Source organism: Variovorax sp. YR266 (assembly GCF_900107295.1).
In the GTDB taxonomy this organism is placed as follows: Bacteria; Pseudomonadota; Gammaproteobacteria; order Burkholderiales; family Burkholderiaceae_C; genus Variovorax.
In genome coordinates, this window is record NZ_FNPM01000009.1 from 1 (window position 1) to 56,614 (window position 56,614).

Sequence of the window (56,614 nt, forward strand, 5' to 3'; positions counted from 1 at the left end):
CCGATCTCGCGCACGGTGGGCGCCACGCAGGTGGTGGACGAGATGCTGTTCTGCTTCACCCACACCACCGAAATCCCGTGGATGCTCCCGGGCGTGGCGCCGACGGGCAAGCGCGTGGAAGTGCCGCTGCTCGCGGTCATCAAGTTCCGCGGCGACAAGCTCTATCACGAGCACATCTACTGGGACCAGGCCAGCGTGCTGGTGCAGGTGGGTCTGCTCGATGCGAAGCTGCTGCCCGTGGCGGGAATCGAGACGGCGTACAAGCTGCTCGACGAGACGCTGCCGTCGAACACCCTGATGCCGCGCTGAAAACGACACGGCTTTTAGAATGGCCCGGTGAGCGCCCTCCCCACTTCCATCACCCCCACCGAACGCCGCCCGATCCGCGAACTTCCCGACGAACTGATCAGCCAGATCGCTGCCGGTGAAGTCGTCGAGCGCCCCGCATCGGTGGTGCGCGAGTTGCTGGACAACGCGCTCGACGCGGGCGCCAGCCAGATCACGGTGCGGCTGGCCTCGGGTGGCGTGCGGCTGATCTCGGTGGAAGACGACGGCCTGGGCATTCCGCGCGAGGAACTCACGGTGGCCCTGCGCCGCCACGCAACCAGCAAGATCGCCAGCCTCAACGACCTCGAAACGGTCGGCACGATGGGCTTTCGCGGCGAGGCGCTGGCCGCCATCAATGCGATTGCCGAGCTCAGCATTCTTTCGCGCTTCACCGGCTCCGACACGGCCTTCGCGCTCGATGGACGCACCGGCGAGCTGCGGCCGGTGGCCCGCTCCACCGGCACCACAGTCGAGGTGCGCGAACTGTTCTTTGCGACACCCGCGCGCCGCAAGTTCCTGAAGACCGACGCCACCGAGCTGGCTCATTGCATCGAGGCGGTGCGCCGTCATGCGCTGGCACGGCCCGAGGTGGGCTTTTCGGTGTGGCATGACGGCAAATTGGTCGAGCAGTGGCGCGCCGCCACCACGCGCGAGCAGCGGCTGGCCGATGCGCTGAGCGACGAGTTCGTAGCGCAGAGCGTGGCCGTCTATCGCGAAGGCGGCCCGGTGCGCGTGGTCGGCCGTGCCGGCATCCCGGATGCGGCGCGCTCGCGCGGCGACCAGCAGTTCTTCTACGTCAATGGCCGCTTCGTGCGCGACAAGGTGCTGTCGCATGCGGTGCGCAGCGCATACGAAGATGTGCTGCACGGCCAGCGCCAGCCGATTTACGCGCTGTACCTGGAGATCGATCCGGCGCGGGTCGACGTGAACGTGCACCCGACCAAGATCGAGGTGCGCTTTCGCGACGGGCGCGAGGTGCACCAGGCGGTGCGCCATGCCATCGAGGACGCGCTGGCGGCCCCGCGTGCCGGTGATGCAGTCGCGCCAGCGGGTGCGGCACCGCAGCCATTTTTCAAGCAGACCCCGCTGCCGTCGAACGCCAGCTGGGCTCAGCCCGCCATCAATTTCACATCGCAGGAGCGCGGCGCCGGCGATTTCGAGGCGATGTGGCCCCGGCGCAGCGAGCAGCCGGCGCAGCATGCGGCGGAATCGACCGCATCGTCTCTTTGGCCCCAGGCCAGTGCGGCGGCGGCAACGTTCCAGGCCCCTGTCGGGCTGCCCGTGGCCGCGGCAAACACGGAGGCTGCCGCCCTCGCCACCAACGAACAAGCCTGGCCGCTGGGCCGCGCGCTGGCCCAGCTGCAGGGCATCTACATCCTGGCCGAGAACAGCCAGGGCCTCGTGATCGTCGACATGCACGCGGCGCACGAGCGCATCGTCTACGAGCGGCTCAAGACGCAGCTCGACGGTGCGTCCATCAGCAGCCAGCCGCTGCTGATTCCGGCCACTTTCGCGGCCACGCCGCAGGAAGTGGCAACGGCCGAGGCCTGCGCCGAGGTGCTGCCGACGCTGGGCCTGGAAATAACTCCCTTCTCGGCACGCACGCTAGCGGTGCGCGCCGTGCCCGGAACGCTGGCCGACGGCGATCCCGTGGAGCTGGCGCGCAGCGTACTGGCCGAACTGGGCCAGCACGACGCGAGCACGGTGGTTCAGCGCGCCCAGAACGAATTGCTGTCCACAATGGCCTGCCACGGGGCGGTGCGGGCCAACCGCAAGCTCACCATCGACGAGATGAACGCACTGTTACGTCAGATGGAAGCAACAGAACGTTCGGACCAGTGCAACCACGGCCGGCCGACCTGGCGCCAGCTGTCGGTTCGCGAGCTGGATTCGCTGTTCATGCGCGGCCGATAGGGCAAATCGGCGCTTTAAGCCTTTTTTCTAGGGTTTTCCGCAGTCATCGGGATTGCGGGCACGCACGTTGCATAGGCTCGGTAAAGCGCCAGTGAGCGTTGTTTCGGGGGGTTACCAAGGTGCAGTGTCGGCGCACCAAGGTGAAAGCAGGTGAACTTTTCCGCCGACTTCGCTGTCCCTCAACCCCATGATGAAACGCTGGACCCTCCTCGCGTCTGTCCTCTCGCTTTGTGCCCTGCTGGCAGCCGGTTGCTCGACGCTCGACGAACAGCAACGCGAATGGATCTTCCAGCCCAGCGACCGCAGCTGGGGCAACACCGCCTCCATGACCCAGGGCATGGAAGACGTGTGGATCGATTTCCAGTCTTCCCTCACCGGTGAGCCCGCTCGCCTGCACGGCCTGTGGCTGGGCGGCGCGCCCGAAACCACCGACACCCCCGTGATGCTGTATCTGCACGGTGCCCGTTACAACGTGGCCGGCTCGGCGCCGCGCATCCAGCGCATGCACGAACTGGGCTTCTCGGTGCTGGCCATCGACTACCGCGGCTTCGGCAAGAGCTCCAAGGGCCTGCCCTCGGAAGAGTCGGCCCGCGAAGACGCCCGCGCCGCCTGGACCTGGCTGGCCGCGCGCCACCCCAAACAGCACCGCTACATCTTCGGCCACTCGCTCGGCGGCGCCATCGGCATCGACCTGGCGGCGCATGTGAACGACGAGAGCGGCACCATCGTCGAGAGCACCTTCACCTCGATCGCCGACGTGGTCAGCGGCTTCAAGTGGGGCTGGCTGCCCTTCGGCCCGTTCATCACGCAGCGATTCGAAGCGATCAACACGGTCAAGGACATCGGCTCGCCGCTGCTGGTGGTGCATGGCACGGCCGACAGCCTCATCAACCCGACGCTGGGCCGCAAGCTGTATGACGCGGCCACCGTGCCCAAGCTGTTCGTGCTGGTCGAGGGCGGTTCGCACCACAACACCAATTCGATCGGCGAGGCGCAGTACCGCGCGGCGCTGACGCAGCTGTTCCGCATGAAGCCGGAGAGCATGGTCGCCAGCAATGGCGGCGCGGCGAACCGGCCGCAGCCACGGCTTGCACCGCCTTCCGCCGCGCTGGCGCCGCAGGATGTGCGCGGCGAGGTTCGCGCGCCGGCACCGGCCGCCATCTAGGTTTCGTCCGCGCCCGCCGTCAAGCCAGGTTGAAGGGCAGCTGGCGCAAGGGCTTGCCCGTCAACCGTGCAATGGCGTTGGCGAACGCAGGCGCCAGTGGAGGCAGGCCGGGCTCGCCCATGCCGGTGGGCGCATCGGCGCTGGGCACGATGTGGATATCGAACTCCGGCATGTTGGTGATTCGGGCTACGGTGAAATCGCCGAAGTTGCTCTGCTGCACGACGCCGTCCTTCAACGTGATCGCACCGCCGGACAGGCACGTCGACAGTCCCATCACCGCCGCGCCCTGCACTTGCGCCTCCACACTGCGCGGGTTGACCGCCAGGTTGCAGTGCACGCCGCTGGTGACGCGATGCAGCACCGGCTGGCCGTCCTTCACTGAAGCTTCCACCACATAGGCCACCACGGAGTCGAATGACTCGTGCACGGCTACGCCCCAGGCACGACCGTCCGGCAGCTGCTTCTTGCCGTAGCCGCTCTTGTCCACGGCCAGTTGCAGCGCAGCGCGGTGGCGTGGGTGCTTGTCTGCGAAGAGCTGCATCCGATAGGCCACCGGGTCCTGCTTCGTGCTGCGGGCGATCTCGTCGATCAGGGTCTCCATCACGAAGGCGGTGTGGGTGGAACCCACGCTGCGCCACCACAGCACAGGCACGTTGACCTGGGGGTGATGCACCGTCAAGCGCATCGGCAGCGGGTACGGATCGCGCATGCCCTCGGTGGCCGTGGCGTCGATGCCGTCCTTCACCTGGAATTGCCCGAACACCGTGCCAGTGGTGATCGACTGTCCGACGATGACGTGGTCCCACGCCAGGATCCTGCCGCGCTCGTCGAAGCCGATGCGTGCGTGGTGCAGATGCATGGGGCGGTAGTAGCCGCCCTTGATGTCGTCTTCGCGGCTCCACAGCAGGCGCACCGGCACGTCGAAGCCGGCGGCACGCGCGGCCTTGGCGATCTCGCAGGCCTCGACCACGAAGTCGCTGGTGCCCACGAAACGCCGGCCGAAGCCGCCGCCCGCCATCTGCACATGCACCGTCACCTGCTCGGGCTTGAGGCTCAGCACGCGCGCGGCGGCGGCAGCGTCCAGCCCGGCGCACTGGGTGCCGACCCACAGCTCGGCGCGCCCGTTCGACAGCTTGACGGTGCAGTTCAGCGGCTCCATGGGTGCGTGAGCGAGATAGGGGAAGACGAACTCGGCTTCCAGTTGGCGAGGCGCGGTGGCCAGCGGTGCCATGTCGGCGTCGAACTTGCGTGAGCCTGGGCGGCCGGCCAACTCGCGGTACTGCGCCAGTTGCTTTTCGGTGTCCACCTTCTCGACGGAGGCCGTGTCCCACTGCAGCTTCAGCGCGTCGCGGCCCAGCTTGGCGGGCCAGTAGCCATCGGCCACCACGGCTACGCCTTCGGCGCCGCGGTCCAGCGGCACGCGCAGCACGGCCTTCACGCCCCTGACGGCGCGCGCCGCGCTGTCGTCCACCGAGGCCAGGCGAGCGCCGAACACCGGCGGATGAGCCACGACTGCCGTGAGTTGGCCCGGATGCCGCACGTCGATGCCGAAGTCCTGGCGCCCGCTGCTCTTGGCGCGCGCGTCCAGGCGCGTGGTCGGACGGCCGATGATCCGGAAGTCCTTGGGATTCTTCAGCGTGACCTTCTCCGGCACCGGCAGGGCCATGGCAGCTTCAGCCAACTCTCCGTAGCCCAGCTTGCGGCCGCCCGGGCCGAGCACCATGCCGGCCTGCGTGCGCAGCGTGGCCACATCGGCCTTCCAGCGCGCCGCTGCCGCCGACAGCAGCATGGCCCGGGCACGGGCACCCAGTTCGCGGTACTGCGTGAAGCTGTTCTTGATCGAGTGGGAGCCGCCGGTCATGTTGATGCCGAAGAGCGGGTCGACGTAGGCGGCGTCGTTCGAGCCATTGCGGCTGCGCACCAGGGCCCAGTCCGCGTCGAGTTCCTCGGCCAGGATCATTGGCAAGCCGGTCTGCACACCCTGGCCGAATTCCAGCCGGTTGATGGTCACCGTGACTTCGCCGTTGGAAGCGATCTGCACGAAGGCCGATGGCTGCTGCGTCGGCTTGAGCGCGCCAGCCGCCTGCGCCGCACCGTCGGCCTGCGCCATGGCCAGGTGAGGAAAGGCGCCGAGCGCGAGGCCGCCAGCCCCGGCCATCTTCAGGAAGCTGCGGCGAGGCAGTGTGGCGACTTCATGAACTGAGCCTTGGGCCATCAGGCGCTGCATGGCGCGCGGCAGTTCGCGGTAATCGAAGTTGGCGATGTTGGACAGCATGGCGGCTCCTTCAGGCGAGGGTCTTGGCCGCATCGGCCACGGCAGCGCGAATGCGGGCGTAGGTGCCGCAGCGGCAGATGTTGCCGACCATGGCCGAATCGATCTCGTCCGCGCTGGGCTGCTTGCCCCGGGGCAGCGATTTGAGGAAGGCAGTCGCGCTCATGATCTGGCCGCTCTGGCAGTAGCCGCATTGCGCCACGTCGTGCTTGACCCATGCGGTGTGCACGGCTGCGCCGACCCGATCGCTGCCGCTGGTGGTCGCTTCGATGGTGGTGATCTTCTTGCCCTCGGCGGCGGAGATGGGTGTGATGCACGAGCGGATGGCCTGGTCGTCCAGATGCACGGTGCAGGCGCCGCACAGCGCCGCGCCGCAGCCGAACTTGGTGCCGGTCATGCCCAGCGTGTCGCGCAGGGCCCAGAGGATGGGGGTGCCGGGGTCGGCATCGACCGTGTGTTCACGGCCGTTGATGTGGAGCGCGCTCATGTTCGGTTCTTCCTGGGTAGGTTGGATCTGATTCACTTGGCGCCGTCGAGCAGCCATTGCGCGAGCGACTGCACGTCGGCATCGGGGATCTGGGTTTGCGGCGGCATCGGCATCGGGCCCCACTTTCCCGAGCTGCCGGCCTTGATGCTTGCAGCCAGCTGCGCGGCAGTTCCCTTTCCTTCGCCGTACCTTGCCCCGATGTCTTTCCAGGACGGACCCACCACTTTGGCTGTGGCCTGGTGGCATGCGACGCACGCGTACTTCTGCGCCAGCGCCTGGCTGGCCACTGCGCGTGCCGGCCACGCGACGACGCTCACGCCAATACCCAGCGCCACGACGAGGGAAGCGGCAAAGGAACGCTGGACAGCTGCGGTGCGATCGTTGGTCATTGCTGTCCCCGGTCGTCGTGGGCAAGAGACGTGGACAGGCCGCGATGGGCGCCCGCCTGCGCAAGCAGCGCGTTGGCCTTGGCTTCGAAGGTCTGCACGGCATCGGCACCTGCGGCGAACCGGGCCGGCGGCTCTTCGAGCGCGGCAAGCCGCACGATGGCGTCGGCGAGCTTGGCGGGGTCGCCGCCCTGCTTGCCGCTCATGCTGCTCCAGGCGGCAACGGTTTCCCTAGTGCGCTCGGCGTAGTCGTCGATGTTCGGCTCGGCGAAAGTGGTCGAACCGGCGGTGAGCAGCTCGGTGCGAAAGAAGCCCGGCTCCACCAGCATGGTGCGTATGCCGAAGGGGGCAAGCTCAGGGGCAAGCGACTCCATCCATCCTTCGACGCCAAACTTTGCCGCGGCATAGGCAGTGCAGAACATTCCGCCGGCAATCCCCGCAGTCGAAGAGATGGTGAGCACCAGACCCGAGCGCTGTTTGCGCATCATCGGCAGCACGGCGCGGGTGACGTTCATCGGGCCGAACAACAGCGTCTCGATCTGGTTGCGGACCTGCTCGGGGCTCAGCTCCTCGAAGAAACCGGCGTAGAAGTTGCCTGCGTTGTTCACCAGGACGTCGATGCGCCCGAACTTCGCGATGGCGGCCTCCACTGCGGCCTGTGCCTCGTCGAGGCGGGTAACGTCGAGCTTGACGCTCAACAGGTCTGCATGGGAGCCGATGGCCGCAGCCACCTTCGCGGGGTCGCGGCCAGTGGCCACGACGGCGTGGCCTGCGGCCAGCGCTGCCCTGGCGATGTCGACGCCCAGGCCCCGGCCTGCGCCGGTGATGAACCAGATTTTCTTGTCGGTCATGGGAATGTTCCTTTCGGTTGGTGCCAGTGTCTGCCCAGGAACCGTCGACCCGTTTGCCGAAAGCGCGCGTGTTCTTGCCTGAAACGATGAGACTGCGCCAGAAATGCGGACCGAGCGAAATGCGCGAGCTAGACTTTGCCGGAGCACCCCGAAAGGATTCAAATGGAAGCGCCGCAGCTGACGCAGCAAAGCGAATCGGCCGTCCTGAGCGGCTTGGCCAAAGCGGTCGGAAGCGTTGTCAAAAATGACGGCGACTTCATCACCGCCATTCCCGAACTCTCGCTCCACCGTCGCAGTGCCACGACTGAGCCTGTTCATTGCATCTATGGCTTTGGTGTGGGCATCACTGTCAGTGGGCAGAAGCGGGTTGCGCTCGGCGAGGAATTCTTCGACTACGCCGCTGGGCAATCGCTGCTGACCACGGCCGACCTTCCCGTCGTGGCGCATGTCACCCAGGCCAGTGCCGCGCGGCCCTTTCTGGGCATCATGCTCAAGCTCGACTCTCGCGCCATCGTGCAGGCGGCAGCCGAGATGGCGTTGCCCCAGCCGACAAAGGACTACAGCTACCGCGCCATGTCGCTCGGCGATCTCGATCCGACACTGCTTGGCACGGTGACGCGGCTCGTCGAGCTGCTGGCCGAGCCCAAACTGATTCCCCAGATAGCTCCACTGCTTCAGCAGGAAATCGCCGTTCGCCTGCTCGCCGGGCGCCACGGCCAGCAGTTGCAGCGCCTCGTGGCAGTCGGCTCTCCAGGCCAGCAGGTGGCGCAGAGCATGGCCTGGCTCAAGATGAATTTCACGCAGCCTGTGCTGGCGGACGAACTGGCCGCTTCCGTGCATATGAGTCCATCGACGTTCCGGCAGCACTTTCGTGCCGTGGCGGGCATGAGCCCCATGCAATACCTGAAGCAGCTGCGCCTGCAAGAGGCCCGGCAACTGATGCTGAACCAGGGCATCGATGCCGGCACCGCGGGAGTGCGCGTGGGATACGAAAGCGCCTCGCAGTTCAGCCGCGAATACGCCCGTCTGTTTGGGGCGCCGCCGCTGCGCGACATCAAGCGGATGCGGGAAACGACCTGAGCAAGACCCGTGCTGCAGACCGGCGCGCGCCATTTGCTACCCTCGGCGCATCATGTTTCCCAGCTCCGCACCGGCCGCCGAGGCCGCTCCCCCGGCATCGCCCGCCGCTGCGCGCTCCGGTCCGCCGCGCTATGTGGCGCTCGCCGGCCCCACCGCTTCAGGCAAGACGGCCGCCGCATTGGCGCTGGCGCGGCTGCAGCCGGTCGAAATCATCAGCGTCGATTCAGCACTGGTCTACCGCGGCATGGACATCGGCACCGCCAAGCCCACGGCCGCCGAGCAGGCTGCCGCGCCGCATCACCTGATCGACATCCTCGATGCGCGCGACAGCTACAGCGCGGCCGCCTTCGTGGCCCACGCCACGCGGCTCATCGGCGAGATTCGCGCACGCGGCGCGCTGCCGCTGCTGGTGGGCGGCACCATGCTGTATTTCAAGGCGCTGTTCGATGGCATAGACGCCATGCCCGCAGCCAACGCCGCGGTGCGCGCGCGCATCGACGCCGATGCCGCCACGCTCGGCTGGCCCGCCATGCACGCGCGGCTCGCGCAGGTCGACCCGGTCACGGCCGCGCGGCTGGCGCCGCAGGACAGCCAGCGCATCCAGCGCGCGCTCGAAGTGTGGGAGAGCAGCGGCCAGCCGCTGTCGAGCTTTCATGCGCGCGACAACAAGACTGCCAGCGCAGTCGAAGGCGGCGTGCTGTTCTCGCTCGAACCGACCGACCGCGCCTGGCTGCACACGCGCATTGCCGAGCGCTTCGATGCGATGCTGGCAGCCGGCTTCCTCGACGAAGTACGCGCACTGCGCGCGCGCGGCGACCTGTCGACCGACCTGCCCTCGATGCGCTGCGTCGGCTACCGGCAGGCTTGGGAAACGCTCGACGCCTGCGGCGACGCCGCTCCCGACGCCAAAGCCATGGCCGATCTGCGCGAACGCGGCATCGCCGCCACGCGCCAGCTTGCCAAGCGGCAGATCACCTGGCTGCGCAGCATGCCGCAGCGCACCGTGATCGCCTGCGACGCCCCCGACGCGGTGCAGACCGCCGTTCAACTGATCGCCAAGACCACTCAACCCGGATGACGCTGCGCATTTCCAACCTCGGCAAGCACTACGGTGACGCGCCTGTCTTCGAGAACGTGACGCTGGGCGTCGAGCCCGGCGAATTCGTCGCCATCGTGGGCGAATCGGGCGTCGGCAAGTCGACGCTGCTCAACTGCATGGCCGGCCTCGACAGCTGGGACCAGGGCACGGTGACGCACGACGGCACCGACATCGGCGCGCTCGACGGCGAAGCCTGCGCGCTCTGGCGGCGGCGCCACGTGGGCTTCGTGTTCCAGGCCTTCCATGTGCTGCCGCACCTCGACGTGGCGCAGAACGTATCGCTGCCGCTGATGCTGCTGGGCCAGCAGAAGGACAACGACGGCCGCGTCGCCCACATGCTCGAAGCGGTGGGCCTGCCCGGCATGGGCGCACGGCTGCCGCAGACGCTGTCGGGCGGCCAGTTGCAGCGCGTGGCGATTGCGCGCGCGCTGGTGCACCGCCCCGCCCTGCTGCTGGCCGACGAGCCCACGGGCAACCTCGACCCGACCACTGCCGCGAAGGTGATGGAGCTACTGATCGGCCAGACCCGCGAGCATGGTGCGTCGCTGGTGCTGGTGACGCACTCGGAGAGCGCGGCCGCCCGCGCGGACCGCCTGCTGCATCTGCGCGCCGACGGCATCGCCACCTGAGACTTCCTGGCTACGCCCAATGCCATCGCCAAGTCCGGCAAAAGTTGGCAGAAACAGAGCCGGATTTTTGAACCTCCAAGACGGGTGCTCATAGCATTCGACGGCCCGTAGCCAAGCCACCTGCGAACACACCGACGCCTGCAGTTCATCTGCTTCAAAGGCATGGTGGTCCCGCGTACTCAGCCAATTCATAAAACGGCTTTGCAATGCAATCAGGGGGATCACTCATGCTCGACAGAAGAAACTTCGTTCTAGGCACGCTCGCTTCATCGGCGCTAGTCGCCTGTGGCGGGGGCAACGACACCGCTGCCAACCAATGTTCATCGGCGCCGGCCGCCTGTGGTGGCGGCAACAGCGGCAGCAGCAATAGCGCCGCTGTCAACCGATACCGCCAGGCCAATTTGCTGGCCAGCCACACCCGCTACGGCGCTTCCTTCACGGAGCCGGAATTCATCAACGGCTGGGGCATCGCCATCCGCCCGGCCGGTGCCGGCGGCCATTTCTGGGTTGGCGGCGGTGGCATCTCCTGGCAATACCTCGGCGACGTCACGCGTTCGGCCGACCCGGCATTGCGCGCACTGCACCAAGACGGCCTGCGCGAAGTGACCGTACCGGGCTCGGATGCCAGCACGAGCGACGACAGCGCAGGCAAGGTCACCGGCGTCGTGTTCAACGGCGCGGCCCTGACTTCGGACCTGTTCCGGGTGCAAGGCCAGCCGGCCGGCGAGCGCACGCTGGACGGTTCGGCGCGCTTCGTCTTCGTCACCGACAGCGGTAGCGTCAGCGCCTGGACCGAGCGCGATGCAGACAGCGGCGCCATCGTGCGCATGGACGGCCCGGCCGTGGAGGTCTTCAACGGTGCCGATCAGGGCATGGCCTTCTTCGGCGCCGCCATCCACACCGGCCGCTGGGACCGGCTGTGGCTGGCCGACTTCGGCGCGCAACCGCAGATACGCACACTGGACGCGCAGTGGCAGTTGGTGCCGACGCAGGGCTTCGCCAACCCCTTCGCGAGCGGACCGGCAGGCGCGGCACGGCCGGGCGACCCAGTGCCTTTCAACATCCAGGTGGTGAACGACGGAACCCGGGACCGGGTGTTCGTGCTGTATGCGATCAGCCAGGCCGGCCCAGCCGAAGCGCATGCCTTCCACGCCGGCGAGGAAGATGCGCTGGATGCCGCGGCCGAAGCCGCAACGGGCAATCGCCCCTCGCGCGGCAGGCTCGCCGAATTCGATCTGGATGGTCGTCTGCTGCGCGTCTATGCGGATGACGGCCGGCTCAACGCGCCCTGGGGCGTGGCCATTGCGCCCGCTGACTTCGGCGCGCTGTCGGGCTTGCTGCTGGTCGGCAATTTCGGCGGGGCGGGCCGCATCTGCGCTTTCGATCCGGCCAGCGGCCAGTATGTGGACGACTTGCGCGATGCGCAGGACCGGCCCGTGTCCATCGCCGGCCTCTGGGGCCTGCAGTTCGGCAATGGCGTGGCGCTCGGCGACAGCAATGCGCTGTACTTCGCGGCCGGGCCGCAGGACGAAACCGAAGGGCTCTTCGGTTCGCTGCGCACGGCCTGAAGCCTTATGTCTGCGGCGCGAGGAAGGTCGCGTAGCGCGACAGGTCGACGTTGCCGCCGCTGATCACGATGCCCACGCGCTTGCCGGCAATCGCCTTGCCCGCTGCAATCGCACCCGCAAAGGCAAGGCAGCCGGTCGGCTCCACCACCATCTTCATGCGCTCGGCAAAGAAGCGCATCGCATCGACGAGCTGCTCGTCGGTAACGGTGAAGATGTCGTCCACGTCGCGGCGGATGATGCCGAAGGTGTACTCGCCCAGATGCTGCGTCTGCGCGCCATCGGCAATGGTCTTCGGCGTTTCGATGTGCACGATCTTCCCCGCCCGAAACGACTGCTGGCCGTCGTTGCCCGCCTCGGGCTCCACGCCATATACCTTGCAACTCGGCGCCAGCGCGCGCGCCGACAGCGCCGAACCCGACAGCAACCCGCCGCCACCCAGGCACACGAACAGGTGGTCGAGCAGGCCTGTTTCCTCGATCAGCTCCTTCACCGCCGTGCCCTGCCCCGTCAGCACGTCGGGGTGGTCATAGGGCGGAATCATCGTCATGCCGCGCTCCTGTGCCAGCTGCTTCGTCAGCGCCTCGCGGTCTTCGGTGAAGCGGTCGTACATCACCACTTCGGCGCCGTAGCCCTTGGTGGCGGCGACCTTGGCGGCCGGTGCGTCTTTCGGCATCACGATCACGGCCGGCATCGACAGCAGGCGCGCCGACAGCGCAATGGCCTGCGCATGGTTGCCCGACGAGAACGCGATCACGCCGCCCTTGCGCTGCGTGGCGTCGAACTTCGACAACGCATTGAACGCGCCGCGAAACTTGAACGCGCCCATGCGCTGGAAGTTCTCGCACTTGAAGAAGAACTCGGCGCCCCAGCGCTCGTTGGCGGTGGTGGAACGCAGCACCGGCGTGCGGTGGGCGTGGCCTTCGAGCCGCGCGGCCGCGGCGATGACGTCGTCGTAGGTAGGTAGTTGCATGTGTCCGAGCTTAGCGGCGGCTTGCAAATTTTTGCAGCCCCGATGGGTAAAAACCCGGGATACGCGTCGGCCGTGAACTCCGTACTCTGTATACAGAGTTCAAAGAAAGCCGCCCATGCCCGCCCAGCTCGTCAGCATCGAAGCCGCCCCCGACCTCGTCGATCAGGTCTACCGCGCCCTGCTCGGCGCCATCAGCAGCGGCACGCTCGCGCCCGGCGAGCGCCTTACCCAGGAGGACATCGCCTCCCGCCTTTCGGTGTCGCGACAGCCCGTGCTGCAGGCGCTGCGGCTGCTGAAGAAAGACGGCTTCGTGCTCGACGCACCCGGCCGCGGCGTGCTGGTAGCGCCGCTCGAAGCCGAGGCGATGCGCAAGGTCTACCAGGTGCGCGGCGCGCTCGACGTGCTGGCCGCTCGGCTGGCGGCGCAGCAGCGTTTTCGCATCGACCCGAAACTCATCGAGCGCGGCCGGCGCGCAGCGCGCGGGCGCAATGTCGAAGCCATGATCGACGCCGACGTGGCCTTTCACCAGGCCATCTACGAGGCATCAGGCAACCCGCTGATCGGCCAGAGCGCCGATCCGCACTGGCGCCACCTGCGCCGCGCGATGGGCGCGGTGCTGCAGGCCGAGCCACAGCGCGAATCTCTGTGGGACGAGCACGAGGCGATTGCCGCGGCCATTGCGGCCGGCAACGTCGAGCGCGCCTCGCGCCTGAGCGAAGAACACGTCTCGCGGGCCAGCGAGGCGCTGAGCGAACGGCTCGCGCAGCAACTGGCGCGAGCCGCATCCGTCATTCCCACGAAAAAAGGAGACAAGGCATGAAGCTGAACCCCGAGCAACGCGCGCAGTTCGAGCGCGACGGCTATGTGTTCTTCCCCGGCCACTTCTCGGCCGAAGAGACGAAGGTGCTGACCGACGCGGTGCCCGATCTCTACAGCAGGCGCGAGGCCTTCAACGTGCGCGAGAAAGGCTCCGACGCCGTGCGCACGAACTTCGCCGCGCACCTCATCAGCGAGCCCTTCGCGCGGCTGGCGCGACACCCGCGCATGGTCGGCCCGGTGACTGATCTCTTCGAGGAAGAGGTCTACATGCACCAGTTCAAGATCAACGGCAAGATGGCCTTCGAGGGCGACGTGTGGCAGTGGCACCAGGACTACGGCACCTGGCTCAACGACGACCTGATGCCCACCGAGCGCGCGATGAACGTCGCGATCTTTCTCGACGAGGTGACCGAGCACAACGGCCCGCTGATGTTCATTCCGGGCAGCCACCGCAAGGGCGTGGTCGATGCGAAGCATGACCTCACGACCACCAGCTACCCGCTGTGGACCGTGGACAACGACCTGATCCGCCAACTGGTCGATCGCGCCGGAGGCAGGCACGGCGGCATCGTCTCGCCCAAGGGCCCGGCCGGTTCGATGATCCTGTTCCACAGCTGCCTGGTGCATGCCTCGGGCAGCAATCTGTCGCCCTTCAACCGCGTGGCGGTGTACCTGAGCCTGTGCGCGGTCAGCAACCACATCCGGCGCCACAAGCGGCCCGAGTACATCGCGCACCGCGACTTCACGCCCATCGAGATGCTGCCCGACGACTGCCTGCTGAAGCCGTACCCGGTCGATGTGCCGTGGAAAAACGGCCTGCCCGAGAGCGCGCTGCGCACCTCGCTCGACGTGCTCGACACCGCGGAGGCCTGACCCCATGAGCCTGCACACCCGCCTGCAACAGCGTGCCGCCGAAGGCCGCTCCATCCGCATCGGCCTGATCGGCGCCGGCAAGTTCGGCGCGATGTACCTCGCGCAGATTCCGCGCACGCCCGGCGTGCAGCTGGTGGCGATTGCTGATCTTTCGCCTGACGCTGCCCGCGTCAACCTCGAACGCGTGGGCTGGCAGCCCGAGCGCGCCGCGGCTGGCTCAGTGCAAGAGGCGCTGAAGCACGGCACCACCTGGATCACCGACGACTGGCAGGCGGTGACGCGCGAACCGTGCATCGACATCGTGGTCGAGTGCACCGGCAACCCCGTTGCGGCGGTGGACCACTGCCTCGACGCCTTCGCGCACGGCAAGCACGTGGTCAACGTGACGGTCGAGGCCGACGCCTTCTGCGGCCCGCTGCTTGCGCACAGGGCGCAGCAGGCCGGCGTGATCTATTCGCTGGCCTTCGGCGACCAGCCCGCGCTGATCTGCGACCTGGTCGACTGGGCGCGCACCTGCGGCTTTCCGGTGGTGGCGGCCGGGCGCGGCCACAAGTGGCTGCCGCACTTCACCGAATCGACGCCCGAGACGGTGTGGGGCAACTACGGCCTCACGCCCGAGCAGGCAAAACGCGGCGGGCTCAACCCGAAGATGTTCAACAGCTTTCTCGACGGCTCCAAGCCGTCCATCGAAAGCTCGGCGGTGGCCAACGCCACCGGGCTCACGGTGCCTTCGGACGGCCTGCTCTATCCGCCCGCGAGCGTGGAAGACATTCCCTTCGTCACGCGGCCGAAAAGCGAAGGCGGCGTGCTCGAGCGCAAAGGCATGGTCGAGGTGGTGTCCTCGCTCGAAGCCGATGGCCGGAAGATTCCCTACGACATCCGCATGGGCGTGTGGGTCACGGTAGAGGCCGAGACCGACTACATCAAGAACTGCTTCGAGGAATACAACGCCCACACCGACCCGAGCGGGCGCTACTTCACGCTCTACAAACGCTGGCACCTGATCGGCCTGGAGGTCGGCATGTCGGTGGCCAGCGTGGCGCTGCGCGGCGAGCCCACCGGCGTGGCCACCTGCTGGAACGCCGACGTAGTCGCCACAGCCAAGCGCGACCTCGCAGCGGGCGAGATGCTCGACGGCGAAGGCGGCTACACGGTCTGGGGCAAGCTGCTGCCTGCCGAGCGCTCGCTGCGCCTGGGCGGCCTGCCGCTCGGGCTGGCGCACAACGTCAAGCTGGTGCGCCCCGTGAAGAAGGGCCAGAGCTTGAGCTGGGCCGACGTGGCAATCGACACGACGACTGCCGCCTACAAGCTGCGCAACGAGATGGAAGCCATGTTCGCGCCCTCCATCAGGGCCAGGGCGGCATGACGGCCTAGGGCATAGGTGGTGCAACCGTTGCGCCAAACGGCAATCGCATAAAAAATAATCTGCTCGGCACGAACCCGTGTCGAAATGACCGCCGGCGGGCCGTCATTGTGGTGAGCGATCTTGCTCAACAGCCTTTTCCTTGACGGAGAGACACCATGCAGTACATGTTGATGTTCTATCAGCCCGCGGCCGAATTCGAACAGCGCGACAACGCGTCCTCGCAGGCCTACCGGGCCAGCTGGGTCGCGTATGCCGACGCCGTGCGCCAGGCCGGCATCTCGCTCGGCGGCCACGGCCTCTTCCCGCCCATGACCGGCACCACGCTGCGCGTGCGCGGCGACAAGCGCCAGGTGCAGGACGGCCCCTTCGCCGACACCAAGGAGCAGCTCGGCGGCTACTTCGTGGTCGACGTGCCCGACATCGACGCCGCGCTCGAATGGGCTGCGCGCGCGCCCTGCGCGACCAGTGGCGGGGTCGAGATACGGCCTGTGTTCATGGCGACCGCCGTAGCCGCATGAGTGATCCGGCGGTTCAGAGAGCCGCCGAACGTGCGGCGCGCGATTCTTACGGGCGGCTGCTGGCCATCCTGTCGGCGCGCACGCACGACATCGCCGCGTCGGAAGACGCACTGGCCGACGCCTTTGCGCGGGCGCTCGAGCGCTGGCCGTCCGACGGCATCCCCGTGCAGCCCGATGCCTGGCTGCTGAGCGTGGCCCGGCACCGCAAGCTCGACGCCTGGCGCCACACCCGTGTGCAGGACGCGGCCACGCAGAGCCTGCTGCTGCTGGCCGGCGAGGTCGACGAAGGCACCACCGACGGCGCGGCCGTGCCCGACGAGCGACTGCGCCTGCTCTTCGTGTGCGCGCACCCGGCCATCGACGCGCCGGCGCGCGCGCCGCTCATGCTGCAGACCGTGCTCGGCCTCGACGCGGCACGCATGGCCGGCGCCTTTCTCACCGCGCCGGCCACGCTCGGCCAACGGCTGGTGCGTGCCAAGGCCCGTATCCGCGCGGCCGGCATTCCATTCGAATACCCGCAAGCGCGCGACCTGCCGCAGCGGCTGCAGGACGTGCTCAACGGCATCTACGCCGCCTACGGCACCGGCTGGGACGACGTGGACGGCGCCGATGCCTTGCCCCGCGGCCTCACGGCCGAGGCCATCGACCTCTGCCGCATCCTGTGCGGCCTGATGCCGAACGAGCCCGAGCCGCTGGGCCTGCTCGCGCTGATGCTGTTCTGCGAAAGCCGCGCCGCGGCCCGTCGCAGCGAGACCGGCGCCTACGTGCCGCTCGACCAGCAGGATCCATTGCGCTGGGACCCGGATCTGCTCGCGGAGGCCGAACGTTGTCTGCGGCTGGCATCGGACATGAAATCTCTCGGTGCATACCAGCTTGAAGCGGCCATCCAGTCGGCCCATTGCGAACGCCGCGTGGGCGCGCCGGTCGCGCCCGAAGTGCTGGTGTCGCTGTACGAAGGCCTGCTGGCGCTGCGGCCCAGCATCGGTGCCCAGGTCAGCCGGGCCTGCGCGCTGGCGAACGCGCGCGGCCCCGAGATCGGCCTGCGGGCGCTCGAAGCCATTCCCGCGCTGGAGGTAGCGAACTACCAACCGTTCTGGGCGGCGCGTGCGCACCTGCTCGCGGCCGGCGGCGCACGTTCCGCCTCGCGGCAGGCCTATGACCGCGCCATCGGCCTGAGCGCCAGCGCGGCGGTTCGCGCGTACCTGCATGCGATGTCGGATCGGCTCTGAGCGGCCGGCTTTTCGGTGAATCCGCCGAACTCACTCCTGCGGCACAGCGACCGATTCCCCCACCCGCTTCGCATCGAGCTGGCTGCCACCCTGCGTCAGAGACACCGCAACCACCGCGTTCCCCGCATCCCGCCGGAACACGAACTGCGCGCCGATGCCGGTCACGGCAAACCGGTCGTTGCCGGTGGGCGTGAGCGCGTTGTAGCCGCGCCCCGTCTCGCGCACCAGCAGCTTGCCGCTGCGCACGGTGAAGCTCAGCGACTTGGCCTTCGTCACGCGGAACTCGCCCTTGTAGTCTTCCAGCCGCTTCGGATTGACGGGCACTTCCACCGTCGGCACCGGGTAGCGGCTCTTGCCGATGGCCAGCATCACGGGCTGCATCGGCGCGCGTGCGTTGCTGCTGAGCACGATCATCGCTTCGCCGGTGTCGGGCGCGAGCAGCCATAGCGTGCGGTAGCCCTCGGTGACGCCTGCGTGCCAGTAGGTGCGCCGGCCGCCTTCGGGGCCGCGCACCATCACTGCGTAGCCGATATCGGCGCCCTCGTAGCGCGCCAGCGGCGTAAGCATGCGCGCGGCGGCCGGGCCGAGCGGACCGCTGGCGCCCGCGAGGATGGCGCGGCTGAAGGTCATCATGTCGGCGGCGGTGGAGCGCAGCGCGCTGGCCGGCGCGTAGGCCAGCATGTCGAACAGCGGCTGGCGGCGGTCGCCGGCAAAGGCCGGGGCCATGCGCGAGGCCTTGTCGCCGAGCGAGATCACGGTGTCGTTCATGCCCAGCGGCTCGGTGATGCGCGCACGCACCAGTTCGCCCCACGAGGTGTTGTAGTGCTCGGCCAGCAACTGGCCGAGCAACGCCATGCCGAAGTTGCTGTACGCGCCCTCGCACGGCGGTGCGGCGGCAGTGAGCTTGATGCGCGCGAGGGACGCCCAGAACATGGGCTTGTCGAAGGTGCGGAACTGCTCGGCGAGCGGTGCGCCGCCCGTTACGCCATCGGCCATCACGGGCATGCAGCCCGTATGCGTGACGAGCTGGCGCAGCGTGACCGAGGTCACGGCGGACGATAGGCCTTCGACCTTGCCGGCGAGCAGCTTGCCCACGGTGTCGTCGAGCTTGAGGTCGCCGCGCTCCACCGACTGCGCAAGCAGCAGGCCGGTGAAGACCTTGGTGACGGAGCCGATCTCGAACATCGGCTGCTCGGCACTGCCAGCCGCGATGGCGCGCGGCGACGACGGAGGCTCGGGGTTGTAGGCGGCGCCGTAGGACGCCTGGCCGTTGCGCAGCGTGCCCACCACCAGCGTGCCCCGCTCGGCACCGAGAGCGGCTTTGGCCAGCACCGTCGGGTCACTGGCGAGTGTCAGGGGTTGCTGAAGCTGTGCGGCGGCGTGGCCTGCCAGCAGCGGTGCGAGGAGCCAGGCCGCAAGCCAGGGGCGGTACAGGGCACGGGGCAAGAGCCGCATCGTCGGATTCCTCAGGCGTCGTCGAAGAGGCGCCATCGTGCCACGGCGGTGTAACACCGCGCGCGCCGCGACAATTGCCCGATGCGCGCATTGCTCACCACCTTCTCCTGGCAGGAACTCCGCCACCACCCCTGGCGCAACGCGGCGGCTGTGCTGGCCGTGATGTTGGGCGTGGCATTGGCCTTCTCGGTGCAGTTGATCAATGCGTCGGCGCTCGACGAGTTCGCGAGCGCGGTGCGCTCTGTCAACGGCCAGCCCGACCTGGAAGTGCGCGCCGTGCAGGGCGGCTTCGACGAGGCCGTGTTCGAGCGGCTGGCCCGGCACCCGCAGGTGACGCTGGCGAGCCCCGTGGTCGAGTTCCAGGGCCTGGCGCTGGCCGGCGAGCGCCAGGTGCCGATGCGCGTGATCGGCGTCGATGCGCTGGTGCTGCCGACCATCGCGCCCGCGCTGATGCCGCAGGCCGCGGCCGGTGCCGACCGCTTCTCGCTGTTCGCGCCGGGCCATGTGTTCCTCAACGCCGCGGCACGCGGCGCACTGGGCCTGCCGGCGGAAACGCCCGCCGGAACGACGGAGACGATGCAACTGCGCAGCGGCGACGCATGGCACAAGCTCGACGTGGCCGGCCATGTCGCCGCCAGCGGCACGGCGCTCGCGGTGATGGACATCTCGGCGGCACAGGAGCTGTTCGGCCAGATCGGCCGGCTCAGCCGCATCGACCTGCGGTTGGCGCCCGGCACGGACAGGGCCGCCTTCATGGCCTCGCTGCAGCAGTCGCCGGGCTGGCCAGCGGGCGTGCAGTTTGCCGAGCCCGGTGATGCGGCGCAGCGCGTGAGCAATCTGTCGCGCGCCTACCGCGTGAACCTGACGGTGCTGGCGCTTGTGGCGCTGTTCACGGGCGCGTTCCTGGTCTTCTCGGTGCTGGCGCTCAGCGTGGCCAAGCGCGCGCAGCAGTTCGCGCTGCTCGGCGTGCTCGGCCTCACGCCGCGCGAACGGCTGCGGCTGGTGCTGGCCGAATCGCTGGTGCTGGGGCTGATCGGCAGCGCGGCGGGTCTCGCGCTGGGTACGGCGCTCGCGGCGTTTGCGTTGCGCGTTCTGGGCGGCGACCTCGGTGGCGGGTACTTCGAAGGCGTGGCGCCCACGCTGCACTGGAGCGCGGGCTCGGCGTTGCTGTACGGCGGACTGGGCGTGCTGGCCGCGCTGGTCGGCGGCTGGTGGCCCGCGCGCGCGGCACAGGCGCTGCCGGAAGCACAGACGCTCAAGGGTCTGGGCGCCGCGCCCACGCAGGGCAACGGCCACTGGCTGGCGCTGGGGCTGATCGCGCTGGGCGCGGTGCTGGCCAACGTGCCGGCCATCGGCGGCATTCCGGTGGCGGCATACCTGTCGGTGGGCTGCCTGCTGGTCGGAGGCATCACCGCCCTGCCCTGGCTGATCGCGCTGCTGTACGACCGAGTGGCGCCAATGTTCGCGCGACGCGTGCTGCCGATGCTGGCGGTGGAGCGCGCGCGCCGCATGCGCGGCACGGCCGCCGTGGCGGTCAGCGGCGTGGTGGCAAGCCTGAGCCTTGCCGTCGCACTCACGGTGATGGTCGCGAGCTTTCGCGATTCGGTGACGCATTGGCTCGACGTGGTGCTGCCGGCCGACCTGTACGTGCGCGCCACCTCGGGCGGGCGCGGCAGCAACAGCGGCAACAGCAGCAGCACCGACACCGCCACCTTTTCGCCGGCCTTCGTGCAGTCGCTGGCGCGGTTGCCCGGCGTGGCGCGCACGGGCACGCTGCGCACGCAATCGCTGCAGCTCGATGCGACACGGCCCACCGTGACGCTGATTGCGCGCAGCCTGGAAGGCGGGGCGACGCAGTCGTTGCCGCTGGTAGGTGCCGCACTGCCCGTGCCTGAAGGGCAGATCGGCATCTACGTGAGCGAGCCGATGGTGGAGCTCTATGGCGCGAAGCCGGGCACGGCCTTCACTCCGCTGTCGGATGCGATGGGCCTGCGGGCGGGTTCGAAGAAGGCGCAAACGTTCTTCGTGGCGGGCGTGTGGCGCGACTACGCGCGGCAGTTCGGCACGGTCACGATGGATGCGCGGGACTTCGAGCGCATCACCGGCGAGCGCAATGTGAGCGACGTGGCGCTGTGGCTTGCGCCCGGAGCGTCGGAAGGCGCGGTGCAGACTGCAGTGCGCACTCTGGCAGCACGCCAGGGCGGCTCGTCCGCCGAGTCCGTCGAGATCGCATCGGTGGGGCAGATCCGCGCGACCTCGCTGCGCATCTTCGACCGCAGCTTCGCCGTCACCTACTGGCTGCAGGCGGTGGCCATCGCCATCGGGCTGTTCGGCATTGCCGCGAGCTTCAGCGCGCAGGTGCTGGCGCGGCGAAAGGAGTTCGGGCTGCTCGCGCACCTGGGCTTCACGCGAAGGCAGGTGCTGGCAGTGGTGGCCGGTGAAGGCGCCGCGTGGACCGCCATCGGCGCCGTGGCCGGATTGGGACTGGGGCTGGCCGTGTCCGTGGTGCTCGTGAAGGTCGTGAACCCGCAGAGCTTCCACTGGAGCATGGACCTGCTGGTGCCATGGGGCCGCCTGCTGGCACTGTGCGCGGCGGTGGTAGCCGCCGGCACGGTGACGGCCTGGATGGCGGGCCGGGCCGCCGCCGGCAAGGACGTGGTGCTGGCGGTGAAGGAAGACTGGTAGCGCCCTCGGCGTCTCAGCGCGCCGGCGTCAACTGGATCCGCTCCACCGTTTCCTTCTCGACAGCCCCCCGGCTGTAGACCAGCGGCACGTACTTGCCTTCGAGCCACAGCAGCGCAAGGTCGCGGTAGTTCGGACTCTCCGGGTTGCCCGACTGGCCCGGCGTGTTGATGACGCGCGAGGCGTCCCAGTTGCCCACGTCCAGCACCATGCGGAACGATGCGCCCGCCGTCAGCTTGTAGTCGCTGGCCCGGTAGGTGGCCGCCATCGGCGTGAAGGAAGAACCGGACATCGGCCAGTCGCCCACGTCGAGCTTCTTGCGCGTGGCGGCATCGACCACACCGCCCAGCGGATGGCGGAACTCGGCACGGTGCAGCGCGCCCCACTTCCAGGCCGCGGGGTCGGGGCCTAGCTTGGTGGTGAGCTCCTGCATCGCCGCTGGCAAGGTCTTGAGCAGCAGTGCATCGCGTTGCTCGTTCGTGACCCAGCCGAAGGGGCTTTCGAGCAGCAGCACCATTCGCGTGTTGTCGCCGGGCGCGGCCAGCGCGGCGCCTGCATCGCCCGCGCCGGCCTTGAGCACGGCGGCACGCAGCGGCTTGCTGCTCCACACCTCGTACAGCGCGGCGGCGGCGCTGTCGCGGTCCATGGTGCCGTCCCAGCTTTGCAGCATGCGCAGCGCTGTTGCCGTTTGCGCATCGTCGCTGCGCAGGCCGGCCAGCAGCTTCAGCACGCGCTGCGCGGGCGTCGCGACGATGTCGTTCTGCATGCGCTCCGAGTCTTCGACGGAGAAGCGCGAACCCGCCGCCACCTTGGCCGCGAACAGCTCCTTGAGCCGCCGCGCACGCGCCGCGTCGCTCCACTCGTAGCCCACGCCCTTCTTCGCGGCGGGATGGTCGGGCGGAATGTTGTTCTCGTTGGCGGTCACCACATAGCCGCGCGCCGGGTTGAACTCCGAAGGCAGCTCGTCGCCGTTGCGGAAGCCCGACCACTCGTAGCGCCCGTCGCCCGGCACCGGCATCAGCCCGTCCCAGTTGGGCCGGATGGGCGTGAGGCCGCCGGGAATCCAGCCGACGTTGCCGCTGGTGTCCGCATAGACCTGGTTCTCGCCGGGCGCGCCCCAGCGGTTCATGGCCGCGCGGAACTGGTCCCAGTTGCGCGCGCGCATGTAGTCCATGGAGCCGAAGTACGGCGCCATGCCGGGCTCCAGCCACGCCGCGCGCAAGGCATACGCGCGCTGCTTGCCCGGCTCGGCCAGCAGCACCGGGCCATGGCGCGTGAAGGTGTTGACCACCTCGCGCGGCGCGCTCTCGCCCTTGACCGCGATGCGTTCGGTGACGCGCACCATCGGCTCCCAGCGACCCTGGTAGCGGTACTCGGTGGCATTGCGCGGGTTGAGCTGGTACACGTACAGGTCTTCCTGGTCCATGTAGAAGCGCGTGAGGCCGAAGGCGATGGTGCCGTTGTGCCCGATCGACAGACCCGGCAGGAAGGGCTCGCCCGCGCCGATGGCGTCCATGCCCGGTGCGCTCAGGTGCGTCATGTAGCGCAGGCTGGGCGCACCGTGGGCGCGGTGCGGGTCATTGGCCAGGATGGGCCGGCCGGTGGACGTGAGCTTCGGCGAGATCACCCAGTTGTTGCTGCCGTAGGCGCCGGTCGGGTCGCCTTGCGAGGCCTGCAGTTGTTCTGCTTCGTCGCTGCCCGGCAGTTGGGCCACCGGTGACGCCAGCCGCGTGTTGGCCTTGGTGAACTGCGGCGACTCGGTTGCGCGCATGTAGGCCGCGCGCAGTTCGGCCGCAGGAATGGTGCACGGGTCGAGCCCCGGCGGTACGCGCGGGTTGATCGGCGGATCGAGCTCGCGGCGCAGCCAGTCGGCCTTGATGCCGGCGCCGCCCGCGCAGTAGGCTTTGGCGCGATCGATCTCCGACGTGAAGTTGAGCGTGAGGCCGTGATGCCGGATGCGCACCACGTCTTCGGGCGACCACGTGGCCGGCTGGTAGCCCAGCAGTGCGAATTCCGGCGGCAGCAACGAAGGCTGCGCGCGCACCTGCGCCACATACGCATTGACGCCGGCCGTGAAAGCCTCGGCCACGCGCTTGGCGTCGGAGCCGTAGGCCAGCCACTCGCGGTACATGTCGCCGCGGTAGAGCACGGCACGCGCGGCGCGGTCGTTCTCGACCCATGCGGGGCCGAAATCCTTCGCCATTTCGCCGAGGCCGCGCTTGCGCCAGAGGTCCATCTGCCACAGCCGGTCACGCGCGGCGATGAAGCCCTGCGCCACGAATGCGTCGTAGAGCGTGCCCGCATAAAGATGCGGCACGCCCCAGCGGTCCACCAGCACCTCGGCGGGCTTCTCGAGACCGGGCACGGCGAACGATGGGGAAGGACGCGTGGGCGTCTGCGAACCGGGAGGCCCCGACGCGCAACCCGCAAGCACGAAAGCTGCGAGCGCAACAACGCCGAAGGAATGCCTTTGACCTAACGAGCGCCGCGATGCGGGGCGCAGGTTTGTTCTTTTCATGTGTCTCGTCTCCTGCCTTGTTGTAGATGGCAGGGCACAGTATCCCGATTTGCGCGCCTCATCGCACCTTGTGGGCGTTACAAGGCATGACTTGTAGACTGGCGCCGATATGCAGCAGCAAACACCTTCCACCTCCTCGTCCTACTGCAGCGGCTGGCTCGGCGGCGCAATCCGCCGCATCGAAGCCGACTACCAGCGCAGCGCCGACACGCACCTGATCCCGCTGCCCCTGCCCTCGCTCGCGGCGCACGGCATCGACATGTACCTGAAGGACGAATCGACGCACCCGACCGGCAGCCTCAAGCACCGGCTCGCACGTTCGCTCTTTCTCTATGCGCTGTGCAACGGATGGGTGCGCGAAGGCACGACCATCGTCGAGGCATCGAGCGGCTCGACGGCCGTGAGCGAGGCCTACTTCGCGCGGCTGCTGGGCCTGCCCTTCATCGCGGTGATGCCGCGCACCACCTCGCCCGAAAAGATCGCGCAGATCGCCTTCTACGGCGCGAGCTGCCACTTCGTCGACCATGCCGCGCAGGTTTACGAAGAGGCCCGTGCGCTGGCCGAGCGCACCGGCGGCCACTACATGGACCAGTTCACGTACGCCGAGCGCGCGACCGACTGGCGCGGCAACAACAACATCGCCGAGAGCATGTTCCAGCAGATGTCGCGCGAGCGGCATCCGGTGCCGAAGTGGATCGTGGTGGGCGCGGGCACGGGCGGCACCAGCGCGACCATCGGTCGCTACCTGCGCTATCGCTGCCACGACACGCAGGTGTGCGTGCCCGACCCCGAAGGCTCGGTGTTCTCGGCCTACCACCGCACGGGCGACGCCACGCTGACGGCCGCCGGCTCGCGCATCGAGGGTATCGGCCGTCCGCGCGTGGAGCCGAGCTTCATCCGCACGCTGGTCGACCGGATGATCGAAGTGCCCAACCTCGATTCGGTAGCGGCCATGCATGCGCTGTCGGCGCTGCTGGGCCGCAAGGTCGGGCCGTCGACGGGCACCAACTTCATCGGCATGCTGGCCGTGGCGCAGGAGATGCGCGCGGCCGGGCAGCAGGGTTCCATTCTTTCGCTGCTGTGCGATGCGGGCGAGCGCTACCTGCCGAGCTACCACGATGCGACCTGGGTGCAGAACGCCTTCGGCGACATCGGGCCGGCGCAGCAGCGCATCGATGCGCTGGTGGCGTCGTGATGTCTCCCCTGCCACTGCTGTCGCGCCGCGGCCTGCTGCTGGCGGCGCTCGCGTCGGGTCCGCTGGCGGCATGGGCATTGCCCGAGCGCCGGCTGGAGTTTCCGCGCGACTTCGGCAGCCACCCTGATCTGCACACCGAGTGGTGGTACATCACCGGTCATGCGAAGACGCTGGCAGGGCGCGAGTTCGGCTACCAGGTGACCTTCTTCCGTTCGCGCGTCGAGGCCACGCAGGGCATGCGCTCGGCCTTCGCGGCGAAGCACCTCGTGTTCGCGCACGCAGCCGTCACCGACCTGCAAGGCCGCGTGCTGCTGCATGACCAGCGCATCGCACGCGCGGGCTTCGGCGTAGCGGAGGCGAGCACGAGCGACACCGACGTGCGCATCCGCGATTGGTCGCTAGCGCGGGAAAAAGACGGCATCTACGTCGCGCGCATTCCGGCCGGCGAGTTCTCGCTCGACCTGCGCTTCACGCCCACGCAGCCGGTGCTGCTGCAAGGCAACGCAGGCCTCTCGCGCAAGGGCCCCGATGAATCGCAGGCGAGCTACTACTACAGCGAACCGCAGCTCAAGGCGCAGGGCAAGCTCACGCTCAAGGGGCAGGCCTTCGACGTGGGCGGAACCGCGTGGCTCGACCACGAATGGAGCGAAGCGCTGATGCACCCCGAGGCCGTGGGCTGGGACTGGATCGGCATGAACCTCGATGACGGCAGCGCCCTCACCGCCTTCCACCTGCGGCGCAGCGACGGCAGCGCGCTGTGGGGCGGCGGCTCGTTCCGCCCGCGCGATGGCGTGGCGCGCATCTTCAAGAATGACGAAGTCCGCTTCGAGAGCCTCAAGACCTGGGACAGCCCGCGCACGCAGGCAAAGTACCCGACGCAATGGCGCGTACAGACGCCAGCCGGCAGCTTCGAGGTGCGCGCCCTGCTCGACGACCAGGAGCTGGACAGCCGCGGCTCGACCGGCGGCGTGTATTGGGAAGGCGTAAGCGACCTGCTCGACGCCCAGGGGCGCCGTGTAGGCCGTGGCTACCTGGAAATGACCGGCTACGCCGCACCGCTGAAGCTGTAACCGTTGTAGCCGCGCACAAGCACTGACAACCAGCCCCCTCCCGCGTGCGTTGGGAATAATGTCCAGAACTCATCTGAAAACCAGAGGATCCCCATCATGAAGATTCGACTTGCCGTGCTGGCCGTGGCCGGCGCCCTTTCCATCCTTGCGAGCCCCCTTGCCGCCAACGCGCAGGTCTCGGTGAACATCAATGTGCCCGGGCTGGTGATGACGGCACCGCCGCCGCCACGCTACGAACCCCTGCCACCGCCGCGCGGCGGCTTTGTCTGGGTGCCGGGCCGCTGGGCCTGGGATGGCCGTGCCTACGGATGGCGTCCGGGCGGCTGGCAACCCGAGCGCGCAGGCTACGCCTATGCCCCTGGCCGCTGGGTCGAGGACCGCGGCGGCTGGCGCTGGACCGAAGGCGACTGGCGCCGGCGCGAGGCTTACCGTGAAGCGCGCCGCGAACGCGAGTGGGAAGAAGACCATCGCCGCCGCGACCATGATCGCGACTATCGGCGCGGCCATGACCATGATCGCGACCGCGGCGATTTCTGCCCGCCCGGCCAGGCGAAAAAAGGCAACTGCTGATGCAATGAAAAAGGGAGCCTCGGCTCCCTTTTTCATTGCAGTTGCCTTGCTTGCTATTTGGCTCGTCGCCGCTCGATGAACGCAATGATCTCGCCCATGATCCCCTTGCGGAAGGCAAGCACGCAGATCACGAAGATCAGGCCCGTGACCATGGTCACCGACTCGCCCAGCGTGTTGAACCAGTCGATCGTCGTGATGCGCGCCAGGAAGTTGCCGAGTTCGCCGATCTTGTTCTCCAGCAGCACCACCACCGCCGAGCCCACCAGCGGACCCGACAGCGTGCCTAGGCCGCCCACCAGCGTCATCAAGATGACCTGGCCCGAAGCGGTCCAGTGCACGTCCGACAACGTGGCGAAGCCCAGCACCAGCGTCTTGAGCGAACCGGCCAGGCCCGACAGCGCCGCGGAGATCACGAAGGCCAGCAGCTTGAAGCGGCTCACGTCGTAGCCCAGCGACAGCGCGCGCGGCTCGTTCTCCTTGATGCCCTTGAGCACCTGGCCGAAGGGCGAGTGGATGGTGCGCACGATCAGCAGGAAGGCCGCGACCACGATGACCAGCGCGACGTAGTACATCGTGAGGTCGTTCGACAGATCGATCAGGCCGAACAGCTTGCCCCGCGGCACGCCCTGCAGGCCGTCTTCGCCGCCCGTGAACTTGGCCTGCAGCGCGACGAAGAACATCATCTGCGCGAGCGCCAGCGTGATCATCGCGAAGTAGATGCCCTGCCGGCGAATGGCCAGCACGCCGAAGAGCCAGCCGAGGAAAGCGCCAGTGAGCGTGCCCGCGATCAGGCCCAGTTCGGGCGTGAGGCCCCAGACCTTGATGGCATGGCCGGCCACATACGCGGAGCCACCAAGGAAGGCCGCATGGCCGAAGGACAGCAGGCCCGTGAAGCCCAGCAGCAGGTTGAAGGCCGCGGCGAAGAGTGCGAAGCACATCAGCTTCATCACGAACACCGGGTAGGCGCCGAAGAACGGCGCCAGGAGCAGCGCGACCAGCAGCAAGGCGTAGACGACGGTGGAGATTTTTTTCATGTTCATGCCGTTCGCCTTATTTCTCTTTGCCGAACAGGCCGGCGGGGCGAATCAACAGCACGATGACCATGATCACGAACACAACCGTAGACGATGCCTCGGGATAGAAAACCTTGGTGAGCCCTTCGATCACACCGAGCCCGAGGCCCGTGAGGATGGCGCCCATGATGGAGCCCATGCCGCCGATCACCACCACGGCGAACACCACGATGATGAGGTTCTGCCCCATCAGCGGCGACACCTGCATCACCGGCGCGGCCAGCACGCCTGCGAAGGCCGCGAGCGCGCAGCCAAAGGCATAGGTCAGCGTGATCATCAACGGCACGTTGACGCCGAAGGCCTCCACGAGCCGCGGGTTCTCGGTGCCCGCGCGCAGGTAGGCGCCCAGGCGCGTCTTCTCGATCACGTACCAGGTGGCGAAGCACACCACGAGCGAGGCAACGACCACCCAGGCGCGGTAGTTCGGCAGCACCATGAAGCCAAGGTCGGTGGCGCTCGACAGCGCATCAGGCGCGTCGTAGGGCAGCCCCGACACGCCGTAGATCGAGCGGAACACGCCCTCGATCAGCAGCGTGAGGCCCAGCGTGAGCAGCAGGCCGTAGAGGTGGTCGAGCTTGTAGATCCAGCGCAGCAGCAGGCGCTCGATGAGCACGCCGAAGATGCCGATGACGACGGGCGCCGCGATCAGCATCACCCAGTAGTTGACGCCGAGGTACTCCATCGCCATCCACGTGAGGACAGCGCCGAGCATGAACAGCGCGCCATGCGCGAAGTTGATGACGTTCAGCAGGCCGAAGATCACCGCCAGCCCGAGGCTCAGGATGGCGTAGAAGGAGCCGTTGACCAGCCCCAGGAGGAGCTGGCTCAAAAGCGCGGGAAGGGAAATGGTCATAAGCGTTTCAACGAACCCGGGCGGCTGCGCGCCCGCGGGGGATCACTTCCAGAGGGCGCACTTGCTCTCGGCCTTCGTCGTGAAGACCTCTTCGCCCTTGAGCTTCTGGATTACCTTGTAGTAGTCCCACGGCTGCTTGGATTCGGCCGGCGACTTGACCTGCACCAGGTACATGTCGTGCACGAAGCGGCCGTCGGCGCGCACGGTGCCCTTGGCGTAGAAGTCGTCGATGGGCGTGGCCTTGATCGTCTCCATCACCTTGTCGGCATCGACCGTCTTGGCAGCCTGCACGGCCTTCAGGTAGGTCATGGTGGCCGAGTAGTCGGCTGCCTGGATGTCGGTGGGCATGCGCTTGGTCTTCTCGAAGAAGCGCTTGCCGAAGGCGCGCGTCTTGTCGTCGAGGTTCCAGTCCCAGCTGGTGGTGAGCAGCAGGCCTTCGGTGTTCTTCAAGCCCAGACTGTGCACGTCGGTCACGAACACCAGCAGGCCGACCATCTTCATGGTCTTGGTGATGCCGAATTCCTTGGCCGCCTTGATCGAGTTGATGGTGTCGCCGCCTGCATTGGCCAGCGCCAGCACCTGGGCCTTGGAGTTCTGCGCCTGCAGCAGGAACGAAGAGAAGTCGGAGGTGTTGAGCGGATGCTTCACGCTGCCCACCACCGTACCGCCCTTCTCTTTCACGACCTTGGAGGCATCGGCCTCCAGCGCCTGGCCGAAGGCGTAGTCGGCGGTGAGGAAATACCAGCTCTTGTCGCCGCGCGCAATCACCGCGCTGCCGGTGCCCTTGGCCAGCGCCACGGTGTCGTAGGCGTAGTGCACGGTGTAGGGGCTGCACTGCTCGTTGGTGAGCGCCGAGCTGCCCGCGCCGTTCACGACGAACACGCGCTTCTTCTCCTGCGCCACCTTGGCCATGGCCAGGGCGGTGCCCGAACTGGTGCCGCCGAACAGCATCGTCAGGCCCTGCGTGTCGATCCATTCGCGAGCCTTGGAGGCGGCGATGTCGGCCTTGTTCTGGTGGTCGGCCTGCAGCAGCTCGATGGGCATGCCGTTGACCTTGCCGCCGAAGTCGTCGATGGCCATCTGGATCGCGAGGGCGCCGTTCTTGCCCTCCACGTCCGCGTAGAGGCTCGACATGTCGGTGATGAAACCGATCTTGACCTTGTCCTGGGCCTGCGCGGCGCCAACGGCCATGAGGCAGGTAGCGGCGAGGCAGGCAGAGGCGATGAGCGTGCGTTTCATGGGATGGTTCTCTCGGTTGACTTCAGTGGAAGGGTCTGGCGCGGCGTCAGCCGGTTATTTCCAGAGAGCGCATTTCGTCTCGGCCTTGGTCGTGAAGACCTGGTCGCCCGGCAGCGTCTTGAGCACCTTCAGGTAGTCCCAGGGCTTCTTCGATTCGGCGGGCGACTTCACTTCGACCAGGTACATGTCGTGGATGAAGCTGCCGTCGGCGCGGATGGTGCCCTTGGCATAGAAGTCGTCGACCTTGGTGCTCTTGAGCTGCGCCATCACCTTGTCGGAGTCGGTGGTCTTGGCGGCGGCCACGGCCTTCAGGTAGGTCATGGTGGCCGAGTAGTCGGCGGCCTGCACGTCGGTGGGCATGCGCTTGGTCTTCTCGAAGAAGCGGTTGGCGAACTTGCGCGATTCGTCGTTCAGGTCCCAGTACCAGCTGGTGGTGTGCAGCAGGCCTTCGGTGTTCTTCAGGCCCAGGCTGTGGATGTCGCTCAGAAAGACCAGCAGACCGGCGGTCTTCATGGTCTTGTTGATGCCGAATTCCTTGGCCGCCTTGATCGAGTTGATGGTGTCGCCACCGGCGTTGGCCAGGCCCAGGATCTGCGCCTTGGAGTTCTGCGCCTGCAGCAGGAACGAGGAGAAGTCCGAGGCGTTCAGCGGATGGCGCACCGCGCCCACCACCGTGCCGCCCTTTTCCTTCACCACCTTGGTGGTGTCGGCTTCGAGCGCGTGGCCGAAGGCGTAGTCGGCCGTCAGGAAGAACCAGCTCTTGCCGCCGCGGTCTACAACCGCCGCGCCGGTGCCTTTGGCCAGCGCCACGGTGTCGTAGGCGTAGTGGATGGTGTAGGGGCTGCACTGCTCGTTGGTGAGCACCGAGCTGCCCGCGCCGTTGTTGAAGTACACGCGCTTCTTCTCTTCCGCAACCTTGGCGGTGGCCAGCGCGGTACCGGAGTTGGTGCCGCCGAAGACCATGGTCACGCCGGCCGTGTCGATCCATTCACGGGCCTTGGAGGCGGCGATGTCGGCCTTGTTCTGGTGGTCGGCCACCAGCAGCTCGATGGGCTGGCCCAGCGCTTTGCCGCCGAAGTCGTCGATGGCCATCTGGATGGCGGTGGCGCCGCCCTTGCCTTCGAGGTCGGCATACAGGCTCGACAGGTCGGTGACGAAGCCGATCTTCACTTTTTCCTGCGCCTGCGCGGCGCCTGCGCCCATGGCGAGGACGGCGACGGCGGTAGCGATGAGGCCGAGTTTTTTGTTCATGGTGTTGTCTCCTGAAGGAATCTTTGTGGGATGCGAGAAAAGGTCTTATGGACGTGTCTTTTGCTTCAGACGCCGAGCAGCTCGGTGAGCACTGGCATCTTGGCTTCGAGCTCGGCAGCGCCGAACTTCTCGACGATGCGGCCGTGCTCCATCACGTAGAAGCGGTCGGCCAGCGGCGCGGCGAAGCGAAAGTTCTGCTCCACCATGACGATGGTGTAGCCCTTGGAGCGCAGCGTGGTGATCATGCGGGCCAGCGCCTGCACGATGACGGGCGCGAGGCCTTCGGAAATCTCGTCGAGCAAGAGCAGCTTGGCGCCCGTGCGCAGGATGCGCGCCACGGCCAGCATCTGCTGCTCGCCGCCCGACAGGCGCGTGCCCTGGCTGTTGCGGCGCTCGGCCAGGTTGGGGAACATGGTGTAGATCTCTTCGACCGACATGCCCTGCCCCGCGCCTTTGAGTTCGGGCGGCAGCAGGAGGTTTTCCTCGCACGAGAGGCTGGCGAAGATGCCGCGCTCTTCAGGGCAATAGCCGATGCCGAGATGCGCAATGCGGTGCGTCGGCATGCCGATGGTCTCTTTGCCATTGACCTCGATGCTGCCCTTGCGTGCGCCGGTCAGGCCCATGATGGCCCGCAGCGTGGTGGTGCGGCCCGCGCCGTTGCGGCCCAGCAGCGTGACGACTTCGCCAGGCTGCACGACCATGTCGACGCCGTGCAGCACGTGCGATTCGCCGTACCAGGCTTGAAGGCCCTTGATTTCCAATGCGGCGGTCATCAGTGGGCCCCTTGGAGTTGGCCGTCGGTGGTGCCCATGTAGGCTTCCATCACCTGCGGGTTCTTCGAGACTTCGGCGTACGGGCCTTCGGCCAGCACGGCGCCGCGCTGCAGCACGGTGATGGTGTCGGCAATGGTCGAGACCACGCTCATGTTGTGTTCGACCATCAGGATGGTGCGTCCAGCCGACACGCGCTTGATGAGTTCAGCCACGCGGTGCACGTCTTCATGGCCCATGCCCTGCGTGGGTTCGTCGAGCAGCATCAGCTCGGGCTCCATTGCGAGCGTGGTCGCGATCTCGAGCGCGCGCTTGCGGCCGTAGGGCAGGTTCACGGTCTGTTCGTCGGCGAGTTCTTCGAGGCCGACTTCAGCCAGCAGCTCGCGGGCTCTGGCATCCAATGGCTTGAGCGACTTCTCGCTCTTCCAGAAGTGGTACGAGGTGCCCAGCCTGCGTTGCAGGCCCAGCCGCACGTTCTCGAGCAGCGTGAGATGCGGGAACACGGCCGAGATCTGGAACGAGCGGATGATGCCGCGCCGCGCGATCTGCGCGGGCCGCTCGCCGGTGATGTCCTGCCCGTTGAACAGGATCGTGCCGGTGGTCGGTTCGAGGAACTTGGTGAGCAGGTTGAAGCAGGTCGTCTTGCCGGCACCGTTCGGACCGATGAGCGCGTGGATGGATCCGCGCACCACCGACAGGTCGACCTTGCTGACCGCCGTGAACCCTTTGAATTCCTTGGTGAGCTGGCGTGTTTCGAGAATGACGTCGCTCATCTCGCGAAGTCGCCCGGGTACGGAAAAAGAATATCGGTCATGCGGTCCATCTCAATGCGCCACCATCGAGCGCGGACCGATTGTTCGTGGGCCTACCCCGCTTGCATACTGGGGCAAATGCCTATGCTGCAGTGCAACCTGCACGGACCGGCGCACATTCGAATCGGGGACTGTCGTTGTGACGACAAAGAAAGCTCCGGCGGCATCGGAAACCCCAAGCCGGTGCGCGCAGGGGTCTGCGTAGACTGCGACCAACATGCCGGACTTCCGCTCTCCCGACTTCCTGACCGACCACATCCTGCACACGCTGGCTTTCTACGAGCCGCGCGACCTCGATGCCACGGGCGGCTTCTTTCATTTCTTCAAGGACGACGGCACGGTGTACGACCGGCGTACGCGCCATCTCGTGAGCAGCACGCGCTTCGTGTTCAACCATGCGATGGCGTATCGCCGCTTCGGCATTCCCGCGCATCTTGCAGCCGCGCGGCACGGCCTTGCATTCGTCGAGCATGCGCATCGGCAGCCGGGTGGCGGCTATGCATGGCAGATCGACTGGCACCAGCAGCGCGCCACCGTGCAGGACGGCACCAATCACTGCTACGGCCTGGACTTCGTGCTGCTCGCGCAAGCGCATGCGCTGATGGCCGGCATCGAGGAAGCGTATGCGGGGCTGGAGCACACCTGGCAACTGATGGAGCAGCATTTCTGGGAGCCACGGCACCAGCTCTATGCCGACGAGGCCACCACCGACTGGCGCATCGGCGCCTATCGCGGACAGAACGCCAACATGCACGCCTGCGAGGCCCTCATGGCCGCATTCGAAGCCACGCAGCAAACGCGCTACCTCGACCGCGCGCTGGCTGTGGCCGAATCAGTGACCGGCAAGCAGGCCGCGCTGGCAGACGGACTGGTGTGGGAACACTACCGCGAAGACTGGTCGGTCGACTGGGACTACAACCGCGGCGACAAGAGCAACATCTTCAGGCCCTGGGGCTTCCAGACCGGCCACCTGACCGAGTGGGCCAAGCTGCTGCTGCAGCTCGAAGGCCATCTCGCCACCAGGGACCGTACGGCCGACTGGATCGTGCCGCGCGCGCGCCATTTCTTCGACACCGCCATGTTTCGCGGCTGGGACGCCGACAACGGCGGGCTGGTCTACGGCTTCGGCCCCGACGGCAAAGTGTGCGACGACGACAAGTACTTCTGGGTACAGGCCGAGAGCTTCGCGGCGGCCGCCCTGCTCGCGGTGCGCACCGGCGAGGCCAGCTACTGGGACTGGTACGACAGCATCTGGGCCTACAGCTGGGAGCACTTCGTCGATCACCGGCACGGCGCGTGGTATCGCGTCCTCACGCCGCAGAACCGGAAGATCAGCGACGAGAAGAGCCCCGCCGGCAAGACCGACTATCACACCATGGGCGCGTGCCACGACGTGCTCAGGGCGCTGCGCAAATAAGAACCCCCAGGCTCCTTGCGGAGGCTGGGGGTGATTGGATCGGCGTGAAGACGATGCGCGGTCAGTGTGCTCCGGCTGCGGCGTCGCCACCGGCGCCGCCCTTCTGCGGCCTTGCCAGCCACACCAGCGGAATCAGCAGCAGGAACAGGATCGCCGACGCGTAGAAGATGTCGTTCGTGGCCAGCATGTAGGCCTGCTGGTCGACGATGCGGTTGATCTGCCCCAGCACCTGGTCGGCGCTGAAGCCGCTGGCATTGAGCCCGGACATCGCGCTCGTGGCTGCGTTGTTGCCCTGGTTGATCGTCTCGGCCAGTTGCGTATGGTGCAGCGTGGCACGGTTGTCCCACAGCGTGGTGGTGATCGACGTGCCCATCGCACCCGCCGTGATCCGCAGGAAGTTCGACAGCCCCGACGCGGCCGGGATGCGGTCTGGCGTGAGGCCCGACAGCGTGATGGTCACGAGCGGGATGAAGAAGAACGCCATCGCGATACCCTGGATCACCGTCGGGATGATGATGGTGACGAAGTCGGCCTGCGTGTTGAAGTTCGACCGCATCCACAGCACCAGTGCGAACACCAGGAACGAGAAGGTCGCGTAGCGGCGTGGATCGATCTTGGCCACCGTGAGCCCCACCACCGGCGAGAAGAAGATCGCCAGCAGCCCCACGGGCGCCATGATCATCCCCGCCTGCGTGGCGGTGTAGCCCATCCACTGCTGCAGCCACAGCGGCAGCAGCACCACGTTGCCGAAGAACAGGCCGTAGGCCACGGCCGTTGCCACGGCGCCCGACCAGAAGTTGCGGCGCTTGAACAGCGACAGGTCGACCACCGGGTGCTTGTCGGTCAGCTCCCAGACCAGGAAGAACGCGAAGCCGACCACGGACACCACCGCCAGCGTGACGATCTGCGCCGAGTGGAACCAGTCGAGCTCCTTGCCCTTGTCGAGCATCAGTTGCAGCGAGCCCACCCACAGCACCAGCAGCGCGAGGCCGACGGCGTCGATAGGCACCTTGTGCGTGCTGCTCTCGCGCTTGCGGTACAGCGTCCAGGTGATGGCGGCTGCGACGATGCCCACGGGGATGTTGATGTAGAAGATCCACGGCCACGAGATGTTGTCGGTGATCCAGCCGCCCAGCAGTGGCCCCATCACCGGCGCGACCAGCGTGGTCATCGACCACATGGCCATCGCAAGGCCTGCCTTGGCGCGCGGATAGCTCGACAGCAGCAGCGTCTGCGACAGCGGAATCATCGGACCCGCAACGAAGCCCTGCAGCGCGCGGAAGGCGATCAGCGTCGTCATGTTCGGCGCCAGGCCGCACAGCAGCGAGGCGACCATGAACAGGATCACGCTGGCCATGAACAGGCGCACCTGTCCGAAGCGCTGCGTCATGAAGCCCGTGAGCGGCACCGCGATGGCGTTGGCCACCGCGAAGCTGGTGATGACCCAGGTGCCTTGCGTGGTACTCACGCCCAGGTCGCCCGAGATGGCGGGCAACGACACGTTCGCGATCGACGAATCGAGCACGTTCATGAAGGTTGCCGCAGACAGCGCTACCGTGCCCCAGACGCGGGCTGCGCCTTCGAGCGGTGGATGCGCAACGTAAGCAGGAGCAGCGGTGGCCATTGCGGTCGCGCGAACTGTTTGCCTGAGTTACCCGAGGGAAGCGCGGGCGATCAGCCCGGCTGCCCTTGCACTGCCACCGATGCCGCGGCGGGCGCGCTCGACGGTGCCGCCGAGCCCTTCGACGGCGCGGTGGCCGTTGCCGGTGCGCTGCGGCCGAGGTTGGCCGCGACGATGCGGTCGACTTCGGCGTCGGCGCCGCGGTCGAGCTGGCTGTACACGGCCGTCTGCGTCAGCGCGGTGGCGCGCGGCGCGTCGGCGAGCATCTTGCCGCTCTTGGACGAGATGTCGACTTCGGCGTCCATCGACAGGCCGATGCGCAGCGGGTTGGCCTTGAGCTGCTCGGGGTCGAGCGCGATGCGCACGGGCACGCGCTGCACCACCTTGATCCAGTTGCCGGTGGCGTTCTGCGCGGGCAGCAGCGCGAACGCACTGCCGGTGCCGACGCCCAGGCCCGCAACCTTGCCGGTGTACTCGACCTTCTTGCCGTACACGTCGGCCGTGAGCTTCACGGGCTGGTCGATGCGGATGTTGCGCAGCTGCACTTCCTTGAAGTTGGCGTCGACCCACAGCTGGTTGAGCGGCACGATCGACATCATCGGCGTGCCGGCGGCCACGCGCTGGCCGAGCTGCACGGTGCGCTTGGCGACATAGCCGTCGACCGGTGCGGGCATGGCCACGCGCTGGGTGGCGAGGTAGGCCTCGCGCACCTTGGCGGCGGCGGCCAGCACGCTAGGGTGCTGGGCCACGCTGGTGCCGTCGGTCAGCGACTGGTTGCTGACCAGCGCTTCCTTCGCGGCGACCACACCGGCCTGCGCCGCGGCGAGTGCGCTCTTGGCGGTGTCGAGCTGCGTCTCGGCGTGGTTGAGTTCTTCCTTCGACACGGCGCCGTTGCCCGACAGCGCGCGGCGGCGCTGCAGGTCGTCCTGCGCCTTGGCGATGTCGCTCTGCGCCTTCACGATGTCGGACTGGCGCAGCGTGACCTGCGCGGCCAGCGAGCCGTTGTTGGCGTACAGCGTGCGCACCTGGCGCACGGCCTGCGCGAGCGCAGCCTCGGCCTGTTCGAGCGATACCTTGGCGTCGGCCGGATCGAGCTGCACCAGGGGCTGGCCGGCCTTCACGAAGTCGGTGTCGTCGGCGCCGATGGCCATCACGGTGCCGCCGATCTGCGGCGTGATCTGGATGACGTTGCCCTGCACGTAGGCGTTGTCGGTGTCCTCGTAGTGGCTGGCAACCAGCCATTCGTAGAGGCCCCAGCCGCCGCCGACGACGATCACCACCGCGGCGAGCGCGGTGAGTGCGCGGCGGCGCTTGCCGTTGTTGGCGGGCGCCTCGGGGGCTGCAGGAGCTGCAGCTGCAGCGGGCGTCGGAGTGTTGTTGTCGCTCATGATGAAGTTCTTTCCGAAGACGAGGGAGTCGGGTCAGTTCTGGTCGGTTCTTGTTCAGTTCACTGCGGCCGCGGGGGCCGAGGCGGTGGCCGTGGCCGGGGGCTGCCAGCCGCCGCCCAGCGCGCGCGCCAGGCCCACCTGCGTGTCGAGCGCGCGGGCGGCAAGGTCGACGGCCAGCCGGCGCTGCGCCAGCACGGAGGTTTCCGCGGTCAGCACGTTGAGGTAGTTGCCGAGGCCCGCGCGGTAGCGCTGCACGGCGATGTCGTAGGCGCCTTCGGCAGCGGTCTGCGCTGCGCGTTGTTCGGTTTGCTGGCGCGTGATCGACTGCGCGCTCGTGACCTGGTCGGCCGCATCGCGCACCGCGTCGAGCACGGTAGCGTTGTAGCTTTCGATGGCCACGTCGAGGTCGGCCGACTTGCCGCGCAGGTTGGCGCGCAGCTTGCCGCCTTCGAAGATCGGCAGGCTGATGGCCGGGCCCACGCCCCACTGCTCGCTGCCCGACTTCAGCAGCTTGCCGAAGCCCAGGCTCTGGAAGCCGACGAAGGCCGTGAGGTTCACGTTGGGATAGAAGAGCGTCCTGGCGTTGGCCACGTCGCTCGTGGCGGCCTCGACGCGCCAGCGCGCGGCGGCGATGTCGGCGCGGCGACCAAGCAGGTCGGCCGGAATGCTCCCCTGCAGTGCCATCGGCTTGACGCCGGCAAGCACCGGCGGCTTGAGCGATGCCGACACATTCGGCTGGCCGACGAGCGCGTCGAGCGCGTGCTGCTGCAGCGCGATCTGCTCGTTGAGCGATTCGATCTGCTGGCGTGCCTCGGGCAGGCCGCCTTCGCTCTGGCGCAGTTCGAGGCGGGTGTCGAGGCCGGCGGACACGCGGTCGCGCACGAGCTTGAGCGTTTCGTCGCGCTGCGCCAGCGTGCGCTGGGCGACGGTGAGCTGGTCGTTCAGGCGCGCCCATTGAAAGTAGCTGCGTGCCACGTTGCTCGCGAGCAGCACGCGGGCGGCATCCGCATCGGCGGCCGCGGCATTCGCCGAGCCGATGGCGGCGTCGAGCGCGGTGCGGTTCTTGCCGAAGAAGTCGAGCTCCCAGCTTGCGCCGAGCTGCAGCAGGCCGATGTTCTGCGTGGAGCCACCCAGCGGTGCGGGGTAGATGTAGTTGCTGTTGAACTTCTGGCGATCCAGGTCGAGCTCGGCGTTGACCTTGGGCTTGAGGGCCGAGCCGGCGATGTCGGCGGAGGCCTGCGCGCGCGCGAGGCGGGCTTGCGCGACCTGCAGGTTGGGGTTGCCGGCCACGGCCTGGTCGATCAGCGAATTGAGCTGCGTGTCGCCGAAGGCGAGCCACCATTGGCTGTCGAGGCGGGACACAGGCGCCGCGGCGCTGTCGGGCGCGATGCCCAGCGACGAGGCGTCGCGCAGCTTGGCCTGCGAGCCGATGCCGGCCATGTCGGCACATCCGGCAAGTGCGACCACGAGCAATGCTGCGGCCACGACGGGGGTGCGACGCACAGCGCGCACGGCGAGGGAATCAGTCATTTTTATCTCCACGGGCCGCGAGGGCCTGGGCGTTGTCGAGGATGCGGCGCAAGTAACCCTTGAGCTGCTCCCATTCTTCGGCGCTGAAGCCAGCGAGGTGTTCGTTCTGCACACGGCTGAGCACGTAAGGCACTTCCTTGGCGGCGGCACGGCCTTCGTCGGTGAGTTCGATGTTGACCACTCGGCGGTCTTCGAGCGAGCGCACGCGGCGGCACAGGCCCTTGGCTTCGAGGCGGTCGAGCAGGCGCGTCATGGCGCCGGTGTCGAGTTCGCAGGCGCGGGCCAGTTCGGCCACGGTGGTGGCGGCGCCGGTGTGCAGCTTGTAGAGAGGCAACCATTGCGGATAGGTCGGGCCGCCGGGCTCACACATACGGGTTTCTACTGCCTGACCAACCAAAGTGATGATGCGGCGCATCAGATAACCGATGCTCTCTTCGGTCGAGTAGGTCTCCGCGCGATAGAAGACAGGCGGGCGACGCTCGGCGTCGGCAGGGACCGACGGGGCTACTGGAATGTTTGCATCGCTCATGGGGCAAAATATTAGCTGCCGCGGCAGTAATTGTCAAGGCCGCCTTTGTGGAGGCAAGGGATCGTTAGAATCGGCGCATGGCTTCTACCCCACCGTCTTCCATGGCCAAGGGCTCGCCCCGGTCGCTGTCGGGCCTGAGCCCTTTTCTTCGCCCCTACCGCGTGCAGATCGTGCTGGCGGCCCTCTTTCTGGTGCTGGCGGCGGTTACCACGCTGGTTTTTCCTATCGCATTGCGCAGCCTGATTGACGGCGGCTTGATCAGTACCGACAAAGGCGCCCAGACCATGGCGCTGCGCGAGCACTTCGGCGCCCTCTTCGCGGTGGCCGTGGCGCTGGGCGTTTTCTCGGCGGCGCGCTTCTATACGGTGAGCTGGCTGGGCGAGCGCGTGACAGCCGACATCCGCAACGCGGTCTACGGCCATGTGCTGAAACAGAGCCCCGTCTTCTTCGAAACCACGCAGACCGGCGAAGTGCTGTCGCGCCTGACGGCCGACACCACGCTGGTGCAGACGGTCGTCGGCTCATCGCTGAGCATGGGGCTGCGCAACGCGGTGATGGGCGTGGGCGCCCTGGCCGTGCTGATCTGGACCAATCCTTACGTGATGGTGCAGGTACTGGGCATCCTCGTGCTGGTGGTTCTACCGAGCATGTGGTTCGGCCGCCGCGTGCGCAAGCTGTCGCGCGCCAGCCAGGACCGCGTGGCCGATTCGAGCGCCATTGCCGCCGAGGTGCTGAACGCCATTCCCGTGGTGCAGAGCTACACGGCCGAAGGCCGCGAGGCCGCGCGCTTCAACGGCTCGACCGAGAACGCCTTTCGCACCGCCGTGCGCCGCACCAAGGCACGCTCGGTGCTGGTGGCGTTCATCATCATCGCGACCTCGGCGGCGCTGCTCTGGGGCCTTTATCAGGGCACGCAGGCGGTGCTGCGCGGCGACATCACGGCCGGCCACCTGGGCCAGACCGTCGTCTACGTCGCCATCCTGGCCAGCGCGACTGCGGTGCTCGGCGAGGTGTACGGCGACCTGCTGCGCGCCGCCGGCGCGACCGAGCGGCTGATGGAGCTGCTGCATGCGCCCGCCGCCATCTTTTCACCGCCGAGCCCGACGGTCACGCCCGTTCCCGTGGCGGGCAGCACGATCAAGTTCGATGCGGTGACCTTCCATTACCCGTCACGGCCAGGCACACCGGCACTGCGCGATTTCAGCCTCGAAGTCGCGCCGGGCGAAACCGTGGCCCTGGTGGGATCGAGCGGCGCGGGCAAGAGCACGGTGTTCCAGTTGCTGCTGCGCTACTACGACCCACAATCGGGCCGCCTGCTGCTCGACGGCGCGCCGCTGGCCTCGCTCGCCCTGCCCGACCTGCGCACCCGCATCGGCCTCGTGCCGCAGGACGCGGTGATCTTCTCGACCACCGCGTTCGAGAACATCCGCTACGGCCGTCCCGAGGCGACAACCGAGGAAGTGCATGCCGCAGCACGCGCCGCCTTTGCCCACGACTTCCTGCAGGCGCTGCCTGAGGGCTACGACACCTTCCTCGGCGAACGCGGCGTGCGGCTGTCGGGCGGGCAACGCCAGCGCATCGCGATTGCGCGCGCGATCCTGAAGAACCCGCCGCTGCTGCTGCTCGACGAGGCCACGAGCGCACTCGACGCGGAAAGCGAGCGCATGGTGCAGGCGGCACTGGAATCGGCAATGGAAAACCGGACCACGCTGGTCATCGCTCACCGGCTGGCAACGGTGCAGAAGGCCAATCGCATCGTGGTGCTGGACCACGGCGGGATCGTCGAGCAGGGAACGCATGCGACGCTGGTCGCGCAGGGCGGTGTGTACGCGCGCCTGGCTGCGCTTCAGTTCACGGCCTGAACGCTGAACGGCCGCGACTGGCTGGTCAATTACTGCAGGGTTTCTTTCAGCGCCGCCGGAATCGGCAGCGCCATCACCGGAATGCCTTCGTCGAGCAGCGCTTCGGTCTGCTCCGGCGTCGCCTGGCCGCGAATGCCGCGCTCCTGGGCTTCGCCGTAGTGCATCTTGCGGGCTTCGTCGGCAAAGCGGTCGCCGACGTCCTCGGTCTTTGCCAGCACCTCCCGCACGGCGCGCATCCAGCGGGCTTCGGGTGAGAGTTCGGCGGGAACGTTCGAGGCAGCAGCCGGTGCCGTAGCCTCAGGCGCTTTGGCATTGCCCAGATTGAGGCGCGGCGCGCTCAGCAGCTTGACGATGGCGGTGTCGCCACAGACCGGGCACTCGACCAGTCCGCTGGCCAACTGGCTATCGAAGGCCTCGTTGGACGCGAACCAGCCCTCGAAGCCGTGGCCGTGCGCGCAGCGGAGATTGAGAACCTTCATCCGCGGATTATCCCGCGTGACCTTCCGCAGGGGCAGCCTTCCAATCCAGTGTCCATGCGCCCGAAAGGACGTTCTGCAGCCAGAGCGTGCAGGTCAGGGTCTTGGCGTCGGTCACTTTGCCGTCGCGGCACCAGCCGGCCAGCTCATCGGGCGTGGCCGTGAACACGTCGAGAAACTCGCCATGATCGAGCTGCCGCTCACCGAGTGAAAGGCCGCGCGCAAAGTAGATGTGGATGATTTCGGTCGAGTACGCCACCGCCAGGTGCATGGCGCCCGCATGCGCCCATTCGCGCGCGGTGTAGCCCGTTTCCTCGAGCAGTTCGCGCCGACCGCAGTCGAAAGGGTCTTCGCCCGCGTCGAGCTTGCCCGCCGGAAATTCGATCATCACGTGGCCGACCGGGTAGCGGAACTGCCGCTCCAGCACCACTCGGCCGTCGTCCAGCAGCGGAATCACCACCACGGCGCCCGGATGCACCACGTACTCGCGCGTGGCGCTGTGGCCATCGGGCAGCCGGATGGTGTCTCGCCTGGCCTCCAGGAACTTGCCCTTGAACAGCTCTTCGCGGCTCGTGAGCTCTTCCTTCAGATGGGAATCGGTGGTGTCGATGGGCGTGGTCATGTCGTCCTCGTCAATGCCTGTGCTTCATCAGATAGCGCCAGGTGAATCCTGGAAAGGCCAGCACGATGAACAGCGCGCCAGTCACCGCATAGAACTCCCAGCCCTGCGGGGCGATCTGCCCTGCCCTGCGCTCGAACAGCAGCCCGATACCGCCGGCCAGAAAGTACAAGACCACCAGTTCGGCGAGACGCACCGCGAGCGACTTGGGCTTTGTCGCCAGCGGCACGACGCCGAACAGGCGGTCGTTGAAGAACGGCAGGTTGGCAGCCACCAGGGCCACCAGCAGAACGACCCAGACCGACGCGGTTTGCGACACCAGGCCGGGCCGCGTCAGTGGGCCAGGGTTGCCACGATCGCGTCGTAGCAAAGCGTCATCAGGCCGCCGGGCACGATGCCCAGGATCAGGATCAGCGCGCCGTTGATCGTGAGCACGGTGCGCACGTCGCGCGGCGCCGACACGGTGGTGGCCGTGACGGGTGCGTCGAAATACATGACCTTGACCACGCGCAGGTAGTAGAACGCGCCGATCAGCGACATCATCACCGCGAACACGGCCAGGCCGATGTAGATGGCGTGGCCCGATGCAATCAGCGCCTGCAGCACGGCCAGCTTCGCGTAGAAGCCGACCAGCGGCGGCAGGCCGGCCAGCGAGAACATCGCAATGGCCATCACGCCGGCGTACAGCGGGCTGCGCTGGTTCAGGCCAGCCAGGTCGGTGATCTCTTCGCTTTCGAAGCCTTCGCGCGCCAGCAGCAGGATGATGCCGAAGCTGGCCAGCGTGGTCAGCACGTAGGTCACGATGTAGAACATCGAGGCGCTGTAGGCGTACTGGGCGTTGTAGGTGCCCTGCTGGTCCGAGCCGGCGACCAGGCCGAGGAGCATGAAGCCCATCTGCGAGATCGTCGAATAGGCCAGCATGCGCTTCAGGTTGCTCTGCGCAATGGCGGCCAGGTTGCCGACCAGCAGCGAGGCGATGGCGAGCACGGCCAGCATCTGCTGCCAGTCGATGGCAAGCGGCTGCAGAGCGTCGACCAGCAGGCGGATGATGATCGCGAAGGCAGCCAGCTCGGGCGCGGCGCCGATCAGCAGCGTGATCGCAGTCGGAGCGCCCTGGTAGACGTCAGGCACCCACATGTGGAACGGCGCAGCGCCCACCTTGAAGGCCAGGCCGGCGACGATGAACACCAGGCCGAACACCAGCACCTGGTGGTTCACCTTGCCGCTCGCGATGGTCTTGAACACTTCGTTGACGTCGAGCGAGCCGGTCGCGCCGTACATCATCGACAGGCCATACAGCAGGAAGCCGCTGGCCATGGCGCCGAGCACGAAGTATTTCATCGCCGCTTCGCTGGCCACCGCGTTGTCGCGGCGCAGCGCCACCAGCGCATAGCTCGACAGCGTGAGCAGTTCGAGGCCCAGGTAGATCAGCAGGAAGTTGCTGCCCGAGATCATCACGAACATGCCCAGCAGCGCGAACATGCTGACGGTGAACATCTCGCCGCCGCGCAGCATCTCGCGGTCGGCCGCATAGGGACGGCCGTAGACCAGCGTGACCATCAGGGCGACGGTGGCGAAGCACTTGAGCCAGTTGCCCATCGGGTCGCTGACGACCATGCCGCCGAAGCCGTAGATCGTCTTGGCGTCAAGGGCCTGCAGGCCCGACAGCACGGCGACCACGGCAAGCGTGGCCAGCGTCAACACATAGGTGCGGGTACGGCGCGGGCTCGTGTCCGACAGGTCGACCAGCGCAATGATGCAGGCCATGACCAGCAACACGATTTCGGGGTAGATCGTGACCCAGCTGAGTTTGTCAATCATCTCGTTCTCTTCTTCAGCGTGGCATCAGGAAGGCAGCTTCGAAACTGCCACGTGGCGCAGGAGCTCGGTCACCGAGGCGTTCATCGCGTCGGTGAACGGCTTCGGGAACAGGCCCATCCACAGCACGGCAATGGCCAGCAGTGCCAGCATCAGGAACTCGCGGGCGTTGATGTCGCTGAGTTCCTTGACGTGGTCGTTGCCGACCGGACCCAGGTACACGCGCTTGTACATCCAGAGGGTGTAGGCCGCGCCGAAAATCAGCGCGGTGGCGGCGCCGAGGCCGATCCAGAAGTTGGCCTTCACGGCGCCCAGGATCACCATCCACTCGCCCACGAAACCGGCGGTGCCCGGCAGGCCGCAATTGGCCATGGCGAACAGCAGCGCGAACGCGGCGAACTTGGGCATGGTGTTGACCACGCCGCCGTAATCGGCGATCTGGCGCGAGTGCACGCGGTCGTACAGCACGCCGATGCCCAGGAACATGGCGCCCGACACGAAACCGTGCGCAATCATCTGCACGATGCCGCCGGACACGCCGAGCTCGTTGAAGATGAAGAAGCCGAGCGTCACGAAGCCCATGTGGGCGACCGACGAGTAGGCCACCAGCTTCTTCATGTCCTGCTGCACCAGCGCCACCAAGCCGACGTAGATCACGGCGATCAGCGACAGCGCGATCATGAGCCAGGCCCATTCGTGCGAGGCGTCGGGCGCGATGGGCATCGAGAAGCGCAGGAAGCCATAGGCGCCCAGCTTCAGCATGATCGCGGCCAGCACGGCGGAGCCACCGGTGGGCGCCTCGACGTGCACGTCGGGCAGCCAGGTGTGCACCGGCCACATCGGCACCTTCACGGCGAAGGCCGCGAAGAAGGCGAAGAACAGGAAGGTCTGCGCGGTCGAACCCAGCGGCAGCTTGTGCCAGGCCAGGATGTTGAAGCTGCCGCCCGACTTGTTGTACAGGAAGATCAGCGCAACCAGCATCAGCAGCGAGCCGAGCAAGGTGTACAGAAAGAACTTGAACGCCGCGTAGATCTTGTTCGGGCCGCCCCAGATGCCGATGATCAGGTACATCGGGATCAGCGTGGCTTCGAAGAACACGTAGAACAGCACGCCGTCGAGCGCGGAGAACACGCCGATCATGAAGCCCGACAGGATCAGGAACGCGCCCATGTACTGGTTCACGCGCTCGGTGATCACTTCCCAGGCCGAGATCACGACGACGACCGTGATGAACGACGTCAGCAGCACCAGCCAGAGCGACAGGCCGTCGATCCCGAGGTGGTAGTTGACGTTGAAGCGTGCGATCCAGCCCGTCTTTTCGACGAACTGCATCGCGGCAGTGCCGTTCTGGAAACGCGTGAACAGCGGCACCGTGACCAGGAAGCTCACGATGGCACCGACTAGCGCGACCCAGCGCACGCCCTTGGCATGCTCGTCACGGCCAAACGCCAGCAGCACGGCGCCGAATGCGATCGGCACCCAGATGGCAAGGCTCAACAAACCCATTTTTCTTTTTCTCCAGCGCTAGGCTCAGCGTTTGAACCAGACGAAGTACGTCATCAGGATGAAGATGCCGAGCAGCATCGCGAAGGCGTAGTGGTAGATGTAGCCAGACTGCATCCAGCGCACCACACCCGAAATCCGGCCGATCACTTTCCACGAACCGTTGACGACGGCTCCGTCGATCAGGGCCTGGTCGCCACCCTTCCACAGACCGGTGCCAAGCGCGCGCGTGGCGCGGGCAATGACGTTCTCGTTGAACCAGTCCATGTAGTACTTGTTCTCGAGCAGGCGGTAGATCGGGCCGCAGGCGCGCTTGATTGCCGCCGGCAGCGCCGGGTTGATCATGTACATGTACCAGGACAGGACCACGCCAGCCAGCGCCAGCCAGAACGGCGCAGCCTGCAGGCCGTGGATGGCCATGGCCACCGGGCCGTGGAAGGCTTCTTCCAGTTCCTTCATGGCGTGGTGCCTGGTGCCGTCCACGACGATCGCGTTCTTGAAGAACTCGCCGAACAGCATCGGCTCGATCGTCATGAAGCCGATCACCACCGAGGGGATGGCCAGCAGCACCAGCGGCAGCCAGACGACCCAAGGCGATTCGTGCGGCTTCTGGTCATGGCCGTGACCATGATCGTCATGACCGTGGCCATGGTCGTCATGGTGCGCATCGGGGTTCTGGTCGTAGCGTTCCTTGCCGTGGAAGACCAGGAAGTACATGCGGAACGAATAGAACGCCGTGATGAACACGCCGGCCAGCACCGCGTAGTACGCGAAGTTCGCGCCCCACAGGTGGCTTTCGTGCACCGCTTCGATGATGCTGTCCTTCGAGTAGAAGCCAGCGAAGAACGGCGTGCCGATCAGCGCGAGCGAACCCAGCAGCGAGGTGATCCAGGTGATCGGCATGTACTTGCGCACGCCGCCCATCCAGCGGATGTCCTGGTTGTGGTGCATGCCGATGATCACCGAGCCGGCGCCGAGGAACAGCAGCGCCTTGAAGAACGCGTGCGTCATCAGGTGGAACACCGCGACCGAGTAGGCCGAGGCACCGAGCGCCACCGTCATGTAGCCGAGCTGCGAGAGCGTCGAGTACGCGACCACGCGCTTGATGTCGTTCTGGATGATGCCCAGGAAGCCCATGAACAGCGCGGTGATGGCGCCGATCACGAGGATGAAGCTCAGTGCCGTATCGCTCAGCTCGAACAATGGCGACATGCGCGCCACCATGAAGATGCCGGCCGTCACCATCGTTGCCGCGTGGATCAGCGCGGAGATGGGCGTCGGGCCTTCCATCGAGTCGGGCAGCCACACGTGAAGCGGGAATTGGGCGCTCTTGCCCATCGCGCCGATGAACAGGCAGATGCAGATCACGGTGATGAGCATCCACTCGGTGCCCGGGAACGTGATACCGGCCAGCGTGCCGGCCTTGGCAAAGGCCTCGGTGTAGTTCAGCGTGCCGGCATAGGCGGCGATCAGGCCGATGCCGAGGATGAAGCCGAAGTCGCCCACACGGTTGACCAGGAAGGCCTTCATGTTCGCGAAGATCGCGGTCGGCTTGTTGAACCAGAAACCGATCAGCAGGTACGACACCAGGCCCACCGCTTCCCAGCCGAAGAACAGCTGGAGCATGTTGTTGCTCATGACGAGCATCAGCATCGAGAAGGTGAACAGCGAGATGTACGCGAAGAAGCGGTTGTAGCCGTCGTCTTCTTCCATGTAGCCGATGGTGTAGATGTGGACCATCAGCGACACGAAGGTCACGACGCACATCATCATGGCGGTGAGGCCGTCGACCATGAAGCCGACTTCCATCTTCAGGCCGCCCACGACCATCCATTCATAGATGGTTTCGTTGAAGCGGGCGCCGTCGGCCACCACGCTCTTGAGCGTCATGGCCGAGATAATGAAGGCGACCAGCACGCCCAGGATGGTCAGCGAATGCGTGACCTTGCGGCCGATGTGATTGCCGCCGAACTTGGTGCCGAACAGGCCGGCGACAGCGGCGCCGACCAGGGGTGCCAGCGGCACGGCCAGCAAGGTGGATGCGGAAAGGGTTGCGCTCATGTTGCTTTCAACCCTTGAGCGAGTTGAGTTCGTCGACGTTGATGTTCGACTTGTTGCGGAACAGCAGAACCAGCAGCGCCAGCCCGATGGCCGACTCGGCCGCGGCCACCGTCAGGATGAAGAACACGAAGATCTGGCCGTGCATGTCGCCCAGGAAGTGCGAGAACGCCACGAAGTTCATGTTGACCGCGAGCAGCATCAGCTCGATGGCCATCAGCAGGACGATCAGGTTCTTGCGGTTCAGGAAGATGCCGATCACGGACAGCGCGAAGAGCATCGCGCCGAGCGAAAGAAAGTGTCCGAGCGTGAGCGTCATGCCTTGTTTTCCTTTGCAGCGTCCGCAGCTTCAACCACAGGCTCGGCAGCACGCGTTGCCGGCATCTGCACGATGCGCACGCGGTCGCGCGCCTTCACGCGGACCTGGTCGGCCGGGTTGACGTACTTGCTGTCCTTGCGGGTGCGCAGCGTCAGCGCGATGGCAGCCACGATGGCCACGAGCAGGATGACCGCGGCAATTTCCAGCGGGTAGAGGTATTCGGAGTAAAGCAGCTTGCCGAGTTCGAGCGTATTGGAAGTGTTGGCCCCCAACGCACCGGCAGCAGCGCGCGGCTCGCCGAGGCGGAAACCGCCCATGAGCACGGCCGCCATTTCGAGCGCAATCAGCGCGCCCACGCCTGCCGCCAGCGGAAAGTGCTTCCAGAAGCCCTCCCGCAGGCCATCGACGTTGATGTCCAGCATCATCACCACGAACAGGAAGAGCACCATCACGGCGCCGACATACACCAGCACGAGCGAGATCGCGAGGAACTCGGCGCGCAGCAGCAGCCAGATGGCCGATGCCTGGAAGAAGGCCAGAACCAGGTACAGCGCGGCGTACACGGGGTTGCGGGCGGTGATGACGCGGAACGCTGCAAACAGCAGCACCACGGCAAACAGATAGAACAGACCAGTCTTGACGTCCATTGGAATTCGAATTGGTACGGGGTTCGGGCTGGTCGGAATCAGCGGTACTTGGCGTCAGCCGCCTTGTTCGCTGCGATTTCTTTTTCGTAGCGATCGCCCACGGCCAGCAGCATGTCCTTGGTGAAGTACAGGTCGCCTCGCTTTTCGCCGTGGTATTCGAAGATGTGCGTCTCGACGATCGAATCGACCGGGCAGCTCTCTTCGCAGAAGCCGCAGAAGATGCACTTGGTCAGGTCGATGTCGTAGCGCGTAGTGCGGCGCGAGCCGTCGTCGCGCACATCCGATTCGATGGTGATGGCCAGCGCCGGGCAGACGGCTTCGCAGAGCTTGCAGGCAATGCAGCGCTCTTCGCCGTTTTCGTAGCGGCGCAGCGCGTGCAGGCCGCGGAAGCGCGGCGACAGCGGCGTCTTCTCTTCGGGGAACTGCACCGTGATCTTGCGAGCGAAGGCGTACTTGCCGGTAATGGCCAGGCCCTTGAACAGCTCGAACAGCATGAAGCTGCCCAGGAAGTCCTTGAGCGAGAACGGCGCGGACGGTGTTGCGGTGTGCGCAGCAGACATGATGTTGGCGCTTCCTGTTATTTCCAGATGTTGAACGGCGTCTGCATCCAGCCACCGACCACGACCAGCCACACGAGGGTGACGGGAATGAAGATCTTCCAGCCCAGACGCATGATCTGGTCATAGCGGAAGCGCGGGAACGTCGAACGCACCCACAGGAACATGGTGACCACGCAGAAGGTCTTGAGGCCCAGCCAGATCCAGCCCGGAATGATGCTCAGGAACTCGAACGGCGGCAGCCATCCGCCGAGGAACAGCACCACGGTCAGGATCGAGACGAGCCACATGTTGGCGTACTCGGCCAGGAAGAACATCGCGAAGCTCATGCCCGAGTACTCGATCATGTGGCCGGCAACGATTTCGGACTCGCCTTCCACCACGTCGAACGGGTGACGGTTGGTCTCGGCCAGGCCAGAGATGAAGTACACGACGAAGATCGGCAGCAGCGGCAGCCAGTTCCACGACAGGAAGCCGACGCCCATGTTGGCGAACATGCCCTTGCCCTGAACGTTCACGATCTCGCTCATGTTCAGGCTGCCGGTGACCATCAGCACCACGACGAAGCAGAAGCCCATCGCGATTTCGTAGCTCACCATCTGTGCCGAGGCGCGCAGCGCGCCCAGGAAGGCGTACTTCGAGTTCGAGGCCCAGCCGGCGATGATCACGCCGTACACCTCGAGCGAGGTGATGGCCATCACGAACAGCAGGCCGGCGTTGATGTTGGCCAGCGCCACGTCGGGGCCGAAGGGAATCACGGCCCATGCGGCGAGCGCCGGCATGATGGTCATGATCGGGCCCAGCAGGAACAGGCCCTTGTTGGCGACCGTCGGAAGAATGATTTCCTTGGTCATCAGCTTGAGCGCGTCGGCGATCGGCTGGAGCAGGCCCAGCGGTCCGATGCGGTTCGGGCCGATACGGATCTGCGTGAAGCCGATGGCCTTGCGTTCCCACAGCGTGAGGTACGCCACAGCCAGCATCAGCGGGATCACGACCACGATGATCTTGATCAGCGTCCAGATAAGGGGCCAGACCACGGCGGTCCACCAGCCTGTGGCAACCAGCCCCTGGCCGAAGCCATGAATGGTGTCGACGATCATGCCAGTGCCTCCTCGGCACGCGCCGACACGTTCGATCCAGCCGATGCATTGCGCGCGTCGGCAGTCAGTTGCAGCGACGGTGCGCGGCGCACGATCGAGTCGAGCTGGTAGATGCTCGCGACCACGGGTGCAGCAGTTGCACCGCTGGAAGCGACGGCATTGGCGGAAGTGGCGTTGTTCAGCGCATTCGCCGGCACCGCGCCCTTGTCACCGATGGTGGCCAGCACCTCGGTGGTCGATTCGAACGCGAAGCCGGGCAGGCCCAGCAGGTTGGCCAGCACGCGCAGCACCTTCCACGCCGGACGCGTTTCGCCTTGCGGCTTCACGACGGCATGGAAACCTTGCAGGCGGCCTTCGGCATTGACGAAGGTACCGGGGGTTTCCGTGAACGGAGCGATCGGGAGCAGCACGTCGCTGAACTCGAGGTTGGCCTTGAAGGGGCTCAGCGTGACGACCATTTGCGCATTGCCGATGACATCGGCAGCGGCGGCGCCAGCGGCCGAGTCGAACACCGGCTCGGTGTTCAGCAGCATCACGGCCTTCAGGCCGGAACCGGCAGCGAGCATGCGGCCGGCATCGAGGCCGCCGTTCTTCGGGAAAGCGCCGACGATCTGCGCGCCAACGGTGTTGGCGGCTTCGGTCAGGTAGCCGACGGTGGCGCCCGTTTGCGCACCGATCCAGTTCGCCAGGGCCAGCAGGCTGCTGGCTTGTGCGTGGTGGGCAGCTGCATTGCCGAGCAGGATGGCCTTGCGTTCGCCGCTCAGCAGCGAGGCTGCGATGGCTTGCGCGGCGGCGTCAGGCGCGTTCTTCGGTGCCAGGGGCGCGGCTGCGCCATTGGTCTGGCCGATGGCGGCAGCAACTGCGGCCAGCGCCTCGACCCATTGATCGGCTTCGACGATGGACGCCTGCGCCACGTCGATGGCCCAGGCGTCGCGGGCAGCCATCAGGCTGGCCGAGGTGATCACCGACAGCGCGGCGCCCTTGCGCACGGCCTGGCGGATGCGCTGTGCGAACAGCGGATGTTCCTTGCGCAGGTTCGAGCCGACGACCAGCGCGCGCTGCACTTGCGTGAGCGAAGCGATCGAGGTGCCGAGCCAGCGCACGCCTTCGAACGCCGTGAATTCGGCGTTGCGCAGGCGGTAGTCGATGTTGTCGCTGCCGAGTTCACGCGTGAGCAAGGCTGCGAGCTGCAGCTCCTCGAGCGTGCTGTGCGGGCTGACCAGCGTGCCGATGCTTTGCGCGCCGTGGTCGGCCTTGATCTGCTTGAGGCCATTGGCAACGTACTCGAGCGCCGTCTGCCAGTCGACCTGCTGCCACTGGCCGCCCTGCTTCAGCATGGGCTGCGTCAGGCGTTCCGGGCCATTGAGCGCTTCATACGAGAAGCGGTCGCGGTCGGCAATCCAGCATTCGTTGACGTCTTCGTTCTCGAGCGGCACCACGCGCATCACGCGGTTGTTCTTGACCTGGACGATCAGGTTGGCGCCGGTGGAGTCGTGCGGGCTCACCGACTTGCGACGCGACAGTTCCCAGGTGCGGGCGCTGTAGCGGAAGGGCTTGCTCGTGAGCGCGCCGACCGGGCAGATGTCGATCATGTTGCCCGACAGTTCGGAGTCGACCGAGTCGCCGAGGAAAGTTTCGATTTCGGAGTGCTCGCCGCGGTGCGACATGCCGAGCTCCATCACGCCGGCCACTTCCTGGCCAAAGCGGACGCAGCGCGTGCAATGGATGCAGCGGCTCATTTCTTCCATGCTGATCAGCGGGCCCACGTCCTTGTGGAACACGACGCGCTTTTCTTCTTCGTAGCGCGAAGAAGAACCGCCGTAGCCAACGGCCAGGTCCTGCAGCTGGCATTCGCCGCCCTGGTCGCAGATGGGGCAATCCAGCGGGTGGTTGATCAGGAGGAACTCCATGACCGACTGCTGCGCCTTGATGGCCTTTTCGCTCTTGGTGCGGACGATCATGCCTTGCGTGACGGGCGTGGCACAGGCCGGCATCGGCTTGGGCGCTTTTTCCACGTCGACGAGGCACATGCGGCAGTTGGCCGCGATGCTGAGTTTCTTGTGATAGCAGAAGTGCGGGATGTACGTGCCCGCCTTGTCGGCAGCATGCATCACCATGCTGCCTTCGGTCACTTCGACCTTCTTGCCGTCGAGTTCGATTTCGATCATGAGTATGTTTCTTCTCGCGCTCAGGCCTTGACGGGCGCCGTCGGAACGTAGCCCGGGATCAGGGCTTCGAACTCGTGACGGAAGTGCTTGATCATGGCGCGCACCGGCATCGCTGCCGCATCGCCGAGCGCACAGATGGTGCGGCCCATGATGTCGCCGGCGACGGAGTCCAGCAGTTGCAGGTCGCTGGGCTTGCCCTGGCCGTTGTGGATGCGGTCCACCACGCGGTAGAGCCAGCCCGTGCCTTCGCGGCACGGCGTGCACTGGCCGCAGGACTCGTGCATGTAGAAGTACGAGAGGCGCTTGAGCGACTCGACCATCGAACGGCTGTCGTCCATGACGATCACCGCGCCCGAACCGAGCATGGAGCCGGCCTTGGCGATGGAGTCGTAGTCCATGGTGCAGGCCATCATGATGTCGGCCGGCAGCACCGGCGCCGACGATCCGCCGGGGATCACGGCCTTCAGCGTGCGACCCTTGCGCACGCCGCCGGCCAGCTCGAGGAGCTTGGAGAACGGCGTGCCCATGGGCACTTCGTAGTTGCCGGGCAGCTCGACGTCACCGCTCACCGAGTAGATCTTGGTGCCGCCGTTGTTCGGCTTGCCGCATTCGAGGTAGGCCGGACCGCCGTTGCGGATGATCCAGGGCACCGCCGCGAAGGTCTCGGTGTTGTTGATGGTGGTCGGCTTGCCGTACAGGCCGAAGCTGGCCGGGAACGGCGGCTTGAAGCGCGGCTGGCCCTTCTTGCCTTCGAGCGATTCGAGCAGCGCGGTTTCTTCGCCGCAGATGTAGGCGCCGAAGCCGTGGGCGGCGTGCAACTGGAAGTTGTACGTGCTGCCCATGATCTTGTCGCCGAGGTAGCCGGCGGCGCGCGCCTCTTCGAGGGCTTCCTCGAAGCGGTCGTAGCTCTGGAAGATCTCGCCGTGGATGTAGTTGTAGCCCACGCTGATGCCCATCGCATACGCGGCGATGGCCATGCCTTCGATCACGATGTGCGGGTTGAACTGCAGGATGTCGCGGTCCTTGCACGTGCCCGGTTCGCCTTCGTCCGAATTGCAGACGAGGTACTTCTGGCCCGGGAACTGGCGGGGCATGAAGCTCCACTTCAGGCCGGTCGGAAAACCGGCGCCGCCACGGCCGCGCAGGCCCGAAGCCTTGACTTCGGCGATCACCTGGTCGGGCGTGAGGCCCTCGGTGAGGATCTTGCGCAGCGCCTGGTAGCCGCCGCGCGCTTCGTAGTCGGCCAGACGCCAGTTGGTGCCGTCGAGGCCCGCATAGATCTGCGGCTCGATGTGACGGTCATGGAAGCAGGTCTGGACGCCCGTCGCCTGGAACTGCTGGAGCACTTGTTCGGGTGACATCAGGCAGCCTCCCCTTTGGTGGAACCGCGCAGGCCTTCGATGAGCTGGTCGAGCTTCTCGTTGCTCATGAAGCTGCACATGGTGCGGTCGTTGACCAGCATCACGGGCGAATCGGCGCAGGCGCCCAGGCATTCGCTCTGCTGCAGCGTGAACAGGCCGTCGGCCGTGGTCTCGCCCATCTTGATGCCGAGCTTCTTCTCGAGGTGCACGAGGGCGGTGACGCCATCGCGCAGCTGGCAAGGCAGGTTGGTGCACACGTTGAGCTTGAACTTGCCCACCGGATGCTGGTTGTACATGTTGTAGAAGGTCGTCACTTCATGCACGGCGATGGGCGCCATGCCGAGGTACTCGGCAATCTCGCGCTCGCGCTGCAGGCTGACGTGGCCCTCGTCCTGCTGGACGATGGCGAGACAGGCCATCACCGCGGATTGCTTGCCTGCTTCGGGGTACTTGGCGACCTCGCGCGCAAAGCGCTCGAGGATCGTAGTCTTCAACGGCGCCGAGGGCGCCGCGTCATGGTGGGTCGAGGAAGTCGTCATTCGCTCTTTCTCACCTGTCGATCTCGCCGAACACGATGTCCATCGTGCCGATCACCGCGACAGCGTCGGCGATCATGTGACCGCGCGACATTTCGTCGAGGGCGGCGAGGTGCGGGAAACCAGGGGCGCGGATCTTCAGGCGGTACGGCTTGTTGGCGCCGTCGCTCACGAGATAGATGCCGAACTCACCCTTCGGATGCTCGACGGCGGCATACGCTTCGCCTTCGGGCACGTGGAAGCCTTCGGTGAAGAGCTTGAAATGGTGGATCAGCTCCTCCATGTTCGCCTTCATCGATTCGCGCGCGGGCGCGGCGACCTTGTGGTTGTCGGTGATGACAGGACCGGGATTGGCACGCAGCCAGGCCGAGCACTGCTGGATGATCTTGTTGGCCTGGCGCATCTCTTCGACGCGGACCAGGTAGCGGTCGTAGCAGTCGCCGGTCTTGCCGACGGGCACGTCGAACTGCATCTGGTCGTAGACGTCGTAGGGCTGCTTCTTGCGCAGGTCCCATTCGATGCCCGAGCCGCGCAGCATGGGGCCGGTGAAGCCGAGGTTCAGCGCGCGCTCCGGCGTGACCACGCCGATGCCCACGGTGCGCTGCTTCCAGATGCGGTTGTCGGTGAGCAGCGTCTCGTACTCGTCGACCATCTTCGGGAAGCGCTTGCAGAAGTCGTCGACGAAGTCGAGCAGCGAGCCCTGGCGGTTCTCGTTGAGCTTCTCGATAGCCTTCGCGTTCTTGATCTTGCTGACCTTGTACTGCGGCATTGCATCCGGCAGGTCGCGGTAGACGCCACCCGGACGGAAGTACGCCGCGTGCATGCGCGCGCCGGACACGGCCTCGTACATGTCGAACAGGTCTTCGCGCTCGCGGAAGCAGTAGATGAGCATGTTCATCGCACCGCAATCCAGACCGTGCGCACCGAGCCACAGCAGGTGGTTCAGCAGGCGGGTGATCTCGGCGAACATCACGCGGATGTACTGCGCGCGGATCGGCACTTCGAGGCCCATCATCCGCTCGATGGCGAGGCAGTACGCGTGCTCGTTGCTCATCATCGACACGTAGTCGAGACGGTCCATGTACGGCAGCGACTGGATGAAGGTGCGCGATTCGGCAAGCTTCTCGGTCGCGCGGTGCAGGAGGCCGATGTGGGGGTCGGCGCGCTGGATCACTTCGCCGTCCAGCTCGAGCACCAGGCGCAGCACGCCGTGTGCCGCAGGGTGCTGGGGACCGAAGTTGAGTGTGTAGTTCTTGATTTCGGCCATATCAGTGCAAACCGCCGCCGTAGTTGTCTTCGCGGATCACGCGCGGGGTGATTTCGCGCGGCTCGATGGAAACCGGCTGGTAGACCACGCGCTTCTGTTCTTCGTCGTAACGCATCTCGACGTGACCCGACACCGGGAAGTCCTTGCGGAACGGATGGCCGATGAAGCCGTAGTCGGTCAGGATGCGGCGCAGGTCGTCGTGACCGTCGAACACGATGCCGTAGAGGTCGAAGGCTTCGCGCTCGAACCAGGTGGCGGCATTCCAGACGGGCTGCAGCGAATCGACCACAGGCAGGTCTTCGTTCGGCGCGAACACCTTCAGGCGCACGCGCTGGTTGAGGCTTACCGACAGCAGGTGCGTGACGACGCAGTAGCGTTCGCCCTGCCACTCACCTTCGCGGTAGTCGGAGTAGTCCATGCCGCAGAGGTCGATCAGCTGCTCGAAGCGGCAGCCAGGCGCATCGCGCAGCAGCAAGGCGGCTTCGATGTAGTCGGCGGCGCCGACCACCACGGTCACCTCTTCCAGGGCGAGCGTCACGCTCCTGGCCTTGGCGCCGAGCGTCTCGGCGATGGTGGCGCGCAGCACCTCCGGCGAAATTGCAAAGTCAGTCATCGTCGGCAATCCCTCAGGCGCGGGCAATGGTGTTGGTGCGGCGAATCTTCTGCTGCAACTGGATCACGCCGTAGAGCAAAGCCTCGGCGGTGGGCGGGCAACCCGGAACGTAGACATCGACCGGCACGATGCGGTCGCAGCCGCGCACGACGGAATAGCTGTAGTGGTAGTAGCCACCGCCATT

The 56,614-nt window shown here is 66.6% G+C and carries 49 protein-coding genes and 2 pseudogenes (1 of these 51 cut by a window edge); 18 read left to right on the plus strand and 33 right to left on the minus strand.

Going from position 1 to position 56,614, the window contains the following annotated elements; all coding sequences use genetic code 11:
- From BLW48_RS22585 to BLW48_RS22595, 3 genes and pseudogenes are all read left to right on the plus strand, one after another.
- Positions 1-309 (plus strand): annotated as a pseudogene (locus tag BLW48_RS22585) (ester cyclase); the annotation flags it as partial.
- A 27-nt stretch (positions 310-336) separates the two neighbouring features.
- On the plus strand, positions 337-2,241 hold the full coding sequence (gene mutL / locus BLW48_RS22590; RefSeq protein ID WP_093177603.1) for a DNA mismatch repair endonuclease MutL: 1,905 nt from the start codon (positions 337-339) through the stop codon (positions 2,239-2,241).
- 187 nt (positions 2,242-2,428) lie between these two features.
- A complete protein-coding gene (locus BLW48_RS22595) occupies positions 2,429-3,406 on the plus strand; it encodes an alpha/beta hydrolase (protein WP_093079998.1) in 978 nt (325 codons plus the stop codon).
- Between the two features lie 19 nt (positions 3,407-3,425).
- Here the strand turns inward: BLW48_RS22595 and BLW48_RS22600 are convergent, their stop codons facing one another.
- From BLW48_RS22600 to BLW48_RS22615, 4 genes are read right to left on the minus strand one after another with little or no spacing between them, the layout of a single operon-like run.
- Positions 3,426-5,681 (minus strand): xanthine dehydrogenase family protein molybdopterin-binding subunit, encoded by a 2,256-nt coding sequence (locus tag BLW48_RS22600; RefSeq protein WP_093177604.1) that lies wholly within the window; start codon positions 5,679-5,681, stop codon positions 3,426-3,428.
- A 10-nt stretch (positions 5,682-5,691) separates the two neighbouring features.
- Positions 5,692-6,165 (minus strand): (2Fe-2S)-binding protein, encoded by a 474-nt coding sequence (locus BLW48_RS22605; RefSeq protein WP_093177606.1) that lies wholly within the window; start codon positions 6,163-6,165, stop codon positions 5,692-5,694.
- Positions 6,166-6,197: 32 nt separating this feature from the next.
- Entirely contained in the window at positions 6,198-6,554 is a 357-nt protein-coding gene (locus BLW48_RS22610) for a c-type cytochrome (protein WP_143047766.1), read from the minus strand.
- A complete protein-coding gene (locus BLW48_RS22615; protein WP_093177608.1) occupies positions 6,551-7,402 on the minus strand; it encodes an SDR family oxidoreductase in 852 nt (283 codons plus the stop codon). The genes BLW48_RS22610 and BLW48_RS22615 overlap by 4 nt, the downstream gene beginning before the upstream one ends.
- Before the next feature lie 162 nt (positions 7,403-7,564).
- Here BLW48_RS22615 and BLW48_RS22620 point away from each other — a divergent pair, with 162 nt between their 5' ends.
- From BLW48_RS22620 to BLW48_RS22635, 4 genes are all read left to right on the plus strand, one after another.
- Positions 7,565-8,482, plus strand: a complete 918-nt coding sequence (locus tag BLW48_RS22620; RefSeq protein ID WP_093177610.1) for an AraC family transcriptional regulator — start codon at positions 7,565-7,567, stop codon at positions 8,480-8,482.
- Between the two features lie 52 nt (positions 8,483-8,534).
- Positions 8,535-9,560, plus strand: a complete 1,026-nt coding sequence (gene miaA / locus BLW48_RS22625) for a tRNA (adenosine(37)-N6)-dimethylallyltransferase MiaA (RefSeq protein WP_177142386.1) — start codon at positions 8,535-8,537, stop codon at positions 9,558-9,560.
- Complete coding sequence (locus BLW48_RS22630) at positions 9,557-10,210, plus strand: ABC transporter ATP-binding protein (protein WP_093057810.1); 654 nt, start codon at positions 9,557-9,559, stop codon at positions 10,208-10,210. Before miaA ends, BLW48_RS22630 begins: the two co-directional genes overlap by 4 nt.
- Positions 10,211-10,437: 227 nt before the next feature.
- Positions 10,438-11,778, plus strand: a complete 1,341-nt coding sequence (locus BLW48_RS22635; protein ID WP_093177611.1) for a TIGR03118 family protein — start codon at positions 10,438-10,440, stop codon at positions 11,776-11,778.
- A 4-nt stretch (positions 11,779-11,782) separates the two neighbouring features.
- Here BLW48_RS22635 and BLW48_RS22640 read toward each other — a convergent pair whose 3' ends face one another.
- On the minus strand, positions 11,783-12,748 hold the full coding sequence (locus tag BLW48_RS22640) for a threo-3-hydroxy-L-aspartate ammonia-lyase (RefSeq protein ID WP_093177613.1): 966 nt from the start codon (positions 12,746-12,748) through the stop codon (positions 11,783-11,785).
- 115 nt (positions 12,749-12,863) lie between these two features.
- Here BLW48_RS22640 and BLW48_RS22645 point away from each other — a divergent pair, with 115 nt between their 5' ends.
- The 5 genes from BLW48_RS22645 to BLW48_RS22665 all read left to right on the plus strand — a co-directional run bounded on the left by BLW48_RS22645 (position 12,864) and on the right by BLW48_RS22665 (position 17,553).
- Positions 12,864-13,568 carry a GntR family transcriptional regulator gene (locus BLW48_RS22645; RefSeq protein WP_093177615.1) on the plus strand — a complete coding sequence of 235 codons (705 nt, stop codon included), beginning with the start codon at positions 12,864-12,866 and terminating at the stop codon, positions 13,566-13,568.
- Positions 13,565-14,440 (plus strand): phytanoyl-CoA dioxygenase family protein, encoded by an 876-nt coding sequence (locus tag BLW48_RS22650; RefSeq protein ID WP_093177616.1) that lies wholly within the window; start codon positions 13,565-13,567, stop codon positions 14,438-14,440. The genes BLW48_RS22645 and BLW48_RS22650 overlap by 4 nt, the downstream gene beginning before the upstream one ends.
- A 4-nt stretch (positions 14,441-14,444) precedes the next feature.
- The gene (locus tag BLW48_RS22655; RefSeq protein ID WP_093177618.1) at positions 14,445-15,806 is read left to right on the plus strand and encodes an NAD(P)H-dependent oxidoreductase; all 1,362 of its coding nucleotides are present in this window, start codon (positions 14,445-14,447) and stop codon (positions 15,804-15,806) included.
- A 155-nt stretch (positions 15,807-15,961) separates the two neighbouring features.
- The gene (locus BLW48_RS22660) at positions 15,962-16,324 is read left to right on the plus strand and encodes a YciI family protein (RefSeq protein ID WP_093057816.1); all 363 of its coding nucleotides are present in this window, start codon (positions 15,962-15,964) and stop codon (positions 16,322-16,324) included.
- Positions 16,321-17,553 carry an RNA polymerase sigma factor gene (locus tag BLW48_RS22665; protein WP_093177619.1) on the plus strand — a complete coding sequence of 411 codons (1,233 nt, stop codon included), beginning with the start codon at positions 16,321-16,323 and terminating at the stop codon, positions 17,551-17,553. Before BLW48_RS22660 ends, BLW48_RS22665 begins: the two co-directional genes overlap by 4 nt.
- A 30-nt stretch (positions 17,554-17,583) precedes the next feature.
- Here BLW48_RS22665 and BLW48_RS22670 read toward each other — a convergent pair whose 3' ends face one another.
- On the minus strand, positions 17,584-19,008 hold the full coding sequence (locus tag BLW48_RS22670) for a serine hydrolase domain-containing protein (protein ID WP_093177621.1): 1,425 nt from the start codon (positions 19,006-19,008) through the stop codon (positions 17,584-17,586).
- 81 nt (positions 19,009-19,089) lie between these two features.
- Here BLW48_RS22670 and BLW48_RS22675 point away from each other — a divergent pair, with 81 nt between their 5' ends.
- Positions 19,090-21,693, plus strand: coding sequence for an FtsX-like permease family protein (locus BLW48_RS22675; protein ID WP_093177622.1), 2,604 nt, complete (start codon positions 19,090-19,092; stop codon positions 21,691-21,693).
- A 13-nt stretch (positions 21,694-21,706) separates the two neighbouring features.
- Here the strand turns inward: BLW48_RS22675 and BLW48_RS22680 are convergent, their stop codons facing one another.
- The gene (locus BLW48_RS22680; protein WP_093177624.1) at positions 21,707-24,208 is read right to left on the minus strand and encodes a penicillin acylase family protein; all 2,502 of its coding nucleotides are present in this window, start codon (positions 24,206-24,208) and stop codon (positions 21,707-21,709) included.
- A gap of 109 nt (positions 24,209-24,317) precedes the next feature.
- Between BLW48_RS22680 and BLW48_RS22685 the strand changes: the two genes are divergently transcribed.
- The 3 genes from BLW48_RS22685 to BLW48_RS22695 all read left to right on the plus strand — a co-directional run bounded on the left by BLW48_RS22685 (position 24,318) and on the right by BLW48_RS22695 (position 27,043).
- A complete protein-coding gene (locus BLW48_RS22685) occupies positions 24,318-25,403 on the plus strand; it encodes a PLP-dependent cysteine synthase family protein (protein ID WP_093177625.1) in 1,086 nt (361 codons plus the stop codon).
- A complete protein-coding gene (locus BLW48_RS22690; protein ID WP_093177627.1) occupies positions 25,403-26,473 on the plus strand; it encodes a lipocalin-like domain-containing protein in 1,071 nt (356 codons plus the stop codon). Before BLW48_RS22685 ends, BLW48_RS22690 begins: the two co-directional genes overlap by 1 nt.
- A 96-nt stretch (positions 26,474-26,569) precedes the next feature.
- Positions 26,570-27,043, plus strand: a complete 474-nt coding sequence (locus BLW48_RS22695) for a YXWGXW repeat-containing protein (protein ID WP_093177628.1) — start codon at positions 26,570-26,572, stop codon at positions 27,041-27,043.
- Between the two features lie 53 nt (positions 27,044-27,096).
- Here the strand turns inward: BLW48_RS22695 and BLW48_RS22700 are convergent, their stop codons facing one another.
- The 6 genes from BLW48_RS22700 to BLW48_RS22725 all read right to left on the minus strand — a co-directional run bounded on the left by BLW48_RS22700 (position 27,097) and on the right by BLW48_RS22725 (position 33,002).
- The gene (locus tag BLW48_RS22700; protein WP_176928912.1) at positions 27,097-28,083 is read right to left on the minus strand and encodes a branched-chain amino acid ABC transporter permease; all 987 of its coding nucleotides are present in this window, start codon (positions 28,081-28,083) and stop codon (positions 27,097-27,099) included.
- A gap of 10 nt (positions 28,084-28,093) precedes the next feature.
- Entirely contained in the window at positions 28,094-28,969 is an 876-nt protein-coding gene (locus BLW48_RS22705; RefSeq protein WP_093057828.1) for a branched-chain amino acid ABC transporter permease, read from the minus strand.
- Between the two features lie 42 nt (positions 28,970-29,011).
- On the minus strand, positions 29,012-30,208 hold the full coding sequence (locus BLW48_RS22710) for an ABC transporter substrate-binding protein (protein WP_093057829.1): 1,197 nt from the start codon (positions 30,206-30,208) through the stop codon (positions 29,012-29,014).
- A 54-nt stretch (positions 30,209-30,262) separates the two neighbouring features.
- Positions 30,263-31,411, minus strand: coding sequence for an ABC transporter substrate-binding protein (locus tag BLW48_RS22715; RefSeq protein WP_256216924.1), 1,149 nt, complete (start codon positions 31,409-31,411; stop codon positions 30,263-30,265).
- Between the two features lie 113 nt (positions 31,412-31,524).
- Positions 31,525-32,232 carry an ABC transporter ATP-binding protein gene (locus BLW48_RS22720; RefSeq protein ID WP_093177630.1) on the minus strand — a complete coding sequence of 236 codons (708 nt, stop codon included), beginning with the start codon at positions 32,230-32,232 and terminating at the stop codon, positions 31,525-31,527.
- Complete coding sequence (locus BLW48_RS22725) at positions 32,232-33,002, minus strand: ABC transporter ATP-binding protein (protein ID WP_093079935.1); 771 nt, start codon at positions 33,000-33,002, stop codon at positions 32,232-32,234. Before BLW48_RS22725 ends, BLW48_RS22720 begins: the two co-directional genes overlap by 1 nt.
- A 256-nt stretch (positions 33,003-33,258) precedes the next feature.
- Here BLW48_RS22725 and BLW48_RS22730 point away from each other — a divergent pair, with 256 nt between their 5' ends.
- Positions 33,259-34,458 carry an AGE family epimerase/isomerase gene (locus tag BLW48_RS22730; protein ID WP_093177631.1) on the plus strand — a complete coding sequence of 400 codons (1,200 nt, stop codon included), beginning with the start codon at positions 33,259-33,261 and terminating at the stop codon, positions 34,456-34,458.
- Between the two features lie 61 nt (positions 34,459-34,519).
- Here BLW48_RS22730 and BLW48_RS22735 read toward each other — a convergent pair.
- From BLW48_RS22735 to BLW48_RS22750, 4 genes and pseudogenes are all read right to left on the minus strand, one after another.
- Positions 34,520-36,085, minus strand: a pseudogene (locus BLW48_RS22735) (DHA2 family efflux MFS transporter permease subunit); the annotation flags it as partial.
- Positions 36,086-36,132: 47 nt separating this feature from the next.
- Complete coding sequence (locus BLW48_RS22740; RefSeq protein ID WP_093177633.1) at positions 36,133-37,467, minus strand: HlyD/EmrA/EmrK family protein; 1,335 nt, start codon at positions 37,465-37,467, stop codon at positions 36,133-36,135.
- Positions 37,468-37,521: 54 nt separating this feature from the next.
- Positions 37,522-38,997, minus strand: coding sequence for an efflux transporter outer membrane subunit (locus BLW48_RS22745; RefSeq protein WP_093057836.1), 1,476 nt, complete (start codon positions 38,995-38,997; stop codon positions 37,522-37,524).
- Positions 38,990-39,526, minus strand: a complete 537-nt coding sequence (locus BLW48_RS22750) for a MarR family winged helix-turn-helix transcriptional regulator (protein ID WP_093057837.1) — start codon at positions 39,524-39,526, stop codon at positions 38,990-38,992. Before BLW48_RS22750 ends, BLW48_RS22745 begins: the two co-directional genes overlap by 8 nt.
- Positions 39,527-39,603: 77 nt before the next feature.
- Here BLW48_RS22750 and BLW48_RS22755 point away from each other — a divergent pair, with 77 nt between their 5' ends.
- Complete coding sequence (locus BLW48_RS22755) at positions 39,604-41,388, plus strand: ABC transporter transmembrane domain-containing protein (RefSeq protein WP_093057838.1); 1,785 nt, start codon at positions 39,604-39,606, stop codon at positions 41,386-41,388.
- 29 nt (positions 41,389-41,417) lie between these two features.
- Here BLW48_RS22755 and BLW48_RS22760 read toward each other — a convergent pair whose 3' ends face one another.
- The 16 genes in view from BLW48_RS22760 to BLW48_RS22835 are tightly spaced (at most 38 nt apart) and all read right to left on the minus strand, a layout consistent with a single transcriptional unit that may run on beyond the window.
- Positions 41,418-41,867 (minus strand): DUF1178 family protein, encoded by a 450-nt coding sequence (locus BLW48_RS22760; RefSeq protein ID WP_093177635.1) that lies wholly within the window; start codon positions 41,865-41,867, stop codon positions 41,418-41,420.
- Positions 41,868-41,874: 7 nt separating this feature from the next.
- Positions 41,875-42,486 carry an NUDIX domain-containing protein gene (locus tag BLW48_RS22765; RefSeq protein ID WP_093057840.1) on the minus strand — a complete coding sequence of 204 codons (612 nt, stop codon included), beginning with the start codon at positions 42,484-42,486 and terminating at the stop codon, positions 41,875-41,877.
- Between the two features lie 10 nt (positions 42,487-42,496).
- The gene (locus BLW48_RS22770) at positions 42,497-42,802 is read right to left on the minus strand and encodes a DUF2818 family protein (RefSeq protein WP_093057841.1); all 306 of its coding nucleotides are present in this window, start codon (positions 42,800-42,802) and stop codon (positions 42,497-42,499) included.
- 14 nt (positions 42,803-42,816) lie between these two features.
- Positions 42,817-44,304 (minus strand): NADH-quinone oxidoreductase subunit NuoN, encoded by a 1,488-nt coding sequence (gene nuoN / locus BLW48_RS22775; protein ID WP_093057842.1) that lies wholly within the window; start codon positions 44,302-44,304, stop codon positions 42,817-42,819.
- Positions 44,305-44,328: 24 nt separating this feature from the next.
- The gene (locus tag BLW48_RS22780; protein ID WP_093177636.1) at positions 44,329-45,807 is read right to left on the minus strand and encodes an NADH-quinone oxidoreductase subunit M; all 1,479 of its coding nucleotides are present in this window, start codon (positions 45,805-45,807) and stop codon (positions 44,329-44,331) included.
- 24 nt (positions 45,808-45,831) lie between these two features.
- Positions 45,832-47,865 carry an NADH-quinone oxidoreductase subunit L gene (nuoL, locus tag BLW48_RS22785; protein WP_093057844.1) on the minus strand — a complete coding sequence of 678 codons (2,034 nt, stop codon included), beginning with the start codon at positions 47,863-47,865 and terminating at the stop codon, positions 45,832-45,834.
- A gap of 7 nt (positions 47,866-47,872) precedes the next feature.
- Positions 47,873-48,181: an NADH-quinone oxidoreductase subunit NuoK gene (gene nuoK, locus BLW48_RS22790; protein ID WP_019653383.1), complete on the minus strand. Its 309-nt coding sequence runs from the start codon at positions 48,179-48,181 to the stop codon at positions 47,873-47,875.
- Entirely contained in the window at positions 48,178-48,828 is a 651-nt protein-coding gene (locus tag BLW48_RS22795; RefSeq protein ID WP_093057845.1) for an NADH-quinone oxidoreductase subunit J, read from the minus strand. The genes nuoK and BLW48_RS22795 overlap by 4 nt, the downstream gene beginning before the upstream one ends.
- 38 nt (positions 48,829-48,866) lie before the next feature.
- On the minus strand, positions 48,867-49,388 hold the full coding sequence (gene nuoI / locus BLW48_RS22800; RefSeq protein ID WP_042579825.1) for an NADH-quinone oxidoreductase subunit NuoI: 522 nt from the start codon (positions 49,386-49,388) through the stop codon (positions 48,867-48,869).
- A 17-nt stretch (positions 49,389-49,405) separates the two neighbouring features.
- On the minus strand, positions 49,406-50,485 hold the full coding sequence (nuoH, locus tag BLW48_RS22805) for an NADH-quinone oxidoreductase subunit NuoH (protein WP_093177638.1): 1,080 nt from the start codon (positions 50,483-50,485) through the stop codon (positions 49,406-49,408).
- Positions 50,482-52,653 carry an NADH-quinone oxidoreductase subunit NuoG gene (gene nuoG / locus BLW48_RS22810; protein WP_093177639.1) on the minus strand — a complete coding sequence of 724 codons (2,172 nt, stop codon included), beginning with the start codon at positions 52,651-52,653 and terminating at the stop codon, positions 50,482-50,484. Before nuoG ends, nuoH begins: the two co-directional genes overlap by 4 nt.
- Positions 52,654-52,673: 20 nt before the next feature.
- On the minus strand, positions 52,674-54,014 hold the full coding sequence (gene nuoF, locus BLW48_RS22815) for an NADH-quinone oxidoreductase subunit NuoF (RefSeq protein ID WP_093057847.1): 1,341 nt from the start codon (positions 54,012-54,014) through the stop codon (positions 52,674-52,676).
- On the minus strand, positions 54,014-54,553 hold the full coding sequence (nuoE, locus tag BLW48_RS22820) for an NADH-quinone oxidoreductase subunit NuoE family protein (RefSeq protein ID WP_093057848.1): 540 nt from the start codon (positions 54,551-54,553) through the stop codon (positions 54,014-54,016). Before nuoE ends, nuoF begins: the two co-directional genes overlap by 1 nt.
- Before the next feature lie 10 nt (positions 54,554-54,563).
- A complete protein-coding gene (locus BLW48_RS22825; protein WP_093057849.1) occupies positions 54,564-55,817 on the minus strand; it encodes an NADH-quinone oxidoreductase subunit D in 1,254 nt (417 codons plus the stop codon).
- A 1-nt stretch (position 55,818) separates the two neighbouring features.
- Positions 55,819-56,430, minus strand: coding sequence for an NADH-quinone oxidoreductase subunit C (locus BLW48_RS22830; protein ID WP_093177641.1), 612 nt, complete (start codon positions 56,428-56,430; stop codon positions 55,819-55,821).
- Positions 56,431-56,443: 13 nt separating this feature from the next.
- Positions 56,444-56,614, minus strand: partial view of a NuoB/complex I 20 kDa subunit family protein gene (locus tag BLW48_RS22835; RefSeq protein ID WP_007837763.1) — the final stretch only. The gene runs 309 nt beyond the window's last position; only the last 171 of its 480 coding nucleotides appear in the window; its start codon lies off the right edge, out of view — the gene reads right to left on this strand; the stop codon is at positions 56,444-56,446.

Bases quoted from the DNA above. Each gene is read 5' to 3' on its own strand.
- BLW48_RS22705 (WP_093057828.1), bottom strand. From the start codon at position 28,969: ATGACCATTTCCCTTCCCGCGCTTTTGAGCCAGCTCCTCCTGGGGCTG.
- BLW48_RS22730 (WP_093177631.1), top strand. From the start codon at position 33,259: ATGCCGGACTTCCGCTCTCCCGACTTCCTGACCGACCACATCCTGCAC.
- BLW48_RS22660 (WP_093057816.1), top strand. From the start codon at position 15,962: ATGCAGTACATGTTGATGTTCTATCAGCCCGCGGCCGAATTCGAACAG.
- nuoI (WP_042579825.1), bottom strand. From the start codon at position 49,388: ATGTCTGCTGCGCACACCGCAACACCGTCCGCGCCGTTCTCGCTCAAG.
- BLW48_RS22725 (WP_093079935.1), bottom strand. From the start codon at position 33,002: ATGAGCGACGTCATTCTCGAAACACGCCAGCTCACCAAGGAATTCAAA.
- BLW48_RS22610 (WP_143047766.1), bottom strand. From the start codon at position 6,554: ATGACCAACGATCGCACCGCAGCTGTCCAGCGTTCCTTTGCCGCTTCC.
- BLW48_RS22690 (WP_093177627.1), top strand. From the start codon at position 25,403: ATGTCTCCCCTGCCACTGCTGTCGCGCCGCGGCCTGCTGCTGGCGGCG.
- BLW48_RS22635 (WP_093177611.1), top strand. From the start codon at position 10,438: ATGCTCGACAGAAGAAACTTCGTTCTAGGCACGCTCGCTTCATCGGCG.
- nuoG (WP_093177639.1), bottom strand. From the start codon at position 52,653: ATGATCGAAATCGAACTCGACGGCAAGAAGGTCGAAGTGACCGAAGGC.
- BLW48_RS22720 (WP_093177630.1), bottom strand. From the start codon at position 32,232: ATGACCGCCGCATTGGAAATCAAGGGCCTTCAAGCCTGGTACGGCGAA.
- BLW48_RS22745 (WP_093057836.1), bottom strand. From the start codon at position 38,997: ATGACTGATTCCCTCGCCGTGCGCGCTGTGCGTCGCACCCCCGTCGTG.
- nuoE (WP_093057848.1), bottom strand. From the start codon at position 54,553: ATGACGACTTCCTCGACCCACCATGACGCGGCGCCCTCGGCGCCGTTG.
- miaA (WP_177142386.1), top strand. From the start codon at position 8,535: ATGTTTCCCAGCTCCGCACCGGCCGCCGAGGCCGCTCCCCCGGCATCG.
- BLW48_RS22715 (WP_256216924.1), bottom strand. From the start codon at position 31,411: ATGGGCGCAGGCGCCGCGCAGGCGCAGGAAAAAGTGAAGATCGGCTTC.
- BLW48_RS22640 (WP_093177613.1), bottom strand. From the start codon at position 12,748: ATGCAACTACCTACCTACGACGACGTCATCGCCGCGGCCGCGCGGCTC.
- BLW48_RS22765 (WP_093057840.1), bottom strand. From the start codon at position 42,486: ATGACCACGCCCATCGACACCACCGATTCCCATCTGAAGGAAGAGCTC.
- BLW48_RS22795 (WP_093057845.1), bottom strand. From the start codon at position 48,828: ATGGACGTCAAGACTGGTCTGTTCTATCTGTTTGCCGTGGTGCTGCTG.
- BLW48_RS22595 (WP_093079998.1), top strand. From the start codon at position 2,429: ATGATGAAACGCTGGACCCTCCTCGCGTCTGTCCTCTCGCTTTGTGCC.
- BLW48_RS22695 (WP_093177628.1), top strand. From the start codon at position 26,570: ATGAAGATTCGACTTGCCGTGCTGGCCGTGGCCGGCGCCCTTTCCATC.
- nuoF (WP_093057847.1), bottom strand. From the start codon at position 54,014: ATGTCACCCGAACAAGTGCTCCAGCAGTTCCAGGCGACGGGCGTCCAG.
- BLW48_RS22650 (WP_093177616.1), top strand. From the start codon at position 13,565: ATGAAGCTGAACCCCGAGCAACGCGCGCAGTTCGAGCGCGACGGCTAT.
- BLW48_RS22700 (WP_176928912.1), bottom strand. From the start codon at position 28,083: ATGAACATGAAAAAAATCTCCACCGTCGTCTACGCCTTGCTGCTGGTC.
- BLW48_RS22755 (WP_093057838.1), top strand. From the start codon at position 39,604: ATGGCTTCTACCCCACCGTCTTCCATGGCCAAGGGCTCGCCCCGGTCG.
- BLW48_RS22825 (WP_093057849.1), bottom strand. From the start codon at position 55,817: ATGGCCGAAATCAAGAACTACACACTCAACTTCGGTCCCCAGCACCCT.
- BLW48_RS22645 (WP_093177615.1), top strand. From the start codon at position 12,864: ATGCCCGCCCAGCTCGTCAGCATCGAAGCCGCCCCCGACCTCGTCGAT.
- BLW48_RS22620 (WP_093177610.1), top strand. From the start codon at position 7,565: ATGGAAGCGCCGCAGCTGACGCAGCAAAGCGAATCGGCCGTCCTGAGC.
- BLW48_RS22675 (WP_093177622.1), top strand. From the start codon at position 19,090: ATGCGCGCATTGCTCACCACCTTCTCCTGGCAGGAACTCCGCCACCAC.
- BLW48_RS22830 (WP_093177641.1), bottom strand. From the start codon at position 56,430: ATGACTGACTTTGCAATTTCGCCGGAGGTGCTGCGCGCCACCATCGCC.
- BLW48_RS22615 (WP_093177608.1), bottom strand. From the start codon at position 7,402: ATGACCGACAAGAAAATCTGGTTCATCACCGGCGCAGGCCGGGGCCTG.
- nuoH (WP_093177638.1), bottom strand. From the start codon at position 50,485: ATGATCGTCGACACCATTCATGGCTTCGGCCAGGGGCTGGTTGCCACA.
- BLW48_RS22605 (WP_093177606.1), bottom strand. From the start codon at position 6,165: ATGAGCGCGCTCCACATCAACGGCCGTGAACACACGGTCGATGCCGAC.
- BLW48_RS22740 (WP_093177633.1), bottom strand. From the start codon at position 37,467: ATGAGCGACAACAACACTCCGACGCCCGCTGCAGCTGCAGCTCCTGCA.
- BLW48_RS22665 (WP_093177619.1), top strand. From the start codon at position 16,321: ATGAGTGATCCGGCGGTTCAGAGAGCCGCCGAACGTGCGGCGCGCGAT.
- nuoN (WP_093057842.1), bottom strand. From the start codon at position 44,304: ATGATTGACAAACTCAGCTGGGTCACGATCTACCCCGAAATCGTGTTG.
- BLW48_RS22750 (WP_093057837.1), bottom strand. From the start codon at position 39,526: ATGAGCGATGCAAACATTCCAGTAGCCCCGTCGGTCCCTGCCGACGCC.
- BLW48_RS22670 (WP_093177621.1), bottom strand. From the start codon at position 19,008: ATGCGGCTCTTGCCCCGTGCCCTGTACCGCCCCTGGCTTGCGGCCTGG.
- BLW48_RS22600 (WP_093177604.1), bottom strand. From the start codon at position 5,681: ATGCTGTCCAACATCGCCAACTTCGATTACCGCGAACTGCCGCGCGCC.
- BLW48_RS22685 (WP_093177625.1), top strand. From the start codon at position 24,318: ATGCAGCAGCAAACACCTTCCACCTCCTCGTCCTACTGCAGCGGCTGG.
- BLW48_RS22680 (WP_093177624.1), bottom strand. From the start codon at position 24,208: ATGAAAAGAACAAACCTGCGCCCCGCATCGCGGCGCTCGTTAGGTCAA.
- BLW48_RS22655 (WP_093177618.1), top strand. From the start codon at position 14,445: ATGAGCCTGCACACCCGCCTGCAACAGCGTGCCGCCGAAGGCCGCTCC.
- nuoK (WP_019653383.1), bottom strand. From the start codon at position 48,181: ATGACGCTCACGCTCGGACACTTTCTTTCGCTCGGCGCGATGCTCTTC.
- BLW48_RS22710 (WP_093057829.1), bottom strand. From the start codon at position 30,208: ATGAAACGCACGCTCATCGCCTCTGCCTGCCTCGCCGCTACCTGCCTC.
- nuoL (WP_093057844.1), bottom strand. From the start codon at position 47,865: ATGAGCGCAACCCTTTCCGCATCCACCTTGCTGGCCGTGCCGCTGGCA.
- BLW48_RS22780 (WP_093177636.1), bottom strand. From the start codon at position 45,807: ATGGGTTTGTTGAGCCTTGCCATCTGGGTGCCGATCGCATTCGGCGCC.
- BLW48_RS22760 (WP_093177635.1), bottom strand. From the start codon at position 41,867: ATGAAGGTTCTCAATCTCCGCTGCGCGCACGGCCACGGCTTCGAGGGC.
- BLW48_RS22630 (WP_093057810.1), top strand. From the start codon at position 9,557: ATGACGCTGCGCATTTCCAACCTCGGCAAGCACTACGGTGACGCGCCT.